The sequence below is a fragment of the Aquirhabdus parva genome, assembly GCF_003351745.1.
Lineage (GTDB): Bacteria > Pseudomonadota > Gammaproteobacteria > Pseudomonadales > Moraxellaceae > Aquirhabdus > Aquirhabdus parva.
Genome location: NZ_CP031222.1, coordinates 806,594 through 864,264 on the forward strand (window position 1 = coordinate 806,594; position 57,671 = coordinate 864,264).

At 46.4% G+C, this 57,671-nt stretch carries 46 protein-coding genes, 2 pseudogenes and 1 riboswitch (2 of these 49 running past the window's edge); of the genes and pseudogenes, 30 read left to right on the forward strand and 18 right to left on the reverse strand.

All coding sequences use genetic code 11. From position 1 onward, the window contains the following. From HYN46_RS03580 to HYN46_RS17600, 5 genes and pseudogenes are all read left to right on the forward strand, one after another. On the forward strand, positions 1-810 hold the 3' portion of the coding sequence (locus tag HYN46_RS03580; RefSeq protein WP_114898130.1) for an acyl-CoA carboxylase subunit beta. The gene continues 804 nt to the left of window position 1, outside the view; 810 of the gene's 1,614 nt are visible here — the last part of the coding sequence; its start codon lies beyond the left edge, outside the window; the stop codon is at positions 808-810. Between the two features lie 74 nt (positions 811-884). Continuing rightward, positions 885-2,042, forward strand: coding sequence for an acyl-CoA dehydrogenase family protein (locus tag HYN46_RS03585; RefSeq protein WP_114898131.1), 1,158 nt, complete (start codon positions 885-887; stop codon positions 2,040-2,042). 53 nt (positions 2,043-2,095) lie between these two features. Next, positions 2,096-2,905: an enoyl-CoA hydratase/isomerase family protein gene (locus HYN46_RS03590; RefSeq protein ID WP_114898132.1), complete on the forward strand. Its 810-nt coding sequence runs from the start codon at positions 2,096-2,098 to the stop codon at positions 2,903-2,905. A gap of 97 nt (positions 2,906-3,002) precedes the next feature. Further along, positions 3,003-4,410, forward strand: a pseudogene (locus HYN46_RS03595) (acetyl-CoA carboxylase biotin carboxylase subunit); the annotation flags it as partial. A 170-nt stretch (positions 4,411-4,580) separates the two neighbouring features. Then, a pseudogene (locus tag HYN46_RS17600) lies at positions 4,581-4,946 on the forward strand (acetyl-CoA carboxylase biotin carboxyl carrier protein subunit); the annotation flags it as partial. 78 nt (positions 4,947-5,024) lie between these two features. Here HYN46_RS17600 and HYN46_RS03600 read toward each other — a convergent pair. Together HYN46_RS03600 and HYN46_RS03605 are read right to left on the reverse strand one after the other, a co-directional pair. Beyond that, positions 5,025-5,270: an RNA recognition motif domain-containing protein gene (locus tag HYN46_RS03600; protein ID WP_114898134.1), complete on the reverse strand. Its 246-nt coding sequence runs from the start codon at positions 5,268-5,270 to the stop codon at positions 5,025-5,027. Between the two features lie 201 nt (positions 5,271-5,471). Next, positions 5,472-5,777 carry a VF530 family protein gene (locus HYN46_RS03605; RefSeq protein ID WP_114898135.1) on the reverse strand — a complete coding sequence of 102 codons (306 nt, stop codon included), beginning with the start codon at positions 5,775-5,777 and terminating at the stop codon, positions 5,472-5,474. 69 nt (positions 5,778-5,846) lie between these two features. On the opposite strand from HYN46_RS03605, the gene HYN46_RS03610 reads away from it, so the two are divergent. After that, the gene (locus HYN46_RS03610; RefSeq protein ID WP_114898136.1) at positions 5,847-7,010 is read left to right on the forward strand and encodes an isovaleryl-CoA dehydrogenase; all 1,164 of its coding nucleotides are present in this window, start codon (positions 5,847-5,849) and stop codon (positions 7,008-7,010) included. A 53-nt stretch (positions 7,011-7,063) separates the two neighbouring features. Here the strand turns inward: HYN46_RS03610 and tcuC are convergent, their stop codons facing one another. Continuing rightward, positions 7,064-8,359: an MFS transporter gene (tcuC, locus tag HYN46_RS03615; RefSeq protein ID WP_114898137.1), complete on the reverse strand. Its 1,296-nt coding sequence runs from the start codon at positions 8,357-8,359 to the stop codon at positions 7,064-7,066. 334 nt (positions 8,360-8,693) lie between these two features. Here tcuC and HYN46_RS03620 point away from each other — a divergent pair, with 334 nt between their 5' ends. The 7 genes from HYN46_RS03620 to HYN46_RS03650 all read left to right on the forward strand — a co-directional run bounded on the left by HYN46_RS03620 (position 8,694) and on the right by HYN46_RS03650 (position 16,383). After that, positions 8,694-9,737 carry an AraC family transcriptional regulator gene (locus HYN46_RS03620; RefSeq protein WP_210009344.1) on the forward strand — a complete coding sequence of 348 codons (1,044 nt, stop codon included), beginning with the start codon at positions 8,694-8,696 and terminating at the stop codon, positions 9,735-9,737. A 126-nt stretch (positions 9,738-9,863) separates the two neighbouring features. Beyond that, on the forward strand, positions 9,864-10,910 hold the full coding sequence (locus tag HYN46_RS03625) for a fatty acid desaturase (RefSeq protein WP_114898138.1): 1,047 nt from the start codon (positions 9,864-9,866) through the stop codon (positions 10,908-10,910). Positions 10,911-11,265: 355 nt separating this feature from the next. Next, positions 11,266-12,267, forward strand: a complete 1,002-nt coding sequence (locus tag HYN46_RS03630; RefSeq protein WP_114898139.1) for a sulfonate ABC transporter substrate-binding protein — start codon at positions 11,266-11,268, stop codon at positions 12,265-12,267. A 101-nt stretch (positions 12,268-12,368) separates the two neighbouring features. Then, entirely contained in the window at positions 12,369-13,301 is a 933-nt protein-coding gene (locus HYN46_RS03635) for an aliphatic sulfonate ABC transporter substrate-binding protein (RefSeq protein ID WP_210009499.1), read from the forward strand. 99 nt (positions 13,302-13,400) lie between these two features. Then, the gene (ssuD, locus tag HYN46_RS03640) at positions 13,401-14,645 is read left to right on the forward strand and encodes an FMNH2-dependent alkanesulfonate monooxygenase (RefSeq protein WP_114898141.1); all 1,245 of its coding nucleotides are present in this window, start codon (positions 13,401-13,403) and stop codon (positions 14,643-14,645) included. A 22-nt stretch (positions 14,646-14,667) separates the two neighbouring features. Further along, positions 14,668-15,570, forward strand: a complete 903-nt coding sequence (gene ssuC, locus HYN46_RS03645; protein ID WP_114898142.1) for an aliphatic sulfonate ABC transporter permease SsuC — start codon at positions 14,668-14,670, stop codon at positions 15,568-15,570. Positions 15,571-15,636: 66 nt separating this feature from the next. After that, a complete protein-coding gene (locus HYN46_RS03650; RefSeq protein WP_114898143.1) occupies positions 15,637-16,383 on the forward strand; it encodes an ATP-binding cassette domain-containing protein in 747 nt (248 codons plus the stop codon). Between the two features lie 26 nt (positions 16,384-16,409). Here HYN46_RS03650 and HYN46_RS03655 read toward each other — a convergent pair whose 3' ends face one another. Next, positions 16,410-16,949: a GNAT family N-acetyltransferase gene (locus HYN46_RS03655; RefSeq protein ID WP_228254879.1), complete on the reverse strand. Its 540-nt coding sequence runs from the start codon at positions 16,947-16,949 to the stop codon at positions 16,410-16,412. A 245-nt stretch (positions 16,950-17,194) separates the two neighbouring features. Between HYN46_RS03655 and fumC the strand changes: the two genes are divergently transcribed. The 3 genes from fumC to HYN46_RS03670 all read left to right on the forward strand — a co-directional run bounded on the left by fumC (position 17,195) and on the right by HYN46_RS03670 (position 20,199). Next, a complete protein-coding gene (gene fumC / locus HYN46_RS03660; RefSeq protein WP_114898144.1) occupies positions 17,195-18,586 on the forward strand; it encodes a class II fumarate hydratase in 1,392 nt (463 codons plus the stop codon). A gap of 308 nt (positions 18,587-18,894) precedes the next feature. Continuing rightward, positions 18,895-19,800 (forward strand): pirin family protein, encoded by a 906-nt coding sequence (locus tag HYN46_RS03665; protein WP_114898145.1) that lies wholly within the window; start codon positions 18,895-18,897, stop codon positions 19,798-19,800. Continuing rightward, entirely contained in the window at positions 19,801-20,199 is a 399-nt protein-coding gene (locus HYN46_RS03670; RefSeq protein WP_210009346.1) for an OsmC family protein, read from the forward strand. It begins immediately after the preceding gene. A 76-nt stretch (positions 20,200-20,275) separates the two neighbouring features. Here the strand turns inward: HYN46_RS03670 and HYN46_RS03675 are convergent, their stop codons facing one another. Then, positions 20,276-21,481: an MFS transporter gene (locus tag HYN46_RS03675; RefSeq protein ID WP_114898146.1), complete on the reverse strand. Its 1,206-nt coding sequence runs from the start codon at positions 21,479-21,481 to the stop codon at positions 20,276-20,278. Positions 21,482-21,986: 505 nt separating this feature from the next. Between HYN46_RS03675 and HYN46_RS03680 the strand changes: the two genes are divergently transcribed. Together HYN46_RS03680 and HYN46_RS03685 are read left to right on the forward strand one after the other, a co-directional pair. Beyond that, the gene (locus HYN46_RS03680; RefSeq protein WP_114898147.1) at positions 21,987-24,155 is read left to right on the forward strand and encodes a prolyl oligopeptidase family serine peptidase; all 2,169 of its coding nucleotides are present in this window, start codon (positions 21,987-21,989) and stop codon (positions 24,153-24,155) included. Positions 24,156-24,266: 111 nt separating this feature from the next. Beyond that, the gene (locus tag HYN46_RS03685; RefSeq protein WP_210009348.1) at positions 24,267-27,038 is read left to right on the forward strand and encodes a M16 family metallopeptidase; all 2,772 of its coding nucleotides are present in this window, start codon (positions 24,267-24,269) and stop codon (positions 27,036-27,038) included. 73 nt (positions 27,039-27,111) lie between these two features. On the opposite strand, the gene HYN46_RS03690 is transcribed toward HYN46_RS03685, so the two are convergent. The 11 genes from HYN46_RS03690 to HYN46_RS03740 form a co-directional block, all read right to left on the reverse strand. Next, the gene (locus HYN46_RS03690; protein WP_114898148.1) at positions 27,112-28,257 is read right to left on the reverse strand and encodes a GGDEF domain-containing protein; all 1,146 of its coding nucleotides are present in this window, start codon (positions 28,255-28,257) and stop codon (positions 27,112-27,114) included. Between the two features lie 154 nt (positions 28,258-28,411). Beyond that, positions 28,412-30,184: an acyl-CoA dehydrogenase C-terminal domain-containing protein gene (locus HYN46_RS03695; protein ID WP_114898149.1), complete on the reverse strand. Its 1,773-nt coding sequence runs from the start codon at positions 30,182-30,184 to the stop codon at positions 28,412-28,414. Positions 30,185-30,483: 299 nt separating this feature from the next. After that, the gene (locus HYN46_RS03700) at positions 30,484-32,283 is read right to left on the reverse strand and encodes an acyl-CoA dehydrogenase C-terminal domain-containing protein (protein WP_114898150.1); all 1,800 of its coding nucleotides are present in this window, start codon (positions 32,281-32,283) and stop codon (positions 30,484-30,486) included. A gap of 233 nt (positions 32,284-32,516) precedes the next feature. Continuing rightward, positions 32,517-32,960, reverse strand: a complete 444-nt coding sequence (cynS, locus tag HYN46_RS03705) for a cyanase (protein WP_114898151.1) — start codon at positions 32,958-32,960, stop codon at positions 32,517-32,519. 81 nt (positions 32,961-33,041) lie between these two features. After that, positions 33,042-34,136: a mechanosensitive ion channel family protein gene (locus HYN46_RS03710; protein ID WP_114898152.1), complete on the reverse strand. Its 1,095-nt coding sequence runs from the start codon at positions 34,134-34,136 to the stop codon at positions 33,042-33,044. 108 nt (positions 34,137-34,244) lie between these two features. Then, complete coding sequence (locus HYN46_RS03715) at positions 34,245-35,246, reverse strand: 2-hydroxyacid dehydrogenase (RefSeq protein WP_114898153.1); 1,002 nt, start codon at positions 35,244-35,246, stop codon at positions 34,245-34,247. 107 nt (positions 35,247-35,353) lie between these two features. Further along, on the reverse strand, positions 35,354-36,808 hold the full coding sequence (locus HYN46_RS03720; protein WP_114898154.1) for a protein adenylyltransferase SelO: 1,455 nt from the start codon (positions 36,806-36,808) through the stop codon (positions 35,354-35,356). A gap of 131 nt (positions 36,809-36,939) precedes the next feature. After that, positions 36,940-38,145 (reverse strand): acyl-CoA desaturase, encoded by a 1,206-nt coding sequence (locus tag HYN46_RS03725; protein WP_114898155.1) that lies wholly within the window; start codon positions 38,143-38,145, stop codon positions 36,940-36,942. Between the two features lie 239 nt (positions 38,146-38,384). Beyond that, a complete protein-coding gene (locus tag HYN46_RS03730; RefSeq protein ID WP_114898156.1) occupies positions 38,385-39,152 on the reverse strand; it encodes a glycerophosphodiester phosphodiesterase in 768 nt (255 codons plus the stop codon). 47 nt (positions 39,153-39,199) lie between these two features. Then, positions 39,200-40,084, reverse strand: a complete 885-nt coding sequence (locus tag HYN46_RS03735; protein WP_114898157.1) for an MBL fold metallo-hydrolase — start codon at positions 40,082-40,084, stop codon at positions 39,200-39,202. Between the two features lie 103 nt (positions 40,085-40,187). Next, on the reverse strand, positions 40,188-40,760 hold the full coding sequence (locus HYN46_RS03740) for a cob(I)yrinic acid a,c-diamide adenosyltransferase (protein ID WP_114898158.1): 573 nt from the start codon (positions 40,758-40,760) through the stop codon (positions 40,188-40,190). 184 nt (positions 40,761-40,944) lie between these two features. Between HYN46_RS03740 and HYN46_RS03745 the strand changes: the two genes are divergently transcribed. After that, positions 40,945-41,610, forward strand: coding sequence for an acyltransferase (locus HYN46_RS03745; RefSeq protein WP_114898159.1), 666 nt, complete (start codon positions 40,945-40,947; stop codon positions 41,608-41,610). Between the two features lie 83 nt (positions 41,611-41,693). Here HYN46_RS03745 and HYN46_RS03750 read toward each other — a convergent pair whose 3' ends face one another. Continuing rightward, positions 41,694-43,598: a TonB-dependent receptor plug domain-containing protein gene (locus HYN46_RS03750; RefSeq protein ID WP_114898160.1), complete on the reverse strand. Its 1,905-nt coding sequence runs from the start codon at positions 43,596-43,598 to the stop codon at positions 41,694-41,696. Positions 43,599-43,634: 36 nt separating this feature from the next. Then, a riboswitch (cobalamin riboswitch) is annotated at positions 43,635-43,790 on the reverse strand. 182 nt (positions 43,791-43,972) lie between these two features. Here HYN46_RS03750 and HYN46_RS03755 point away from each other — a divergent pair. The 9 genes from HYN46_RS03755 to HYN46_RS03795 all read left to right on the forward strand — a co-directional run bounded on the left by HYN46_RS03755 (position 43,973) and on the right by HYN46_RS03795 (position 53,335). After that, positions 43,973-44,671 (forward strand): phosphoribosylanthranilate isomerase, encoded by a 699-nt coding sequence (locus HYN46_RS03755; RefSeq protein WP_114898161.1) that lies wholly within the window; start codon positions 43,973-43,975, stop codon positions 44,669-44,671. Positions 44,672-44,769: 98 nt separating this feature from the next. Then, positions 44,770-46,047, forward strand: coding sequence for a tryptophan synthase subunit beta (gene trpB / locus HYN46_RS03760; RefSeq protein WP_114898162.1), 1,278 nt, complete (start codon positions 44,770-44,772; stop codon positions 46,045-46,047). 102 nt (positions 46,048-46,149) lie between these two features. Then, a complete protein-coding gene (gene trpA / locus HYN46_RS03765) occupies positions 46,150-46,950 on the forward strand; it encodes a tryptophan synthase subunit alpha (RefSeq protein ID WP_114898163.1) in 801 nt (266 codons plus the stop codon). Between the two features lie 17 nt (positions 46,951-46,967). Further along, a complete protein-coding gene (gene accD / locus HYN46_RS03770) occupies positions 46,968-47,852 on the forward strand; it encodes an acetyl-CoA carboxylase, carboxyltransferase subunit beta (RefSeq protein ID WP_228254880.1) in 885 nt (294 codons plus the stop codon). Between the two features lie 6 nt (positions 47,853-47,858). Further along, a complete protein-coding gene (folC, locus tag HYN46_RS03775) occupies positions 47,859-49,217 on the forward strand; it encodes a bifunctional tetrahydrofolate synthase/dihydrofolate synthase (protein WP_114898165.1) in 1,359 nt (452 codons plus the stop codon). Between the two features lie 46 nt (positions 49,218-49,263). Further along, positions 49,264-50,631, forward strand: coding sequence for an SPOR domain-containing protein (locus tag HYN46_RS03780; protein ID WP_114898166.1), 1,368 nt, complete (start codon positions 49,264-49,266; stop codon positions 50,629-50,631). Then, positions 50,610-51,164, forward strand: a complete 555-nt coding sequence (locus tag HYN46_RS03785) for a DUF2726 domain-containing protein (RefSeq protein WP_114898167.1) — start codon at positions 50,610-50,612, stop codon at positions 51,162-51,164. Before HYN46_RS03780 ends, HYN46_RS03785 begins: the two co-directional genes overlap by 22 nt. Positions 51,165-51,286: 122 nt before the next feature. Continuing rightward, positions 51,287-52,456: an acyltransferase family protein gene (locus HYN46_RS03790; RefSeq protein WP_210009350.1), complete on the forward strand. Its 1,170-nt coding sequence runs from the start codon at positions 51,287-51,289 to the stop codon at positions 52,454-52,456. 162 nt (positions 52,457-52,618) lie between these two features. Further along, positions 52,619-53,335 carry a hypothetical protein gene (locus tag HYN46_RS03795; RefSeq protein WP_114898168.1) on the forward strand — a complete coding sequence of 239 codons (717 nt, stop codon included), beginning with the start codon at positions 52,619-52,621 and terminating at the stop codon, positions 53,333-53,335. A 116-nt stretch (positions 53,336-53,451) separates the two neighbouring features. Here HYN46_RS03795 and HYN46_RS03800 read toward each other — a convergent pair whose 3' ends face one another. Beyond that, entirely contained in the window at positions 53,452-54,255 is an 804-nt protein-coding gene (locus HYN46_RS03800) for a biotin--[acetyl-CoA-carboxylase] ligase (RefSeq protein WP_114898169.1), read from the reverse strand. 577 nt (positions 54,256-54,832) lie between these two features. On the opposite strand from HYN46_RS03800, the gene HYN46_RS03805 reads away from it, so the two are divergent. Beyond that, positions 54,833-55,534 carry a GntR family transcriptional regulator gene (locus HYN46_RS03805; protein ID WP_114898170.1) on the forward strand — a complete coding sequence of 234 codons (702 nt, stop codon included), beginning with the start codon at positions 54,833-54,835 and terminating at the stop codon, positions 55,532-55,534. After that, positions 55,534-57,671, forward strand: the 5' portion of a protein-coding gene (gene smc, locus HYN46_RS03810) for a chromosome segregation protein SMC (protein WP_114898171.1). The gene runs 1,375 nt beyond the window's last position; the window shows 2,138 of its 3,513 coding nt (coding positions 1-2,138); the start codon lies at positions 55,534-55,536; its stop codon lies beyond the right edge, outside the window. The genes HYN46_RS03805 and smc overlap by 1 nt, the downstream gene beginning before the upstream one ends.

Genomic DNA, 57,671 nt, shown 5'->3' on the forward strand with positions numbered 1-57,671 from the left:
GAACAAACGGCATCGACACCGACACAATATTTAGAGCCGCGTTATCCGATTGAAAACCTCTATGGTTTGATTCCTGCCGATATCAAACAGCCGCTGGATATGAAAGAAGTGATTGCTCATATCGTGGATGATTCAGACTTTCTGGAGTTCAAACAAGAGTTTGATGCCATGACTGTTTGTGGTTGGGCAAAAATGGGCGGCATGATGGTCGGTATCATTACCAACAATGGCCCAATCACAGTCCAAGGCGCGACCAAAACCGCGCAGTTTATTCACCTTTGTGAACAGACACGTCGACCTTTGTTGTTTTTGCACAATACCACGGGCTTTATCGTTGGCACTGACGCAGAACAGAACGGTATCGTCAAGCATGGTTCAAAACTGATTCAGGCTGTTGCCAATGCAACCGTGCCTAAAATTTCAGTGATCGTTGGTGGATCCTATGGTGCAGGCAACTACGCCATGTGTGGTCGTGCACTTTCTCCCAATTTCTTGTTTGCATGGCCCAGTTCACGTACAGCAGTGATGGGTGGGGCACAAGCGGGCAAAGTGATGCGGATTGTTGCCGAAGAGAAGCAGCGATCAACAGGGCAGGAGCCAAATGAGCAAATGCTCGATTTCATTGAGCAAAGTACAGCGGCAAAGCTGGATGAGCAGACGACCGCGCTTTACAACACCGCACATGGTCATGATGACGGTCTCATTGATCCCCGTGATACACGCAATGTCTTAATCTTTGTATTACAAACAATTTTTGAAGCAGAGAAACGTCAGCTCAATCCAATCAGTTTTGGGGCATCAAGGTTCTAAGGCGCGTGGAATCCATCGAAAGCCTGAATTATTTTTTAACGTATTTTTGCATATTCGAATAAAAGGAATGAGTCATGAAATTTACCGCGGAACATGAAGCCTTACGCCGTGCCACGACCCAGTTTGTCGAAAAAGAAATTAACCCCTATGTGGCGGAGTGGGAGGCGGCAGGTCGTTTTCCCATGCACGAAGTCTTTAAAAAGATGGGTGATCTTGGGCTACTAGGAATCTGTAAACCCGTTGAAAATGGTGGTTTAGGTTTAGATTACTCATACAACCTTGTCGTTGCTGAAGCACTTGGGCGTATCAATTGCGGCGGCGTTCCGTTGGCGATTGGCGTGCAAACTGATATGGCAACACCAGCATTAGCACGTTTTGGCAGTCCTGAACTGCGGGAAAAATTTCTGACCAAAGCGATTGCGGGTGAATACATTGCATCGATCGCGGTGTCTGAACCGCATGCAGGATCGGATGTAGCTGCGATTAAAACGACTGCGGTAAAAGACGGGGATGATTACATCATCAACGGCACCAAAATGTGGATCACCAATTCGGTACAGTCTGATTTCCTGTGCTTATTGGCCAATACCTCTGACGGTAAACCGCATAGCAATAAATCCATGATCATTGTACCGACCAATACCCCTGGTGTTACCCGTTCTGAGCCATTGGACAAATTGGGGATGCGCTCAACAGAAACATGCCAGCTCTTCTTTGACAATGTCCGCGTACCGCAAAGCAATTTGGTGGGTGCTGAGGGCATGGGCTTCATGATGCAGATGATGCAGTTTCAGGAAGAGCGCTTATGGGCAGCTGCAAATTCTTTGGGTGGTATGGAGCGCTGTATTGAGGCAACAATTGAGTATTGCCGTCAACGTAGTACCTTTGGCCAGCCACTGATTGATAACCAAGTGGTGCATTTCCGTCTAGCGGAGCTGCAAAGCGAAGTGGAAGCCTTACGTGCATTGACCTATCAAGCGTGTGAGCTCCACATTGCGGGTGAAAATGTGACGAAGCTTGCCTCCATGGCAAAACTGAAATCGGGTCGTTTAACCCGCGAAGTCGCCGATAGTTGCCTACAATACTGGGGTGGTATGGGCTTTATGTGGGATAACCCAGCATCGCAACTGTATCGTGATGGCCGTTTAGGCTCAATCGGTGGTGGTGCCGATGAGATCATGCTGGGCATCATTTGCAAGTTGATGGATATTTTACCCGGTAAGAAAAAGTAATCACTGAAGCACGATTGGATTTCCCTTGATTAAGATTTATACGAGTAAATGCTATGACTCTGCCAGAAACGCAAACCCTGATTCTTGAACAACAAGGCGCGATTTTGCATGTGCGCTTGAACCGTCCTGATGCGCGCAATGCCATGAGTCAGTTGATGGTGACTGAGCTGATTGAACTCTTCACTGCTCTTGCTCACAGTGAAACGATTCGTGGTGTTGTGCTTCGCGGTGAAGGCGGCAACTTCTGTTCAGGTGGCGATATCAAGGATATGTCGAATCTGAGGTTGTTGGCCAATCAGGAGGGTTCTAATGCTGCCTATGTTGCGTTCAATCGCGGCTTTGGCACATTGATTAATCTGGTTAATCAAGCGCCGCAAGTGGTCGTTGCGGTACTAGAAGGAGCTGTGCTTGGCGGCGGTTTTGGTCTTGCGTGTGTGTCAGATGTGGCATTGTGTCTGGATAGCGCAAAGTTTGGTCTACCTGAAACGGGTCTGGGCGTGATTCCTGCGCAGATTGCGCCTTTTGTCGTGCAGCGCATCGGATTAACGCAAGCTCGTCGTTTGGCACTCCTGGGCAATCGTTTCGGCGGTGCAGAAGCCTATCGGATTGGTTTAGTCCATGAACTCTTTAGCAGTGTAGACGCATTGAATGCGGCGATTGATGAAGTCGTTGGGCAAATCCGTCGCACAGCACCCAAAGCCAGTCGTGTGACCAAGTCCATTTTGCATCGTGTGGGACATGTGCCATTAGATACCTTACTGGATGATGTGGCGGTTCAGTTTGCTGAGGCTGTGTCGGGTAGTGAAGGGCTAGAGGGCACCATGGCTTTTGTTCAGAAGCGTCTGCCGACTTGGGCTGAATAACCATTGGTTTAACATATGACCCTTTCCGAACCGCGTTCATCAGGAAAGGGATTTTTAGATAAAAACAACTTTTCAAATTTTGTTGCACGGAGGCCGTATGGCATTTACCAAAGTCCTGATCGCAAACCGCGGCGAGATCGCAGTGCGTGTCATGCGCACTGCCAAAGCCTTGGGCTACCGTACTGTTGCAGTGTATTCCGAAGCTGATGCCAATGCATTGCATGTGCAGTTTGCGGATGAGGCCGTCTGTATCGGGCCCGCGAAGGTTTCTGATTCATATTTACGTGTGGATCATATTTTAGATGCCGCGAAGAAAACGGGCGCTGATGCGATCCATCCGGGCTATGGTTTTTTATCTGAAAATGCAGCTTTTGCCAAAGCCTGTGTTGAAGCAGGGATTACCTTTATTGGTCCAACACCTGCGGCCATTGAACTGATGGGCAGTAAACGTTTGTCCAAAATCGCCATGTTAGAGGCTAATGTGCCATGTATTCCCGGCTATCAAGGGGGCAATCAGGATCTCGACAATCTGATTGCTGAAGGTAAGAAAATTGGTTTCCCGCTGATGGTGAAGGCTTCTGCGGGTGGCGGTGGCCGTGGGATGCGTTTGGTACATCAAGAAAGTGAATTGAAGTCATCGCTTGAGACTGCGCAATCGGAAGCCCTAAATGCGTTTGGCTCCAGTGAGATGATTCTGGAGCGTGCAGTGATTGCTCCGCGCCATGTTGAAATTCAAGTGTTTGGAGATACCCATGGCAATCATGTCTATCTGTTTGAGCGTGATTGCTCTATTCAACGCCGTAACCAAAAAGTCGTCGAAGAAGCCCCATGCCCGGTGATGACGCCTGATCTACGCAAGCGCATGGGCGAGGCGGCTGTTGCGGCAGCCAAGTCTTGTGATTATGTCGGAGCGGGTACGGTCGAGTTCTTGCTCGATAGCCAAGGCAACTTTTATTTCTTGGAAATGAATACCCGCTTGCAAGTTGAACATCCCGTAACGGAGTTGATTACGGGGCTGGATCTGGTCGAGTGGCAATTACGCGTTGCAAATGGGGAAACACTGCCGCTTGCACAAGAAGAACTGACGCTGACAGGCCATGCAGTTGAAGTCCGTCTCTATGCGGAAGACCCAGGCGTGGACTTCCTGCCGCAAACGGGTGAAATTCTGCTTTGGCAACCCACTGACCTGCCGAATGTGCGTGTGGATCATGGCATGACTAGTCTCGGCGAAGTCAGCCCACATTATGATCCGATGATTGCCAAAGTCATTGCCTATGGTAAAACGCGGACTGATGCAGTGCGTTTACTCGCGCGAGCATTGCAAGATACTGTGCTTTTGGGGGTAAACAGCAACAAGCAGTTTTTAGTCAATCTTTTGCAAAACCCAGTGCTGGTTTCAGGTGATACCAATACCGCATTTATTACGGAGCATTTTGCACAAGACGTTAGTCTCAAGCCTGCTGTGGCATCCCATGAAGCCTTGGCGGTTGCGGCCAGTTTGTTTGTTCATAAAGCTTCGCAAAGCGGTTGGCACACGGGGATTGCGCCTGCTATTCCGTTGAAGCTGCAGGTTGGTGAACAACTGCATAAGTTAGCTATAGATCAAGATAGCTCGCATTTCTCTTTACAGCATGAAGGTCAAACTGAAGGCTTAGAGATTATATCCCGTCATGAAAACCGACTGGTTTATGTCTGGCAGGGCGTTCGTAAGTCTGTAGCTTATGTTCATGTGGATGACACGCTCTACTTAGATATGGCAAATGGCAATCTCACCATTGTCGATGTGACTCACGCGCCACCCGCCAGTAGCATCGATGCTGGTGATGGTCAGATTCGCGCACCGATGAATGGAGCGGTAGTGAATATTCTTGTGGCGGAAGGGGAGACCGTGGTCAAAGATCAGACTTTGGTGATCTTAGAAGCAATGAAAATTCAACAGCAGATCAAAGCGAACTGTGATGGTGTAGTGGGTGCGATTTCTGCTCATGTGGGATTGCAGGTTAAGAAACGACAAGTGCTGTTAGTTATTAATGCAGATTGAGGCAAGTGGCTACATGTAGTTAGACGACAGCATTGATGAGAATTGATGATGCTGTCGTGCTCAGGGATGTAATTCTAGTTATTTTGGCGTTTCTTCGGCTTCTTTGACACGGATTACACTGCCGGCAATACGTTTGGTATTTAAGCGTTTAATTGCTGTGCGGGCTTCATAAAGTGGCATTTCGATGAAGCCAAAACCTTTGGATTTGCCGGTTTCCTTGTCCATGACCAAGGTGCAAGATTGCACGACACCGAACTCAGCAAATAGGGCTTTTAGCTCTTCTTCGGTGGTTTCACGAGAGAGGTTACGGGCAATGATTTTCATGGGAATGTCCAAAAGATTAAGCAAAAAGTTAAGCAATTTAAATATGTACAGTAAGAGCAGAGTGAATCGTATTGATGGGTAAGCATTTTAAGAAGCTATTGTAGCGTTTTTTGAAGGTGTACAGGTTATTTTAAGCGCATAGATTTTAGCCTTGGAGCAGACCCAAGGCGTAGATAAAAGTATTTTGGTACCGAGGGCTGATTAAATCGGATCTGAAGTTGAGGCGTGATTCAGGCGTTCACGCTCCAGCCAGACACCGTGACCATAGTCGACGTAGAAGTCTTCGACTTGTTTTCTGGCCCAAGGCGTGCGGCGTAAAAAGGTAAGGCTGGACTTGATACTGGGGTCAAAGGTAAAGCAACGGATATTAATAAAGTGGGCGAGCTCTTCCCAGCCATAAATCGAGACCAGTCGTTCGAGAATGATTGCCAGCGTTAGCCCGTGCAATGGGTCGTTCGACGCTTTATTGGATGGGGTAGATGTATTCTCGGGATTAGACGTTGTCATGGGTGTGCCATCAGATTCAGTTTGAATGGGTTATTTGTCATTGTTGCTCAATAAGGAAATAAATGCATTATGTATATCTCTAACTTTAACCACGATTTAGGTGAAGAAATTGTTGCCCTACGCGATATGGTGCGTCAATTCGCCCAACGCGAAATTGCACCTATTGCTCAAGAAATCGATAAAAATAATCATTTTCCGCTTGAGCTATGGCGCCAAATGGGTGATCTGGGGTTGCTCGGGATCACGGTTGAGGAAGAGTATGGCGGTGCAGGCCTTGGTTATTTGGCGCATGTTATTGTTTCAGAAGAAATTTCACGTGCTTCGGCTGCTGTGGGATTGTCGTATGGTGCTCACTCTAATCTATGTGTGAATCAGCTCCGCCGAAATGGTACTGAAGCACAAAAACGTCAATATTTGCCGAAACTCATTAGCGGCGAGCATATAGGTGCGCTTGCGATGTCGGAGCCGGAGGCAGGCTCCGATGTGGTGAGTATGAAACTACGTGCTGATTTACAGGGCGACCACTATGTGTTGAATGGCAACAAAATGTGGATCACCAACGGTCCAGATGCAGATGTGTTGATTGTCTATGCCAAAACAGATCTTGCAGCGAAATCACATGGGATAACCGCATTTATTATCGAAAAAAGTTTTGAGGGCTTTAGTACTGGTGAAAAGCTGGATAAGCTCGGACTGCGTGGCTCTAATACTTGTGAACTGATTTTCCGTGATTGCAAGGTGCCTGTCGCCAACGTGCTTGGCAAGCTAAATGGCGGGGTTAAGGTGCTGATGTCCGGTCTAGATTACGAGCGTATTTTAGTAGCAGGCGGACCGCTTGGCATCATGGCGGCAGCACTGGACGTGGTGGTGCCTTATATCCATGAGCGCAAGCAGTTTGGACAAGCCATTGGTGAGTTTCAATTGATGCAGGGTAAACTCGCTGATATGTATGTCGGGTATAACGCCTGTGCATCGTATTTATATGCCGTAGCCAAGGCAGCGGATCGCGGAGAGACCACTCGCAAAGATGCAGCCGGGGCAATCCTTTACGCCGCGGAGAAAGCCACATGGATGGCTGGCCAGGCGATTCAGGTCTTGGGAGGCAATGGTTATATCAATGACTATCCCGCTGGTCGCTTATGGCGTGATGCAAAGCTGTTTGAGATTGGTGCCGGGACGTCGGAAATTCGCCGAATGCTGATTGGACGTGAGCTGTTTGCTGAGACGAAATAATTCAAGACGATCAGATTTAAAAAGGGCGCATTTAGCGCCCTTTTTTGGTCATATCATTTTGCAAGCATAGTATTAGTTTGGATCATCTTGTTTTTTCTATACAGAATCAAGGTTGAAACCAAACCGCAGATGGCAGCGAATGTCATCCATAGTCCTGGCGAGGCTTTGTTGTTTGTTTCTCGAATCAGGAAGGTAGCGATAGTGGGCGTAAAGCCCCCAAAAATGGCCGTGGCTAAACTATAGGCCAATGAGAATCCTACCGTACGCACCTCGACAGGGATAATCTCTGTGAGGGCAACAACCATTGCACCATTATAACTGGCATAAAGAAAAGACAGCCATAATTCGACAATCAGCATGTTTTTAAAGGTGGGTATCGAAACCAACCATGACAATGCAGGGTAGGCAGTCAAAATCGTGAGAACGGTAAAAACCACGAGGAGGGGCTTCCGACCAATCCGATCGGACAACGCACCCATAATCGGTAACCAAATAAAATTAGAGATCCCGATACAAAACGTGACCAGCAGGGAATCTGTTGCGGACAGATTTAGCTGTGTTTCACCAAAAGTTGGGGTGTAGACGGTGATCAAATAAAATGAAACGGTGGTCATCGACACCATCATCATGCCAAGGATGATGAGCAACCCGTTGCTTTTCATCGATTGTACGATTTCCCGTAGATTCGGTTTGTGTTTACGCGCCATGAATTCTTCAGTCTCCTGTAAGGAGCGCCGGATTACAAACAGGATCGGTACGATCATACACCCTACAAAAAATGGAATGCGCCAGCCCCATTCGCTAATTTGTTCTGGGGATAGAGTTTGCTGGACGAGATATCCCAAAGTCGCAGCAACGATAATCGCGACTTGCTGACTCGCCGATTGCCAACTGACATAGAAACCTTTGTTACCGGGTGTAGCCATCTCGGATAAATAAACCGAGACACCGCCTAGTTCTACGCCAGCGGAGAATCCTTGCAGTAATCGACCAATCAGAACGAGGAATGGTGCAAAAAGCCCGATGGAGGCATAGCCGGGAACGAAGGCAATCAGCATCGTGCCCAGTGCCATCATACCCAGTGTCAAAATAAGTCCCTTACGTCGCCCGACTCGGTCAACATAAGAACCCAAAATGATCGCACCCAACGGACGCATGAGAAATCCAGCACCAAAGGTCATAAAGGTGAGGAGCAATGATGAGAAGGGGTCGTTTGTCGGGAAGAAAGTTTTTGCGATGTAGGTTGCGTAAAAACCAAAAACAAAAAAATCAAACATTTCTAAAAAGTTACCGCTAGTAACTCGAATCACAGTCGCGAATTTTGAGGAATGAGCTTGACCTGAATTCATGGCATTCTATTCCTTGTGCCTGATTAATGGGGGGGGATCACCATCAGAATGATGAGCGGGATGGTCAATCAAGCCATTAATCATAAAAGATTTGAACGAATGGTTTTGTGAGTAAATGCGGTGTTTTATAGAGAGCTTTGAAAATGACCACATAGAACCGCAGGAATACAGCGTTTACTGTCTTATTGATCTTTTTAATGAAAGGTTTTGATGGTTTGGGCAATATCACGAGAACCACAAACTGATATGATCATCTGCAATAACACCCAAACTTATGTTTCGCAGGGTCGCGAGAACATTATTTTTTAAAAATTAAGAATTGGCACAACCGATCATGGATTTATTCAAACAACGCGACATGCTACAGACGAGCTTAGCGGCAACGTATGCCAGCTATATGCTGCGTTTAGCGGAAAGTCGCGGTATAGAAGCTGAGCAATTGCTGGCCCATACCGATCTTATAGCCAGCACCCTATTGCAGCCTCAAGCGCGTATTTTTGCTTGGCAACAGGCAATCATTGTTCATAACCTGCTTAAACTCACCAATGATCCGAGTCTGGCGATTGAAATTGGCTTGCGGAGTAATCTCACTAAAGCGGGTTTTATTGGTTACGGTCTCATGAGCTGTGCAACACTCAGAGATGCGATTGAACTCGGCCGACGTTTTTTGCCGACTCAAGTGCCCTTTTTTAAACTCAGATTTGATGTCGAAAATGAAATGGCTGTTGTTACCGTGGAGGAGGCATTTCCGCTATGGCATTTTCGGACTTTTGCAATCGAGAACTTCTTGATTGAAGTTTCTGAAATTTTCCGTTCTTTGCTTGTCGGTCAATATACGCCAGGGAAATATCAACAGCTCCAGCTTTATTTTGATTATCCAGAGCCCGACTACTTTGCGGCCTATAAGGATCGTCTACCTAAACTTTATTTTAATCAAGCTGCCAATCAATTTCGCTTCTCGGCACGCATGCTGGATCAACCCATTAGTACGGCTAATCCTGCGATGGCGCAGTTAGTGATCAGTCAAGGCGAGTCTGAGCTTGCGCGATTAGGCTTGACTGAAAACTGGCTGGATCGTGTCCGTGCTTTGCTTGAGTGTCAAGCCGGGCAGTACCCTGACTTACCCAGCATTGCTGTTCAATTGCATCTGTCTGAAAGAACGTTCAAACGGAAACTTGCTGAGCAGAACTTAAGTTTTTCTGAATTGCTAGAAACGGTGATGCTACGTGATGCTTACGCTTTGCTTCAAAATTCGATGTTGAGTATTGATGAGGTTTCCCAACGTCTGGGCTATCAGGATCGCTCTAATTTTACCCGTGCATTCAAGCGTTGGACAGGACAGACACCAAGTGAGTATCGAACGACATTATCCGCGTAATCTGTGAATCCATTGGCCCAAAATGACACATAGATTGGCACAGGCTCCTCTCACGTGCATTTAGATCTCGGATTAAATTAGTCACTATCAACCCATCCTTGCGGAGAGTGTGTAGTGACTTCCAACATGTCAGTTATGACTGAACAAGCAAAAATTCAAAAAGTCCGTACCATCGTGATGCAAGCAGGCGTAGACCTCCGCGTGCGTTACCCAATTCTTTATCGTCAGAATGCTATTGGTGCCAGCATTTTAGCTTTTGCACTGCTGGGTATGCTGGGGAGTGCATGGCTCTACTCTCAATCGTTGATCCCGTTTTGGATTTGTATTCCAGTGATTGCAATCTTTGCGTCCCTAACTCACGAGCTTGAGCATGATTTAATTCACTATATGTATTTTAAGCAAACCCCTTGGGCACATAATGTGATGATGGGGCTAGTTTGGCTCGCAAGACCGAACACGATCAGTCCTTGGACGCGCCGTCGTATGCATTTGCACCATCACAAATACTCAGGGACGGAACATGATCTTGAGGAGCGTGGGATTAGCAATGGTGAACCGTGGGGGATTCGTCGTTTGCTGATCATCAGTGATCAATTGATGTCGGTATATCTGCGCCCTTTTCAAATGCATCAGATGGTTGAATTGTTTATTAAAGCCCAACCTGCCGATGAACGTCGTACCGCGCTGAAAGCCCAATTGATTGGTTTTATTCCATTGAGTTATTTGCACTATGGACTCTTGTATAGCTTTGTCCTGTTTCACGTCGCAGATTGGGTTGCACCGCACGTTGGCTACAGCTTGATATGGCCAGTATGGCTGGTGAGCAGCATGGCTGTGGTGAACTTTCTGGCAGTCGTCTGGGTGCTGCCAAATTTATTGCGATCATTCTGCTTGCAGTTTGTCAGTTCAAATATGCACTACTACGGTGATATCGATCCACGTGATGTGATCAAACAAACTCAGGTGTTAAATCCATGGTGGATGATGCCGATGCAATTGTTCTGCTTTAACTTTGGTGGCACACATGCCATTCATCATTTTGTGGTGAAAGAGCCGTTTTATATTCGTCAGCTCACCGCGCATAAGGCCTATGGGGTGATGCGTGAGGTTGGTGTGCGCTTCAATGATTTGGGAACTTTTAGAAGAACAAATCGTTGGGGAGAGTATCAATAGGGTTAGGGGATATATCCTTCAATTTAAAACATCGCACATGTTAGAAAACCGTGAATTTGATTCGCGGTTTTTTTATGTCTTGTCAGAGCGTAGAGTCGGCTCATAGGGGAGTATTGATCTGATGCGAGTGCTCAGCGCTATCCCTTCAATATTCAAAGCATTATGAATTTCACTTTCTCTTATCTATAAAAACGAAATCTATAGCAGGAATGCTTGGTGGTCATAACAAGTGATTTCTTTTAATTTTGTAACCCATATTCGTGTCTTATAGCAGTGTGCATCCGGCAAAAAATGTTGATGTGAGCTTGCTGTTCTTTACGCTTTTGTTTATCAAAATATTAAAAGAGAAGTTTCCATGGCCAGCTCTGTGAGTGTTGATCGCGTTCCTCAAATTCATCACCCCATCAAAAGTGTATCGGGGTTTAGCAAGTTTATTAGTGCATCGATTGCGGCGACATTGCTGATGGTCACTAGTGTCTCTCATGCCGATATTAATCCAAAAGAGTTGCGCATCGGTTATCAGAAGTATGGCACTTTGCTACTACTTAAAGCGGATGGCGCATTGGATAAGCGACTTGCACAGCAAGGGATTACAGTGAAGTGGACCGAATTTCCCGGCGGTCCCCAATTGCTTGAAGGCTTAAATGTCGGTGCGATTGATTATGGCGTAGTCGGTGAAGCCCCGCCGATTTTTGCTCAAGCTGCGGGTGCACCGATTGTCTATGTTGCCAATGAGCCACCTGCACCAGCGGGTGAAGCGGTGGTTGTGCAAAAGAACTCTACGATCAAGTCCTTTGCTGAACTCAAGGGCAAGAAGATTGCGCTGAACAAAGGCTCAAATGTTCACTATCTCCTCGTAAAGTTACTCGAAAAATATGGCATTGCCTATAAAGATATTCAACCGATTTATCTGGCACCTGCTGATGCGCGTGCTGCATTTGAGCGCGGGGCGGTGGACGCTTGGGTAATCTGGGATCCGTTTCTTGCGGCTGCACAACAGCAGATTGGAGCAAAGGTCATTGCTGATGGCAAGAACCTTGTGAATAACACTCAGTTTTATCTGGCATCACGTAGTTATGCCACGGCACGCCCTGATGTACTGAGTGTGGTACTCGATGAGACCGCAAAGAAAGATATTTGGGTCAGTAAAAATATTAAAGATGCGGCGACAGCACTGTCACCCAGCGTGGGCTTAAGTGCCGATATTTTAGAGCTGTCTTTTCAGCGCTCAGGCTTTGGCGTCAAGCCAGTTACTCCAGCGGTTCTTGCTCAACAGCAGCAAATCGCCGATGTATTTTATCAACAAAAGCTGATTCCAAAACCACTCAAAGTTGCTGATGCGGCATTGAAAAAATAAAGCGTTTAATCGTACGTATCGATGAAGGATCGAAAATGAACGTCTTGATCAATGCATTAAATCACATCCGATTGGCATGGCTTGAGCAATCTGCTTATGCCATGAAAGTGGCGGTAGCGGTATTGAGTGTCGGTCTAGTGCATGCTGCTATCGCAGCAGAATCCGCCCCACCTGAGCTTAGAATCGGGTTTCAGAAATCAGCTGTCAATTTAGTGATCTTAAAGCAACAAGGGGCGCTTGAGAAAGCGTTTCCACAAACCAAAGTGAAATGGGTGGAGTTTCCTGCGGGGCCGCAGATTTTGGAGGCACTGTCGGTTGGCAGTCTAGAGTTGGGCTTTACAGGTGATACGCCACCAGTCTTTGCGCAAGCCGCGGGCAAGCCGTTGTATTACATCGGTAGTGAACCCCCGAAACCTCGTAGTTCTGCGATTTTGGTTTTAGCTGACTCAAAGTTGCATAGCCTTAGTGATTTGAAAGGCAAAAAGATTGCTTTTCAAAAGGGCTCTAGTGCCCACTTTTTGGTGATTCGCGCCTTGAAAAAAGCCGGACTGACATGGGCCGATATTCAACCCATCTACTTAGCCCCTGCGGATGCCCGTGCTGCATTTGAACGTGGCAGTGTTGATGCATGGGCAATCTGGGATCCGTATTATGCGGCGACGCAAGTCTCGATTAAGGCACGTCCACTTGCGGATGGTCGAGGGCTATCGGACAACAATTCATTCTATCTGGCTTCAAAACCACTGGTTGAGAAATATCCGCAAAGTATTAAAACGATTTTGAAATCCTTGTCGGTCGCCGATGAGTTTGTTCAAAGCAATCGCTTGGATGCCGTTAAATATATATCGAATTTTAGCGGTCTAGATCAGCAGACCGTGACGCTGTTTTTATCAAGGCGTCCACCTTCACCGGCGACCCCAGTTCCTGCAGCACTCATCGCGAATCAGCAGAGTGTTGCGGACAGCTTTCAAGAGCTCGGGTTAATTCCCGCAAAGATTCAAGTTGCTGATTTAGTCTGGAAACCCACCCATTGAAGCATTGTTAGTAAACGTCTTAATGATTTAGATCACTCCATTTATGTTTTACCTGTATCGCAAATTAAAGTTTCAGTCTTGTTGAGAGGAAGATTAAAAATGACCAACAGCAATATCGCACAAGACAGTGCTCCCAATGCCTTAAAGATTCTGTGGTTTATCCCAACACATGGCGATAGCCGTTATCTCGGGACGAGTGAAGGCGCACGTGAGGTCAACCTCAGCTATGTAAAGCAAGTTGCACAAGCAGCCGATACTTTAGGTTACTACGGCGTCCTTTTACCGACAGGGCGCTCATGTGAAGACCCGTGGGTGGTTGCATCAAGCTTGATTGATGCCACTAAGAATCTTCGTTTCTTGATTGCAGTGCGTCCAGGGCTGACACAGCCCGCACTAGCGGCTCGGATGGCAGCAACCTTTGATCGTCTGTCCGGTGGTCGTTTGCTGGTCAATCTGGTCACCGGTGGTGACCAGATTGAACTGGAAGGCGACGGGGTATTCTCCAATCATGCTGATCGCTATGAGGCCTCCGCAGAATTTTTACGCATTTGGCGTGAAATTCTGACTAAGAGCCATAATACGGCTGAAGAAGGTCAGTCTGTTGATTACGAAGGTAAGCAGCTCTCTGTTAAAGGTGCCAAGCTGATCTATCCGCCTTTACAGCGCCCATATCCACCTATCTATTTTGGTGGTTCATCAGCGGCTGCAAATGAATTGGCTGCAGAGCAGGTCGATACCTATCTTACATGGGGTGAGCCACCTGCTGCCGTTGCCGAGAAACTGGCACTGGTTCGTGAGCGTGCTGAAGCGCATGGCCGTAAAGTCACCTTTGGTATTCGCTTGCATGTTATCGTGCGTGAAACAGAAGAAGAGGCATGGGCCGCAGCAGATCGTTTGATCAGTCGTCTAGATGACCAGATCGTTGCCAATGCTCAAGCGGCTTTTGCCAAGATGGACTCCGTAGGCCAGCGTCGTATGGCGGAGCTCAATAATGGCGGTAAAAACCGTAGCCGTGAAGCCCTCGAGATCAGTCCGAATTTGTGGGCAGGAATCGGTCTTGTGCGCGGTGGGGCAGGAACGGCATTGGTGGGTTCACCGCAGCAAGTCGCCGATCGCATCCAAGAATATGCCGCACTGGGTTTAGACCATTTTATTTTCTCTGGCTATCCGCATCTGGAAGAGGCTTATCGCTTTGCTGAGCTGGTTTTTCCATTACTGCCGATTGAATTACAACAAAAATTACCTGGTCAGCAGCTGACAGGACCCTTTGGTGAAGTTGTAGCCAATCAATTCGTGCCGAAAGCGAAACCCAGCACTGAAGTGCCTTTGGTTTCACAAAGTTGATTGATGGCAACAGGGGCTTTAGATGAGTAATGCATTGACACATGATAGTCCTGCACAAGCAGGACAAACCGATAAGGTCACTTTGCTAGAAGCCGCGTCTCAAACGGTCGCTTTGGATATTGTCGATTTAAGTACGGTTGCATCTGCAAGACCAAAGCTGATTGTCCGCGTGCTGAAACGGTTATTACCTTGGGTCGTACCATTTTTGATTCTGGTGGTATGGCAGATCGCTGCACAAACGGGCTGGCTGTCCAGTCGTGTATTACCCGCACCCCTTGATGTCGCCAAGGCTTTTTATACTTTAAGCGCATCAGGTGAGCTATGGCATCATGTCAGTGTGAGCGCGTGGCGAGCATTGATGGGTTTTGTGGTTGGCGGCAGTTTAGGTTTGTTTTTTGGTCTACTGACAGGCTCTATCAAACTTGCTGAGACTTTGCTTGATACAACCTTTCAGATGATTCGTAATATTCCTGCACTTGCATTGATTCCTCTCGTGATTTTGTGGTTTGGAATTGAAGAAACTGCCAAATTATTTTTGGTTTCGATCGGTGTCTTTTTTCCGATTTACATTAATGCATTTCATGGGATTCGTTCGGTTGATCCAGCATTGATCGAGATGGGGCGCAGTTATGGTCTGAATAATTGGCAGCTCTATCGGCAAATTATTTTGCCCGGTGCATTGCCCTCAATTCTAGTCGGCGTGCGTTTCTCTTTGGGGCTGGTCTGGGTATTGCTCATTGTCTCAGAAACAATTTCAGCACAGTCAGGCATTGGCTATATGACCATGAATGCTCGTGAGTTTTTACAAACAGACGTCGTGTTGGTCGGGATTCTGCTCTACGCAATTTTGGGCAAACTGGCAGACGTATTTGCACGCTTACTTGAGCGGTATTGGTTGAGGTGGCATCCGGGATATCAGGGCTAAGGCTGATAGTGAGGATATCTCTGCTATTTGGGTAATGGAACTTCGATCATTTTTAGGAGTCTTGTGATGAGTGATGCAACAAGTCAACAACCCGAGGGTATTGCACTAAGTTTGAATGATGTGAGTAAGCAGTATGATCAGCGTGCTGTGCTGAAGCATATTTCGCTTGAGTTTAAGCCAGGTGAGTTCGTAGCCATTGTTGGTCGCAGTGGTTGCGGTAAAAGTACGCTACTACGCTTGATCGCGGGTTTGGAACACGGTTCGGGAGAGATTCTCTATGATGGTGCCCCGAGCAAAGGTTTACACCCTGATCTGCGTGTTATGTTTCAGGATTCACGCCTTTTGCCATGGAAATCCGTGATTGATAATGTTGCGCTGGGTCTTAAAAAAGATCAACGACCCAATGCCGCCAATGTCCTTGCTCAAGTTGGTCTTGCCGATCGAGCAAGTGAGTGGCCCGCACGTTTATCTGGTGGACAGAAACAGCGTGTCGCATTGGCACGCGCTTTGGTACATCATCCACGCTTGCTGCTTTTGGATGAACCGCTCGGGGCACTGGATGCACTTACCCGAATCGATATGCAGGCCTTGATCGAAGCACTGTGGCAGCGTTTAGGGTTTACTGCACTGCTTGTGACGCATGATGTGTCTGAGGCCATTGCACTGGCGGATCGTGTACTCTTGATTGAAGATGGGCAGATTACTCTGGATGAGCGCATTGATTTACCGCGCCCGCGCCAACGTGGCAATATTGCTTTTGCAAGCCTTGAAGATAAAATTCTAGCGCGTGTCTTACAGAAAACAGCTGCATAACGTGGCGGTATATCCGATATATGGCCTCAAGCCAAATAATTCACTTCTGCGGTTGTTCTGATCATCGCAATATGAGGGATACCATCTTCAAGGTATTCGTCACCCGTCTCGATAAAGCCATAACCCCTATAGAATTGAAGCAGATATTTTTGCGCACTGATGTAGAGGGGTGGGTTAGCCCAGAGTTGCTTGTTTGCAATCAGACTTTGTTCAAGAAGTTGGTGGCCTAAACCTCTGCCTCGGGCATCGGGTGAAGTCACCACACGACCTATCTTTGCATATTTGATGGCGTTTACAGATTCGGGGAGAAGACTGGGCGCCATCAAGCGCAGATAAGCAACAAGCTGATGGTTTTGATACCCAAGTAAGTGATAGGTTTTATCATCACGATCAATGCCATCGATATCCTGATACGCACAATGCTGCTCGACCACAAAAACCTGTGCACGCAGTGCTAACAGCTCATATAACTGATCTGTTGATAGTGCTTTGAATGCCAGAAGCTGCCATGTCATTGGGGATGTCACGCTGATCTGATTCAAAATAAGCTCCGCTATTGGTTTCATACAGCATCGTTGATGATCAACAGCCTGTTTTTAGCATTGAATCACATACCGAAGCGATACGCTTATCTTAACGAATACATGCCATCCGTAATCAAATTTTTGTATAATCGTCGCAGCCGAAAAACCATTGATTCAAAAATGGTCACGTCACGCCATTCTCGGCGCACCTATAATCGACGATTATGGGCTTGCGCTCACTATTCCAACCGATGATGTTTACCATCTCACCGCTAAACGAGGAAAATATGAGTACACGTATAGAAACCGATACTATGGGCGCGCTTGACGTCGAAAACAGTCGCTATTGGGGTGCACAAACCCAGCGTAGTATTCAGAACTTCCCCATTGGCGTAGATCGTTTTAAATTTACCCGTCCGATGATTCGCAGCCTCGGTATTCTGAAAAAAGGTGCTGCAGAAGCCAACCGTGATTTAGGTCAGATTCCTGCGAATATCGCAGACTTGATCATCCAAGCAGCGGATGAAGTGATTGCAGGTAAGCTGGATGCGCATTTCCCACTGGTAGTATTCCAAACTGGTTCGGGCACTCAAAGCAATATGAACTCAAACGAAGTGATCTCAAACCGCGCAATTGAGATCGCTGGTGGCGTATTGGGTAGCAAAACCCCCGTTCACCCGAACGATCACGTCAATCGTGGTCAATCGAGTAACGATACCTTCCCAACTGCAATGCACATTGCCGTTGTACTTGAGTTGAATGAAAGACTATTTCCAAGTGTAAAAGTCCTACGGGACACCTTGGCTGCAAAATCAGAAGCCTACAAAGATCTGGTGAAAGTTGGTCGTACCCATTTACAAGATGCCACACCAATTACCTTGGGCCAAGAGATAGGCGGTTGGGTTGCACAGATTGATTACTGCGTGGCTGAAGTGCGTCATGCATTGGTTGGTTTGTATGAACTGGCAATCGGTGGTACTGCGGTCGGTACAGGTCTCAATGCCCATCCTAAATTTGGTGCATTGGCTGCTGAATACTATGAAAAAGAAACTGGTTTTCCGTTTAAGAGTGCCGCCAATAAATTTGCAGCACTGAGTGCGCATGATGCATTGGTACAAACCAGTGCGAGTTTGCGTACTTTAGCGGGTGCCTTGATGAAGATGGCAAACGATGTACGTTGGTTAGCCAGTGGTCCACGTAATGGTATTGGCGAGTTAAACATTCCTGAAAATGAACCAGGCAGCAGTATCATGCCGGGTAAAGTCAATCCAACTCAAAGCGAAGCCATGACCATGGTTGCCGTACAAGTGTTTGGTAATGATGCCTCTGTTGCATTCGCGGGCAGCCAAGGTAACTTCCAGCTCAATGTGTTCAAGCCAGTCATGGTACATAACGTGCTTGAAAGCATCCAATTGATTTCTGACTCTTGTTTGGCTTTCAACGATAACTGTGCTGTGGGTATCGAACCGAATCTGCCAAAAATCGAAGAAAATCTTGCCAAGAACCTCATGCAAGTCACTGCACTTAATCCACATATCGGTTATGACAAAGCAGCTGCGATTGCCAAGAAAGCGCATAAAGAAGGCACTAGCTTGAAAGAAGCGGCTTTGGCACTCGGGTATGTGACCGAAGCGGAGTTTGCACAATGGGTTGTGCCGCTGGATATGACACACTCTTAAGTTTGAGCCATCTCTTTCAATCGATGACAAAAGTCGATTGAGGTAGTCATGAGAAAATCAAAAAGCTTACTTATTTATAGGTAAGCTTTTTTTATATGAATGTCTTCTACAACTTGCTGTTCTACCCTTAGAACACACCGTACTTTTCATGGAGACTTATTTTGCTCAAATAAACGATACAATTTAGCCCATCTTATGAAGAATAAATGTCGATAAGATCAGAGATCAATAGCATCGTATCGATCTATTGATCGATACTCTTATTATTCAAATGCAAGGGCAGGCATCTCAATCGTTTTGGAGCGAACATGACCAGCGTATATCCCATTACCCGTATCGAAGGCCGCGTTGCAGAGATCGGTACAGGTTTAAAAATTTCTCGTATGGTGCCTAGTCGAGCACGTCGCACGGTTGGAGCATGGTGCTTTCTGGATCATGCTGGGCCTGTCAATTTTGCTGCGGGTGATGGCATGAATGTCGGTCCACACCCCCATATCGGACTACAGACTTTTACATGGATGATTGCAGGTCAAGTACGCCATTTGGATAGCTTGGGCAATGATCAGGTGATCTACCCGCATCAAGTGAATCTGATGACAGCAGGGCGGGGTATCTCCCATGCGGAAGTATCGCCTTCAGATACTGCGAGCACCCTTCATGCCGCACAGCTCTGGATTGCACTGCCAGATAGTCACCGTCATATTGATCCAGACTTCCAGAACTATCCCGAATTGCCTGTGGTCGATAAACAAGGCTTTAAAGTCACAGTGCTGGTGGGCAGTAGCTTAGGTGCCACTTCCCCAGTTCAAGTCTTTAGCCCACTATTGGGCTTGGACTTAGAGGCTTCTAAAGCGACAACTCTTGAGTTACCGCTTGATCAGAGCTTCGAACATGGTTTAACGATTCTGGAGGGTGAGGCGACTGCGGATGGTGAAGTATTGACCGCTGGAACCTTACTCTTTTTTGAAACTGGTCGCCCAAGTGTGACAATCCAAACCACGGGACCTGCGCGATTATTATTGGTCGGAGGAGAGCCGTTTAAAGAGGACATCATTGTATGGTGGAATTTCGTTGGGCGTACCCATGAGGAAATCGAGCAGGCACTTGCAGATTGGAATACAGCAAGTTCGCGTTTTGGAACGATAGACAACCCTGAGGCGGGCACACGTCTCATCGCCCCTGCGCTAGAAGGTCATATCAAAGGAGCACACTAAATGAAAGCGATTGCCACAGCTGCAATAGATTCAACCGCGATAAACTATACCCATAAGATCCAAACCCGTGGATTTGATTTGATTGCTGATGAGCCAGTTGAGTCTGGTGGCCAAAATGCCGGCCCTGCGCCATATGAATACGTCCTTGCAGGTCTTGCCGCATGTACGGCGATCACGCTACGGATGTATGCCGAACATAAAGGCTGGGATGTGGGTCTGCTTCATGTTGATTTAACCTTACTTAAAGATCGCGAAGGAAATACACGGATTGAACGTGTCCTGAAAACCAATGCGACCTTGGATGAGGAGCAATGGGCCGGTTTACTCCGAACAGCAGAGAAGACTCCAGTGACCTTAACCCTGAGAAACGGCGCGGAAATTGTGACTGAGCGTGGCTAGATGGCTCTATGAACTATAAAAAAGACAGGCTAAGCCTGTCTTTTTTATATCTACTACTGCGGGCTACATGAGATTGTTATGAAGAGAGTACATGCAGTTTAGGCTGCTTTTGATCGAGTGCCATCGAAATCATCAAGATGACCAATCCTCCAGCACCGAGTGCAACACCCACCAGAACAGGCGATTTCCAGCCGTATCCCAGATTAATGACAACTCCACCCAGCCATGCCCCTAAGGCATTGGCGAGGTTGAATGCGGAGTGATTGAGTGAGGCCGCCAGAGTCTGCGCTTCGCCTGCGACATCCATCAAACGCGTTTGTAATGCAGGGCCTAGTGCCATGCCCGTTGCACCCATCATGAATAAGGCGAGCAGCGCGCTATAGAGGTTGGACATCATAAAGGCCCCGATGAGGAAGGCGACAATGATGGAAAAGAGGATGATATAGAGTCCTTTTTTCATGGAGCGATCTGCAAGCCATCCACCGACCAGACCACCTGTGACCATACCGCATCCCCAGACCGATAAAGCGATGGGGACATAGGAGATATCGACATGGGTGTAGTCGGTGAGGATGGGGGAGACATAGGTATAGACCGAAAACATACCGCCAAAGCCAATCGATGCGATGCCGAGAGTCAGCCACATTTGCGGTTTTTTAATACCGGAGAGTTCGGAGCGCATCGAGGCACCATGAGGGGCAGGCATTTTTGGCATCGCAAACCAGATTGCAATGATGGTCAGTATGCCGATAGCTGAGGCAAAAACAAAACCACTTCGCCAGCCGAAATGTTGCCCTAACCATGTCGCAAAGGGAACACCAATGACCGTCGCAATGGTTAGGCCTAGCATGACTCGAGAAACGGCCTGTGCTCTTTTTTGTGGTCCGGCCAAGGTTGCAGCGACTAATGCTGCAACGCCAAAATAAGCGCCATGAGGTAAGCCGGCGATAAAACGAGAAATGACCAACTCATGAAAATTGGATGCAAAAGCAGTAGCAAAATTGCCCAATGCAAAAAACAGCATGAGGATGAGCAACAGTCCTTTGCGCGGTACTTTTGCACTCAGCACTGCGATTAACGGGGCACCAACCACCACGCCCAAGGCATAGGCACTGATCATATGCCCTGCCTGGGTCACACTGACACTGACTCCACGTGCAATCTCCTGAATGAGCCCCATCGCTACAAATTCAGTGGTGCCAATACCAAAACCTCCTAAACCCAAAGCGACTAGAACTAGCCATAAGCGTGCTTGGGGGGAGGTTATTATCGTTTGATTCATGACGTTCTCTGTTTGATCATGGTGCAGTGACTTGGCTTAGAAAGGTGCAATTATAGTGCCGACCTATGACAAGTCGTATTACGAGTAGGTGTGTTTTTAGGGTGAACTTGAGGAGTTGCAAATACGTGGGCTATTTTAAGGATTTTACTGACCGATTGGTTAATTTTATTGTTTAAAAGACGTTTAAAGGAAAGAGTGTCTTACAGATGATTATAATCATCTAAGGTTCAATAGTATTGATTTTAAAAAAATAATGTAGAGCTCTAGCTGTGTAATTCATTCTTTTCCATTTGTGGTGAGCTTTTCTCATGTCTTTCTTCTTGATCATATTGCTCATGGATATTGTCTAAAACGATTTTTCAGATAATGTTATTTATTTTTTTTATGATCGAAATTTGATGTTTTAAGGTAAGTTAGCGACAACTAGTTTTCCATGTGGTTAAAATTTTGCATATAGGATTTGATTAATGCCATTCTCTATTTATAGATCAATTTGGATATGAACATGTCGATCAGAAAAGCCTTAACACTTGCCATACTCCTTGTACAGAGCAGTGCCTTTGCCCAGCAATGCAATCCTGCGGCAACTAAACCCGCGTATCCTCTGAGCAAAAAGAATAATCAGGTTGACGATTATCATGGCACTGCCGTGGCAGATCCCTATCGCTGGCTGGAAGATGCAAACAGTGATGATACGAAGGCTTGGGTTGCTGCTCAAAATCAGCTGACGCAAAGTTTCTTGGCAAAAATTCCCGCGCGTGCGGTGATCAAGGAACGTTTAACCCAGCTTTGGAATTACGAAAAATTTGGAACACCCTTCAAAGAAGGGGGGCGTTATTTTTATAGCCGCAATGATGGTTTACAGAATCAATCGGTACTGTATACCGAGGATAAGTTGGGGGTAAATCCACGTGTCTTATTGGATCCCAATACATTAGCGACTGATGGCACGGTTGCACTTGCAGGGCTTGCGGTGAGTCCGAATGGCAAATATCTGGCCTATGGCACGGCGGCATCAGGCTCCGACTGGAATGAGTGGAAAGTACGCGATATCGATACGGGAAAAGACCTGAGCGATGATCTGCAATGGGTTAAATTTTCTGGTGCGTCATGGCTACATGATAGTTCCGGCTTTTTTTACAGCCGCTATGACAAGCCCACAGATAAAACTAAGCTCGCAGATGTCAATTACTATCATAAATTGTATTTCCATAAGCTAGGAACGAAGCAGTCAGAAGATGTATTGGTTTATGAACGCAAGGATCAGAAAGAGTGGGGCTTTGCAGGATCTGTGACGGATGATGGTCATTATTTGATTATTAGCGTCTCTCAAGGAACAGACTCAAAAAACCGTCTGTACTATAAAGATTTGACCAAAAAAAATGCCCCTGTCGTGAAGTTGTTGGATGACTTTGATGCAACGTATAGCTTTATCGATAATGTAGGATCCGTTTTCTATATCAACAGCAATCTGTCTGCCCCTAAAGGTAAGATTCTCGCGATTGATGTGGATGCGCCGGCGAAAGATCAATGGCGTGTCATTGTGCCAGAGAAGATTGATACGCTAGAAAACGCAAGTATTGTTGGGCAACGTTTAATTCTTAATTACTTGAAAGATGCCTATAGTCAGGTACAAGTTTATAGCTTGGATGGGAAGCTGCTTCGTGAGCTGAAATTGCCGGGCATCGGTTCGGTGGGAGGTTTAGGTGGACACCGAGATGATAAGGAAACCTTTTACTCGTTCACCAGTTTTACCACACCAACAACGATCTATCGTTACGATATTGCCAGTGGCGATAGCACCATTTACCGTCAGCCTAAAGTCAATTTTGATCCCAAAGACTTTAATATTGAGCAGGTCTTTTACACAAGTAAAGATGGTACTAAAGTTCCTATGTTTATCGTATCCAAAAAGGGAATTAAGCGGGATGGCACTAACCCGACTTATCTATATGGCTATGGTGGTTTCGACATATCATTAACCCCCGCTTTTAGTCCAGCCAATCTGGTTTGGCTCGAAATGGGAGGTGTTTATGCCGTCCCTAACTTACGCGGCGGCGGGGAGTATGGTCAGGCATGGCATTTGGCCGGGACCAAACTCCACAAGCAAAATGTATTTGATGATTTCATCGCGGCGGCCGAATATTTGATTCAGCACAAATATACCTCTCCACAAAAGCTCGCAATCGGTGGTGGAAGTAACGGCGGGCTTCTGGTTGGGGCAACGCTAACGCAGCGTCCTGAACTCTTTGCTGCTGCCTTACCCTCAGTAGGAGTCATGGATATGTTGCGCTTCCAGAAATTCACCATTGGCTGGGCTTGGGCATCGGATTATGGCTCTTCGGATAATGCTGAGGAGTTTAAGGCACTATATGCCTACTCACCACTACATAACCTAAAAGCGGGAACATGTTATCCCGCTGTCTTGGTCAGTACCGCGGATCATGATGACCGTGTAGTTCCTGCGCATAGCTTTAAGTTTACGGCAACCGCTCAAGCAGATCAGGCCGGTGCTGCGCCAATTTTGATTCGGATTGATACCAAGGCGGGGCACGGATCGGGCAAGCCAACGACGAAACAAATTGAGGAAGTGGCTGATAAATGGGGTTTCCTGACCAATATCCTACAAATGGATGTCCCGTTTAACGTGCAAAAAAAAACAGATCATGAATAATAACTGATAAGCGAACTAGCCCTGATCTCATGGAATGAGGTCAGGTTGGTTCATTGAAATTTTTTATTCATCCGTTGGTCATATCAACCTTTAAAAAAGATTTGAACTCCCATGCCGCTAAACTATAAACGCTCTACGTTATCACTCATGTTGTCCGGTTTTTTAGCCGTAAGCAGTGTCAGCCTTTCAAGTTATGCTATCGCCGCAATTACACTCCCAGCAGGGGTAACCCAAGGCCCTTCGGCGGAAGGGATCACTGAATATCGGTTTGCCAATGGCTTTAAAGTCTTATTGTTTCCAGATGCATCCAAACCCACGGTGACGGTCAACATGACCTATGAAGTTGGATCGCGCTTTGAAAATTATGGCGAAACGGGTATGGCACATTTACTTGAACACTTGATGTTCAAGGGGACGCCGAGTCATCCAACGATCACGAAAGACTTTAGCCAGCGCGGTGCCAATTTCAATGGCACGACCAATATGGACCGCACTAATTATTTTGAGAGTTTTCAGGCCAGTGATGACAACTTGAAGTGGGCGATTAATCTTGAAGCAGATCGCATGTTGAACTCATTCATCGCACGAAAAGATCTTGATAGTGAAATGACCGTAGTGCGTAATGAATATGAGAAAGGCGAAAACTCTCCTTTCGGTGTGTTGGTGCAACGCTTACAAGGGGCGTCTTATAACTGGCTCAATTCCGGTAAACCGCCGATAGGCAATCGCAGCGATATTGAGAACGTCAAGATTGAGAATCTTCAGGCTTTTTATCGAAACTATTATCAGCCTGATAATGCAGTACTCACCATTGCCGGTCAATTTGATCCTGCTAAGACGCTGGCTTGGGTCAATGACGCATTTGGTAAACTGCCGAAACCAACCCGTACCATCCGCGATTTCTGGACCGTTGAGCCGATACAGGATGGTGAACGTACCGTCACGGTGCGTCGTAAAGGCGACGTGCAGATTGTTACGGTAGCGTATAAGGTTCCCAGTGACTTACACAGCGATAGCAATGCCTTGTCGTATGCGGGGGATATTTTGACCGACACGCCGAATGGTCGCCTATATAAGACACTGGTTGAAACGGGGAAAGCGACCGAAGTATTTGGTTTTGGTGCCACAGGATATGCTCCAGGGCTTGAGATTATTGGCGCGATCGTCAAGAAAGGCGAGCCTATTGAACCTGTGCGTCAGGCGTTAATCGAAGGCGTAGAGAGTTTTGCCAAAACACCCCCAACACCAACTGAAATGGACCGCGTCCGTTTAGCCAATGCCAATAGCTTTGAGAAGCTATTGAATGATCCGCAAAAAGTGGGTGTGGCGTTATCCAGTGATATTGCGCTTGGTGATTGGCGTTTACTTTTCTTGGGTCGTGATCAATCTAATGCAGTAACAGCCGCTCAAGTGGCTGCAGTGTCGGCACATTACTTCACCCGTGACAATCGTACCGTCGGGATTTTCTTGCCTGAAGATCAGCCACAACGTGCGGACATTCCGGCAGCGCCCACGGCAGCCGAAGTGATTAAAGACTACAAACCCAAACAAGCCGTAGCAGATGGTGAAGTCTTTGATCCTGCGCAAGCGAATATCGATGCGCGGACTCAGCGTACTCAAGTGGGTGGTCTGAAGCTCGCACTGTTACCCAAAAAATCACGTGGTGAGACTGTTACGGTAGCAATTGATCTGAATTGGGGGGATGAGAAGAGTCTATTTGGCAAGAAGACCGCCGCAGAGTTGGCCAATGCCATGCTTGATCGTGGGACAAAGACACTTACCCGTGAGCAATTGGCCGATGAGTTTTCTAAGCTGAAGATCAGCGGCAATGTTTATCAGTTCCAGACGACGCGCAGTAATTTAGCCGCAGCATTAAAATTGGTTGCGAGCGTGCTGAAGCAGCCACGTTTTGATCCTGCAGAGTTTGAGCGCTTACGCAAAGAGACTGAAGTTCAGCTTGAGTTCCAGCGCAATGAACCCAGTACTTTAGCCGATCAAGCATTGGATCAGCATTTCAATAAGTATCCTGCTGGCCATTGGTTGGCTGATCAAACCGTGGATGAACAAATCGCAAGTATCAAGGCAACCTCACTGACTGATGTCAAAGCGTTCTATCAAGGCTTCTATGGCGCATCACAAGGTCAGATCGCCATCGTTGGTGATTTTGATGCCCCAGCTATTACACAAGTGATTAAAGATGAGTTTGGGGCATGGAAAAGTGCCGCGCCTTATCAGCGGGTGATTCCACAGAATTTTGATGTCCCCACTGTTCGTGATGTCGTGAATGCACCTGATAAAGAAAACGGAGTGTATGAGGCTCGTTTAAATCTCGATTTGCGTGATGATGATGCCGATTATCCAGCCTTGGTCGTGGCGAACTATCTGTTCGGTGGCGGCTCATTAAAATCACGTTTGGCTGACCGTGTTCGTCAAAAAGAAGGGTTGTCCTACGGTATTGGTTCAGGTTTATCGGTGAGTTCAATTAGCCGAGCAGCAAGTTTTAATGTACAGGCCATCGCAGCCCCGCAAAATCTGGACAAAGTGGATACGGCTGTTAAAGAAGAACTGAACCTTGCTCGTAAAGAAGGCTTTACTGCGGATGAGTTAGCCCGTGCCAAATCGGCAATCTTGCAACAAAATCAGCAACGTCGTACTCAGGATGCTGCTTTGAGTGCAGGTTGGGTGCGTTATCTGGATGTGGATCGTACTTTTGCATGGAGCAAACAACTTGAAGATAAGATCAGTGCGTTAACCCTTGATCAAGTCAATTCTGCGTTCCGCAAGTATATTGACCCATCACGTTTCAGTGTCGTCATCGCACGCGATGAGACTAAAGCTAAAGCGAGTGCTGGAGTGAAAGTCGCTACCGCTGCTGCCAAATAGTCGTTGTTTTATGAAAAAAATAGAGGCTTCAATAGCCTCTATTTTTTTCTTTGAATAATCCAAAAATATCTCACTATAGCGAAGCAACTTCGATCCGATTACGGCCATTATGTTTGGCCTGATACAGCGCTCGATCTGCGATTTGAATCAACTGATGGGATTCTACCCATTGACCATGAATGCTGACCATACCAAAGCTAGCCGTCACTTGAATCAAGCTTTCGCTGTCGGTCAGGATATCTGTTTCAGCGAGTTTGGTTCGGCAGCGTTCAATCACTTTCCGACCTTCTTCACTGTCCGCGCCGGGCAAAATGATAATAAACTCCTCACCGCCATAGCGTCCTAGTACATCGCAATTTCGGATGTTCTGACGAAAGACTTTTGCGGCATCCTTCAACACGCGATCGCCTGTGGGGTGTCCCCAGTTATCGTTAACCTTTTTAAAATGATCCAGATCAAGCAGAGCGATGGTTAGCGGCTCATTGAGGCGTGCCGCGCGAACCATTTCATGATTTAAAAAATCTAGAATACTCATGCGGTTATGGATGCCAGTCAGTGCGTCCGTACGACTGATGACCCGAATTCTTTCTTCACGTTCTCGCCACCAGACCAGTAATTGATCGGCCATGATGATGATGAGTATGAAAAAGGGTGCAGCAAAGAAGAAAAAGCTATTCATCCAAAATAGAGTGCTTGTGTGATTAGATGGCGGAATCATCACAGGTGCATAAGGGAGCCAGTCATAAGCGGTCGCATAGCTGAGGGCGATTAGGGCGACCAAGGCATTGCCAGTCGCCCACCACACGGCTTTACGATCAAGCAGAATAAAGCCAAAGACAGGTGCGCCTAGCAGGACTAGACCTGCGCAAAACGAGGCCGTTCCAATGGAATAGCTCATAAGCACTAACGATAAAGAAAAAAATTGCAGCGCTATGTGTTGAAAAAAAATCAGATTAGGTATTTTTTTACGTAAATATAATCCAGTAGCAATGATTACTAGACTGATGATTACTAACGAAACCTCAATTTTTACGAAGCTTAACGCCATATTGACGTTGATCAATGTCTCACGGTCTGCACGATTTAAGACATATAGTGACCAGAGGAAATACTGTATAAAAATAGGGATGATGACCGCTAATAGAATGAGTCCTTTATCTACCGAGCTCCATTCCAATGCCGCAGAAACATATCTACGCCATGACTTAAGGTGATGCATTTGATACTCCGTATCATTTTTTTATTGATCGTCTAGCTTTGAGTCTAATGGAAAAGTGTTGAGATAACATTTATTTTGAGCAAGAAGCAATCTCTTTTTATATTGCATAAAAAAAGCGCGGCATTTAGCCGCGCTTTTTATGTTTTCTTAGGGATTACGATTGTGCAGTGAAGTAACCTTGATCAAAGCTCATGATCACTGCGGAGCCTGATTGAACCATTTTTGCACGGGCATCGAGTTCTGGGAGGATGCGAGTGACGAAGAACTTAGCCAATTCGACTTTATTCTGATAGAAAGCACCTTCTTTGACACTTGCCGCTTCTACGATACGAGCAAACATATACGCATAGCTGACCAGTCCAAAGACATGCAGATAATCGATCGCAGCTGCATTTGGCTCATCGGCATTGGCTTTAGAAGCTGCAATGACCAGAGTAGTGAGTGCTTCAAGGGTATTCACAGAGTTTAGAAGAGAAACCTTCATCCATTCTGCTTTCATGCTTGCTGCAAATTCACGGATTTCAGCCAAGTAGGTGGCAACAAATGCTCCGCCATTTTTGGTCACTTTACGGCCGATCAAATCCTGAGCTTGTACACCGTTGGTGCCTTCATAGATTTGAGCAATACGGACATCACGTACATATTGTTCTACGCCCCACTCACGGATATAACCATGACCACCGAAGACCATTTGTGAGTCTACACAGGCTTCAAAGGCTTTATCGGTCAAGAATGCTTTCGCGATTGGAGTCAACAAGGCAACGCGGTCGGCTGCTTTTGCTTTGGTTTCAGCATCGCTGTATTTGGTCATGTCGAGTTGTTGTGCAACATACATAGCAAATGCGCGCGCTGCTTCGTTATGCGCTTTGGTTTTCAGCAACATACGACGTACATCGGGATGAACCAAGATGCTGTCCGCAGGTTTTTCCGGTGATTTAACACCAGTAGCACTACGACCTTGCAAACGGTCGGTCGCGTATTGTGCAGCGTTTTGATAGCTGGCTTCAGATGCACCAAGGCCTTGGATACCCATCGACAAACGTTCGTAGTTCATCATGACGAACATCGCGGCCAAACCTTCATTTTCTTTACCAACCAAATAGCCTTTGGCTGAGTCAAAGTTCATGACACAAGTTGCAGAAGCTTTGATACCCATTTTGTGTTCGATTGAACCTGGGCCAACAGGGTTACGGTCGCCTAGGCTGCCATCTTCATTGACCAAGAATTTTGGGACGATGAATAGAGAAATACCGCGTGAGCCAGCAGGCGCATCAGGTGTTTTCGCCAAAACGAGATGAATGATGTTTTGCGTTAAATCATGATCACCACCGGTGATGAAGATTTTTGTGCCGCTGATCGCATAGCTGCCGTCCTCATTAGGAATAGCTTTGGTTTTGATAATCCCAAGATCGGTACCTGCATGCGGCTCAGTCAGACACATCGTTCCTGACCATTCGCCGCTATAGATTTTTGGCAAGTACAGCTCTTTTTGTTCTTGTGAGGCATATGAGTTTAACGCCATACATGCGCCAACAGACAGGAGCGGGTAGAGCATAAATGATGGGTTTGCAGAGAAAATCATTTCGTCGGTCATGACAGAAACCATCTTCGGCATACCTTGGCCGCCCCATTGCTCATCAGCACCTAGGCCGACCCAGCCGTCATTGGCGTAGCTGGTAAATGCTTCTTTAAAGCCTTTTGGTGTGCTGACCGCACCATTTTCAATTTTTGCGCCTTCTTCATCACCAGTGCGATTCAGTGGTAAGAGCACGTCTTGGCTGAATTTAGCCATTTGCTCAAGGATTGCACTGACGGTTTCGCTGTCGATATGTGCGAGTTCAGGAGTCGCTTGCCAGAATTCATCCGCTTTAAAAACATCATTAAGGATGAAACGCATGTCTTGTAGTGGGGCATTATAAATTGGCATGGGGGCACCTGAATCTGATTTAAGTGACAAGAGTAGACGGAAAAAAAAGGGTTTCCGCCATTGATATATTTTGAGTGCGGCTATTGTAGCAAAAAGAGCCCAAGAGGGACTAATGATTGTTTGACCTGAGGAGTTACCACATAGTTATTTTAGCTATAGATTCGATTGGCTTGTCTTGGTGAGGATTACGATGATTCATATTGAGTGATAAGCATAGGAAATGTAGAGTTCTCTGGGTCTTAAAAACAACAAAGGCGAACCACGGTTCGCCTTTGTCTTATCTCAATCTAAACATTCAATTAGAATGCAAATTGATCGACATCCATTGCCATCAAAGGCTCAAGACCGGTATCGATGGTCGCGACATGGCTGCGGGTACGTGGCAACAGTTTCTTGAAGTAGAACTGCGCAGTTTTGACTTTCGCTTCGTAGAATGCGCGCTCAGTGGTATCGCCAGCCAACTTCTCTAGAGATACGCTAACCATGCGTGCCCACAGGTAAGCAAGGGTCACATAACCAGAGAAATACAGGTAATCAACTGCTGCTGCACCGACTTCTTCTGGGTTCTGCATTGCTTTCATGCCGATACGGGTGGTGATGTCACCCCATTCTTTGTTCAATTCAGCCAGCGGTTGTAGGAACTCGGCCATTGCAGGATTGCCTGCATTCGCTTCACAGAATTTGTGAATGATTTTGGTGAAGTTACGCAGCATCGCGCCTTGGGTAGAGAGAACTTTACGGCCAAGCAAGTCGAGTGCTTGGATTTCGGTCGTTCCTTCGTACAAACACGAGATACGGGTATCACGCACGATCTGTTCCATGCCCCACTCAGCGATAAAGCCATGACCACCGTACACTTGCACGCCATGCTTCGCAGATTCTGAACCGGTTTCGGTTAAGAATGCTTTCGCAATCGGGGTGAGAAGTGACAACATGTCATCAGCTGCTTTACGTTGTTCAGCATCTTCAGTCACTTCAACGACGTCAGCAAATTGAGACAAGAAGTACACCAGCGCACGGCCACCTTCAGCAAATGCTTTTTGGGTCAACAGCATGTTACGTACTGCAGGGTGAACGATGATTGGATCTGCTTCTTTATCCAATGCTTTAGGGCCAGACAGTGAACGCATTGCCAAACGGTCTTTTGCGTAGGTCAGCGCACCTTGGAACGCGCCTTCAGATGCTGCAAGACCTTGAACCGCAGTACCGATACGCGCAGTGTTCATAAAGGTGAACATACAGTTCAGACCTTTGTTTTCTGGTCCGATCAGGAAGCCTTTAGCTTCTTCAAACACGATGACGCATGTTGCGTTGCCATGGATACCCATTTTGTGTTCGATTGAGCCACACACTACGTTATTGCGTGTACCCACTGAACCATCAGCATTCACATTGAACTTTGGCACGATGAATAGGGAAATACCTTTAGTGCCTTTAGGTGCACCTGGTAAACGTGCAAGTACGATGTGGACGATATTGTCCGCGAGGTCATGCTCACCCGCAGAGATAAAGATTTTCTGACCAGTAATTGAGTAGCTACCATCAGCATTCGGTTCTGCTTTGGTGCGGATGATCCCGAGGTCTGAACCAGCATGAGATTCGGTCAAACACATGGTTCCAGTCCACTCACCGGAAACAAGTTTGCTTAAGTAAAGTTCTTTTTGCTCTGGGCTACCATGGTGCTCAACGGTACGGACCGCGCCATGAGACAAACCTGGGTACATGCCCCATGACCAGTTTGCAGTACCGACCATTTCACTGACCGCGTTGCCCAGTGAACCAGGAAGACCTTGTCCACCGTGCTCGACAGGCACAGACATGGATGGGTAGCCTAAGTCGATGTATTTTTTATACGCTTCTTTAAAGCCTTTAGGAGTTGTAACGACGCCATTGTCAAAATGACAGCCTTCTTGATCACCAGAGTGGTTGATCGGAGAGAGTTCGTTTTCACAGAAATCAGCTGCAGCTTCTACAACGCCATCAATCAACTCACGATTGGTGCCTGCATAAGCAGGGAGTGCATCGTAATGTGCTTCAAAGTTAAGCAGTTCATGCATGACAAATTGAATGTCGCGAATGGGGGCTTTATATTGTGGCATGGTGAATTCCTGCGGTTACGAATCAAAAGAATAGGGTATGCGATATTTCGTTGCGCAATTTAGCATATCGGCTGTTGCTTTTGATGCATAAATCAGGTTCTGGCTTACAGATTTTGTGACTGAATGGTCATGTAAAAAGGCCATTCAGGTTTGACATGCACAAGCGCTGATCTAGAAGTTAAAAATAAATACAATTGTCTATTATTTTTAATAAATTGAAAATTATATATTTTTTAGTACCGTTTGTAGGGGAGGAATTTTCCTGACAAGATGACACTGACACGGTCTCCTTTGGGATCGGGTTCGCGTTCCAGCTTCATGGAAAAGTCGATTGCAGACATGATCCCATCACCAAATTCTTCGTGAATAAGCGCTTTGATGGTGGTGCCATAGACATTGACCAGCTCATACCAGCGATAGATGAGAGGATCCGTGGGTACAGATTCAGGCAATGATCCTTTATAAGGCACTTCTTGCAGCCATTTAATATCCATATCATCAAGATCAAAAATCGCCCCAATTTTTTGTGCTTCTTCCAAACTAAATGCCATTTGTCCCAAACAGCCTGCTGTGACCCACTCTTTGGATAGACCCAGTGCTGCTGCGACATCTTTCCATTGAATTTGTTTTCGGACTTTGGTTTCGATAATTTTTTCGGTAACGGCGAGACGAGTCATTTTTTCACTTCCGTACAGTATTGGGTTCTTTGGAAGTGAAGCAGGTTTTATGCCATGACAGCATGTTTCAAGTTTTAAAACTTATTCTAAATCTGTGATCGGCGTCATCACCTGCAAACGTGGGAATGGCACTTTCATCTCTGCTGCGAGTAAAGCTTCCTGAATTTCTTCTCGTACCGTTTCACAGATTCTGGGCATGGTTTCGATATGGATGGGGTCAATCCAGAATCGCACAATGAGACTGATGTGGGATTCCGAGAGTTCTTGTGCGGTAATCAGTGGGGCAGGGTGTTTTAAGACGTGCTCGTCTTGATCTAATACCTCATGGATAATTTGTCGTGCTTTGGATACCGAGTCATGATAAGCCAGACGGCAGGTGATAGAAAAACGAATGGCACCATGTGAGGTGTAATTAGTCACTTCTGCAGCGGCAACGGTGGAGTTGGGTAAGATCAGATAAAGATTGTCCCGTGTCCGAATCCGTGTCGTACGTAGTGTGATCAGCATAACTTGACCATCTTTATTATTAATACTGACCCAATCCCCGATCCGGAATGGACGCTCAAGCAAGATGGTAATCCCAGCGATGAAGTTCGCTAAAGTGGCCTGCGCAGCAAAGCCAACCGCAACCCCTGCAATGCCAAGACCTGCCACAATTGACATCATGTTAAAGCCGAATTGGCTCAAGATCGATGCCAAGGCAAAAACCACAATCACCACAGTCAAGATATTGTTAAAAAGCTGATTAATGGACTCGTCGAGATAGAATTTTTTTAGCGTTTTATTCATCAAGCGAATGATGATGACCCATAAAAGATAAAAGCCCAGTAAGGCAATTGCGGCTCTGGCCGTGGCACGCAGTAAACTCAGTTCCACTCCCAGTTGAGAGAATAAGGCGATCAGACTGGTGAATAACCAGATCAGTTTTAGACTGACCCGCAACGTTTGAATGGTAGATGACCCCAAAAGCGAACGACGTTTAACCATGCTGATGACATGATTGAGCGTGATATAGATGAGATACAGCGTCAGCAGTAAGGCAAGCGTGATGATTCCTTTACTGAGAATCAATCCCGGCAGGTCTGCCCAATCCACATTTTTGCTGTTGGGTGCACCAAGGCTATAGAACAGACTTTGCTGAAAAGCATGAACAAGTTGATCAAGAAAATTATTCATCAGATTCAGCCATGTTTTCCAAAAGTGACGGATTTCTATTTAAGCCCCGACGAATCCAACTATGGATTCTATTTTCTCAATCTAGCACAGGCTATGCCAAGCGAGCGCTTAATTGCGCTTGATACCGAGGACTTCTACATTAAGGGCCGTCAAGGGTTGTGGTGTTGAGTTTGGATCAAGGATCGCAAGCAAATTCTGTGCGGCTAGATTTGCCATTGCATGCCGCGTTTTGAGGCTGGCACTGCCAATATGCGGCGTGAGTACGATATTAGGAACGCTTAAAAGGTCAGGATCTATATGTGGCTCACCTTCAAAAACATCTAGCCCAGCAGCAGCAATTTGGTGAGTACGTAGTGCTTCGACAAGTGCGACTTCGTCAATGATCCCGCCGCGCGCGATATTGGTGAGTGTTGCCGTCGGTTTCATCATGGCTAGTTCAGGTTGACCAATGAAGTGATGGACTTCTGGGGAGTAGGGGACGGTAATGATCAAATGATCACTTTGTTGTAAGAGCTCTTCTTTACTGACGTAGCGTGCATTCAATTGTTGTTCGATCTCAAGAGCTAGTCGACTGCGGTTGTGATAAATCACAGGCATACCAAATCCATGCGAGCCGCGCTTGGCAATCGCTTGCCCGATCCGACCCATGCCTAAAATACCGAGCGTTGCACCATGAATATCTTGTCCTGCAAAGAATCCAATATCCCATTGCCGCCATAGCCCTTCACGCAAGAAGCGTTCACTTTCTCCGATGCGCCTCGCGGTAGCCATCATCAAGGCAAAGCCGAGATCGGCAGTGGTTTCAGTCAGGACATTGGGTGCATTCGTGACCAGAACCCCTTGTGCGGTACACGCTGCGACATCGATATTGTTGTAGCCAACAGCGAGGGTGCAGACCGCGCGAAGTTCAGGGCATGCTTTGAGCAGTTTGGCATCAATTTTTTCGCTACTGGTGATGAGCGCCCCTTGCTTACCTTGCAGATGCAAAATGAGTTCATCTTGAGTCCAAATGTCATCATATTCATTCACCTCAACGTCAAATTTAGTACGCAGTTGATCGATGATGTCTAAGAATATGGCACGTGCAACTAAGATTTTAGGTTTGGACATTGTCTGGCTCCGTTACAACACTCTACGGCATATAGCAATGATTATGCTCATATTCATGTGTAAACACAGTCAGACTTCTGTTGGCGTCTTATAGAACTCCACTTAAGTTAGCTAGAACAACTGACATTGACCGGAGGTTTATCATCGGGCAGTGGTGAAATATCGGATGGTGTTTCCCGATCGGGTTGATTGGTATAGGGTGTAGACAATAGATCGAATAATCGCGCGACTTCGCTAAAGTCACCTGCTTCGGCATGTTCGATTGCAATCTGAGCCATGTGATTTCGTAGGATATAGCGTGGGTTTGCCGCATCCATCGCCGTTTTACGTTCACTTTCAGGGCGTTCAGAGTCTTCAACCAGCGCTTTGTATTGTGCAGCAAAATCGTCAAAGGCAAAAATGTCGATGATTTCATCGCGTAATGATATCCAACCTTGAGGCGTGTCATCGGAGAGGAGACGAAAGCTATTGGTATAATCGAGTCGATTTTTTTCCAGTAGACGCAAAAACTGAGAGGATAATTCGAGAATGCCATTTGGTGTGGCATGCAGACCGAACTTTTTGGCCATGCCTTCCGTGTAGTAATGAAGGAATTCAGGCTCAAAGGTCGCAAGGAGTTCACTTAAGGACTCTTTGGTCACCAAGGCATCAACACTGCCTAGCGGCAATAACTGACCCAGCCAAACCCATAGATTCCAGTGCGCAATGCTGGGTTGATTTTGATAGACATAACGTCCTTCGCTATCAGAGTGGTTATTAATCCACGTTGGTTCAAAACGCTCCATAAATCCATATGGACCAAAATCGAGCGTACTGCCTGTAATGTTCAGGTTATCGGTATTCATTACCCCATGTGCAAAACCGACCAATTGCCAGTCCGCAATCATTTTGGCCGTGCGCTGAATGACTGCACGCGCAAAGGCAAGAGTCGGTGATTCGGCTGTGAGACATTCCGGGTAGTAAGTCTCGATCATGGCATGCGTAAATTCAGGCAAAACATCCGCTGCAAAGCGATTGATCCACTCAAAGTGTCCCAGCCGGACATGACTATCTGCAACGCGCAGTAAACAGGCGCCGCGCTCAAGCGTCTCACGCTGTACAGGGGTATCAGATGAGATAAACCCGAGTGCATTGGAAGAGGCAATACCTAAGGAAGAGAGTGCATGACCAGCTAAATATTCCCGAATGACTGAACGCAGTACTGCGCGTCCATCCCCCATACGCGAGTAAGGCGTTAGCCCGACACCTTTGAGGTGTAGGTCTTGAAGTGTATTATTTTGATCGATCACTTGAGCCAGGAGTAATCCACGACCATCACCGAGTTGACCTGCCCAATGACCAAATTGATGTCCCGCATACACCATGGCCAATGGATCAAAACCATCTGGGAGCGTTTCACCCGCAATAATGGGTACCCACTGATCGGGTTCGGTTTCTTGCCAGCCGAGTTGGCTTGCTAACGCATGGTTAAAATGCCCTGCGATCGGATTTTTAAGCGGCTTAGGCGGTTGCTTATGAAACAGACGAGGATCAAGAAGGGCGTAGCGATTATCAATATTCATAGGAGTTGTTCGCAAAAACGGCGTTATTCAAGTACTTTGAATAACGCCGTATAGGGAGGCAAGTAAGGCATCGTGTGATTGTAAGCAAGAACGGCGCTTAAGTGTTGCGCCGTGCAATGCGAAATAACAAATTAACCCGCACTTTTCACAAAGCGAATACCGCGTAATGCAGATTCGAGACGCTCAGCATGCTCATGGAAACGTTGCTCAATGAGATGAAGATCTGCTTTTAAACGCATATCGACATCATGAATCTTCTGTGAAACTTCTGCTTTTTTGAGCAAGAAGGCCTGCTCTTTGAGCTTGGTCCACTCGTGAATCGTATGACTGAACGCTTCATATTCATGTTTGAAGTGATGACGAACTGATTCAATATCATGCTGCATGTCATGACCATAGCTAGATACTGCGGTCGAAATATTTGCTTCTGCACGTTTAAACTTCATCGCCACTTCTGCATGCAGAATAGTGAGGGTTGGGATACGTTTTAAATTATAGGTCAGTTTAAATTTTGACAGACCTAAGATCAGCCATTTGGTTGGGTCAAACTGCCACCATTTCACGCCATTACGATAGTCGTATTGGAAAATATGGTGGAAGTTGTGGTAACCCTCACCCCAAGTGACGAATGCAAGCCATGGGTTATCACGTGCTGTGTTTTCATCAGTATATGGTTGGCTACCAAACATATGCGCGAGTGAATTAATGAAGAAAGTCACATGATGGCTGATCACGAGGCGCAATAGACCGCCAAGTATAAGGACACCCCAAACATCACCAATGGCCCAGCCTACGAGTGCTGGCAGGGCAATGTTGGTGATTAAAACCAATGGAATGTAGTAGTTGTGCTGAAACATGACCATACGATCATTCAGCAAATCGGGTGCATTTTTATAGTTCGCTTCACCGCTTGGGTAGTTACGCAGCATCCAACCTATATGCGAATACCAGAAACCTCGTTTAGCAGAGTAAGGATCACGGTCGACATGATCAACATGCTGATGATGGGTGCGATGACCGGAAGCCCAAAACAGGACACTGTTTTGAATCGCCATGGTGCCACCAATCATCAGAAAAAAGCGAACAATCCAAGTTGCTTCGTAGGTTCGGTGTGCCCAAAGACGATGGTAACCTGCGGTAATGCCTAAACCATTCCATGCCAGAAAGAGCGCGAAAACAATCCACGTCGCCATGCCGACATGATGGGTCCACAGATAGGTTGGCACCAGAATTAGTGCAGCAATCGGTGTTAGCAGAAGTACTAATGCACCAGGCCAATTAATTGGCGGACGTTGAGCCTGTGGGGTGTTTTCAGGTGAAGAAACAGTGTCGGTCATAACCAAAAGGCTCTTTAAAAATAAGAAGTGTGATGTATCTAAATTAAAATAATAAAATGTGACTTTAATGACAACAACAATGACAGTAGCCAAACAAGTTATTATAAAAATAATAACTAAAACAAGCTATTAAAAAGAAATAGACGCTTCAACTTCAATTCTGAGCGGTTATTTCCAGTCCAATCGAAGTGTACTCTATCATGAGAGTACACTTGTGCACTAGTCTAACAATCGTAATTTTATATATTTCCGATGGAATTATGGAGCATTCGTGTAGGGTGGTCAGTAATTAGCCCATCGACACCCCAAGACTGTAGTTCTTTTGCGCGTTCAATCGAGTTGACAGTCCAGATGCTGAGTTGCAAATTGGCCTTCTTGATTGCTGCAATTGCCGAAGCAGTCGCCAATTTGTCTGACAGACCAATCCGCGTACAGCCTAAAGTGCGTGCGGCTGCTTCATATGCACCTTCCATATCACTGTGATGAGGGGTATCAGAGTGCAATTCAAGGAGCAAGCCTGTTTTTAACGTATGCTTTAGGTCATCTCTGAGTCGTTTTAACTCGGCAAGTATACGGATATCAAATGAGGTCACCGTCACGGCTTTTGCATTTGCCCAACCGTCTAACTCCTCAATAAGTTGTAGACAGATTTCTTCAACAGCGCTTTGATCCTCCACTGCTTTAACTTCAACTTCGATATGCTCAAAATCGATGATGAAGTAAAGGACTTGTTGCAAAGAAGGAATCGGTTCTGGATGAGTCCAATCCGCCCATCCTTGACGATTATCGAAACGACTTAAATCGGTGACGTTGAGACTGGAGAGGAGGTCAGGTTGTCCTGCTGTACGTTGTAATGTACTGTCATGCAGTACCGCTAATTGTCCATCTTTCAGTAAACGGACATCAAACTCTACCGCTTTGAGTCCAAGATTAATAATATGTTGAAAACCGCCAAGGGTATTTTCAGGGGCTTCGCCGCGTGCGCCGCGATGTCCAATAATTTTCATTGCTCAGGATCCGTGATTACTTCAATAGCTGCTTAAGCAGCTGATGACTATTTAAATGTTTGCTTACCCAATATTGGCGTCAGCAAGGGTTCAACACCGGCTTCACGAATTTCATCGATAAAGCCAGGTAAGTCGACTCCGGGAATGAGATCCGGTTCTGCGTCTATCGGTGTCATCATGCTATCCCAGTGACAGGGTACGATCCAGCGCGGTTTGACCAAAGCTATAACTTCTTTAACATAGTTAGGGCGATATTGCCGACCAATGGCACACAGGCATAGGACATCGACCTGAATGCCTTTCAGCTGTTTAGGGATGAAATCCGCAGAGTCGATATGCATGATGCGTAAAGAGCCAGTATTAACGACCCAGTTTAGAACCAAGCCATGTTTAAGATCACGCATCCGTGGTGGCCACGGCGGTGGCTCGGTAATATCACCCGGAATCGGAATCCGTCCAAAAACGCGCCCATGAATCGAAGGCAGTCCTTGGATGGTCCATGTTCCACTTGGGATTTCTTCATGACCACTGGTCTCAACAATTTGTGCTTCAGGCAATCCTGCTGCGCGTCCAACCATCGCGACTGCTCGCGAGCCAATCAACCGTGCACCAGTTTGTGCACAGAGTTCAGGCGCATCCAAAATATGATCATAATGGGCATGACCAACCAGTACGTCATCGGCGTGTGGAATCAAACGGCGAATTAAGGGTGCATTTGGAATGAGCGTCTGGGTCAGCGTTTCACGTAAATTTGGACGCGATACATAAGGGTCTAGTACCAAGGTTCGTGACGGACTTTTTAAAATAAAGCCTGCAGTTCCCAGATAGGTGAATTCGACGGCTTCACCATCACTTTCTCCATGGTATCCATGGGGTTGATACCATTCTTCATGTGGAGTTTTTAGCCCAACAAGGCGCTTCCATAAAGCCATGATGTTCGTATCCTGATGATAAAAATTCAAATGAGGCTACACGATTGATATGAAAATCAGGTGAACCCTTTTTCAAGCCTTACTTACATAGACTCTGGCATGATTATTTCGTTTCGGCATCCTGCCTAACCCAGAGCACTTCTTGTCCGCCATCAAAACGCGAAATGACGCGCGCTGCAACAAACAGCCAATCGGACAGACGGTTGAGATAGTGTAGAGATAAATCGGAAACATCATCTTCCCGATGTTTCAAGCTGGTAAGTAAACGTTCGGCACGACGGCAAATCGAGCGTGCAAGGTGGGCGTGTGCGGTCGGCACACTGCCTGCAGGCAAAATAAAGTTCTTCAGCATGGGCAACGTTTCGTTCATCTGATCAATACTGTCTTCCAAGCGATCCACGCACTCATTCTGCAATATTCGATAGTTTGGGATACACAGCTCACCACCCAAATCAAACAGTTCGTGTTGAATTCTGCTGAGTAAGGGGTCCAGTGTCTCGCCTTGATTGCGCTCGGTGAGACTGGCACGGAGCAAGCCAATCGCACTATTCAACTCATCAACAGTACCGTAGGTCTCAACACGAAGATCATCTTTCGATACGCGTTGCCCATCGCCTAGTCCAGTCGTGCCGTCATCACCCGTGCGGGTGTAGATTTTGCTCAGACGATGTCCCATGGCGTGTGTCCTTTGAAGTGTTGACGAAATTACAATTTATGTATGGCGCTATTGTGGCATCGAATGACGTATATCCATAGTGATGCAACCCTTTTTTTAATGATGTATGTTTTTCGACTTTTGTTAAAACCAGTTCAGTTTATACTTTGTTAAGTAGAGGCAACCTTGATGAAATGAATACCCTATGAGTCGAGAGATTTTGAACCTGATTGAACCCGAGCAAGATCAGGCTATTGATCCTTTGCTGAAGTATCGTGAGCAACATAAGAAGCGTTTGAGCTATATGCCATGGCTATATTGGAAGCTCAAGCCTAAAAACCGCATATGGGCAGATCAATGGCAGCAGGAGTGGCAGACTTATCTGCAATCAATGGAGACCATCCGAATTGGTCGTGATTGTTTTATCTCACCGGATGCGCACTTGTTTGCTGAACTTGGACGGGAAATCGTTATTGGGGATGGTTCATACATCGCTGCTGATAGTGTCATTCATGGACCGATAACGATGGGGCAACAAGTCGCTATCAATCATCACGCAACACTAGATGGCGGGCGCGCAGGTATTCATTTGGCGGATCAAGCCCGTTTGGCTGCTTATTGTCATCTTTATGCGTTTAATCATGGCATGAAGCTTGACCAGACCATTCATGAGCAAGCGGTTACTTCTCAAGGTATTTATATTGGTCGTGATGTCTGGCTCGGGGCTAATGTCGGAATTGTCGATGGCGTGACCGTGGGGGATTTTGCGGTTGTCGGCATGGATAGCACGGTGACGAAGAGTGTGGAGCCCTATGCGATCGTCGCAGGAAATCCTGCGCGAGTGATTGGGGATCGGCGGGAGAAGAAGTAAGGAAATAGAATAGGGTAAAAAAAACCGAAGCCAGTGAATCTGACTTCGGTTTTTTCTTGACGCTGATTAATTATTCATGAGGATTAATAATTCAGCGTAATGCCTAAACTTGCCTGACGACGGGGTGCGAGGTATTGGCTCAGTGAACCAAATCCGCCATAGGGTGCATTGGCCAGTGCAGTTGCATACTTACGATCCGTAAAGTTTTCAACGTTGGCAAATAAGCGGACGTTTGGTAGAGCTTGCCAGTAACCGCGTAAGTTACCAATCGCATAGCCAGAAGTTGGATAGCTTTCGTCATACTCTTTGGCTTGGCTCTTTGAAACGAGTTCAGCGCTAAAGCCATATTGTGGCAGTTGCAGACCCGCAGATGCAGTCAGGGTTTGACGTGGGCGACGGAGTAATTCGCTATCGCTGCTGCCATTTTGACCTTCTTTGATCGGCTGTACATACGCATAGCTACCGCTTGCAAACCAGCCACTGTCGAGTTTCCATTTCAAACCAGCTTCTGCACCAGTGAGTTTGGTTTTGGCAACGTTCTGATTCTGAGATTTGAATGTCGCTGGGTTGTAGATCAGAGTAATCAAGTCATCGATATTGGTGCGATACACCGCAAGATTAGCATCCAACCCTTTGACGATCTGTTGGTTGACACCGATCTCGTAAGAGGTGCTTTCTTCAGGTTTGAGGTTAGGGTTGCTGACCGTATAGGTGGTTGAAAACAGTTCAAATGCATTGGGTGCACGGAATGCAGTACCAACATTGGCATAAACGCTGGTTGTCGGTAGAACTTGGATGCGACCAGCTAGCTGTCCCGTAGTGTGGGTGCCAAATTGACTGCTGTCTTCAACACGAACCCCTGCTTGCGTGCTAAAGATGGCATCTTGGTATTGGTGCTGTAGGTAGTAACCTGTTGATCGCACATCATGATCAAAACTAATCTGATTCCCAAGGAAATCGGTGCTCAGTGCTTTTGCATCGGCTTTATTTGAAGTGACTCCAAATAAGACATTTTGATGTGGAGCAAAGCCCCAGCGGATATTTAAGTCGGCTTCTTTTTGATCACTGTGAACATAATCGGTGCTTTCATTTTGATCCAGTTTGTCAACAAATTGAGATACACGCAGATTGACATTCAAATCTGGCGCAATCGTATAGCGGCCTTTTAAGTTTAATAGGCGGTTGTTGAAGTCTTGAGAGGCTGGGGTATCGTAGTCAGAACCCGTGACATATTCTGACTTGCCTTGATTACCGCGTGCTTCAAGGGATAACGCATATTGATCGTTATCAATTCCGCCTTTTACGGAGTAACCTTTTTGGTCATAGCCCGAATCTTCTTTTGCAGTGGTCGTGACTGGCGAACCATCAGTTGACAGTTTTTGACCACGAATCTGTAGATAAGCATCATCTTTGACTAAGTCTGCGCCGAGGATTGCTTTATATAGACCGTTTTCACCGCCTTCAACGGTGGTAAAGAGGTTTTGTTTGGTTGGCTTAGCAGAAATCAGTTGAATGACACCGCCAACAGCATCAGAACCATATTGTACGGATGCCGGCCCTTTCAAAACTTCAATCTGACCAATATCGGTCGTATCTAAAAAGTTAATACCCGCTGCTGATGAAGTGGCGTTGTTGATACGTACGCCATCTAATAGTACTAGAGTGTGTTTACTTTCAGTCCCGCGTGTGAAAATCGAAGTTTGTTGACCATAGCCACCAGAGGTGACGATGTTTAACGAAGCATCTTGGCGCAATAAGTTTGGGAGCTCATTGACAGGTGACTGCTGGATTTGATCTTTAGTGATCACAGAAATGCTTGCAGGCACTGTATTGATGGCTTCTGGCGCCCGACTTGCCGTGACCACAATCACAGGAAGTTGGCTATCCGTTGCAGGTTCTGCGGCATGTACAGTTTGGAGTGCAGCAAGAACGGATAGTGATAATAAATTCGGTAAAAAAGTACGCGTTGACTTAAAAAATATAGACATAGCAATCTCCTAACACTCAAGCCCCGTGAGTATGTGGGTGGGATGATGTCTGAGATTGGTATCCGGACTGATGGTTGTGCATAACCATTTACCGTTGCGGGGTGCAGTGCTGGCGTTTAACCAGCTTCCCATTCGTCCAGCTCATTCAAATGGCATTGAATATGGCGACGAATCATCAAAGTGACGTTTAATCAAGATGAATGCTCAGAACGCGGCAAGTATAGCCAGAATGTAAACGGAATGTAATTGATTTGTGATATGACTATAAGAGATTGCCAAATATCTAAAATATCGGTGAGTAATTGCTACTACTTTAGCGCTTAACTTGCGTTAGAATACTTTTCATTAAAATTTTAGTCTTTAAGAGATTTACGTTGTCCAACTCCTCATCTCCTTCTACGTCGACACGGGTTAAAATCTGTGGATTAACACGCGTCGTCGATGTGCAAGCTGCCATAGAGGCGGGTGCAGATGCAGTGGGCTTTGTCTTCTATCCACCTAGTCCGCGTGCGGTGACTGCTGCACATGTGGCGACTTTGATTTCCTATGTCCCGCCTTTTGTGCAAGCGGTCGGTTTGTTTGTGAATGTCGGTGCGCATGAATTACAGGATATCCTGAGCCATGTTTCCCTGGATTTGCTGCAATTCCATGGTGATGAAACGCCTGAACAATGTCAGCAATTGGGTGCACTTACGGGGAAACGCTGGATTAAAGCACTACAAATGAAACCTGATATGAATATTCAAACTGAAATCAAAAACTATAAAGATGCTGGCGCCAGCGGCGTGCTTCTGGATGCTTGGCATCCCGATTTACATGGCGGGACTGGGCATGCATTTGATTGGAAGCGCTTTCCGAAACCAGAAGATTTTGATGCACCTTTTGCATTGATCTTGGCTGGTGGTTTGACGCCAGAGAATGTTGCAGAGGCGATTGAGCAGACTCACGCCTATGCGGTTGATGTCAGTGGCGGAGTTGAAGCCTCTAAAGGCATAAAAGATAAGCAAGCCATAGAAAAATTTGTTGCACAGGCTAAACGACCCTCTCAACATGCTGAGCGATGGCGTCACTAATCTCAATTTGAGTCAATTAAAGACTTTTATACAGCAATGAAAAGCCAGTAAACACATGGCTTAGAACATTATTTTGAAAGAATACGTGGAGTAACGTAATGGGCAGTTTAGATGTGAAAGCAGACGAAAAAAATAGCTTGAAAGATCAGTTAAAAGATGTGGATTTTAGTGCGATAGATTTTACTCAATATCCTGATAACAAAGGTCATTTTGGTGTACATGGCGGTCGCTTTGTTTCTGAGACCTTAATGGCTGCGCTTGAAGATCTGGAAAATCTGTATAACCGCATGAAAAATGATGCGGAATTCATACGTGCGTTTGACTATGACTTGGCGCACTTTGTCGGACGTCCATCACCGCTGTATCACGCGGAGCGCTTAAGCCGGGAATTGGGCGGCGCACAAATTTATTTGAAGCGCGAAGACTTGAACCATACGGGTGCGCACAAGGTAAATAATACGATAGGTCAGGCACTGCTGGCTAAGCTCTCGGGTAAAACACGGATCATCGCTGAAACTGGCGCGGGTCAGCATGGCGTGGCGACCGCAACGATTGCTGCCCGTTTAGGAATGGAGTGTGTGATCTATATGGGCGTGGATGATGTTCATCGTCAATCTATGAACGTCTATCGCATGAAACTGTTGGGTGCGACCGTGGTGCCTGTCACCAGCGGTTCACGTACGCTTAAAGATGCATTGAATGAAGCTATGCGCGATTGGGTCACCAATGTGGATACGACGTACTACATCATCGGTACGGTTGCAGGACCGCATCCTTATCCGATGCTGGTCCGTGATTTTCAGTCGATCATTGGCCGTGAAGCACGCGAACAAAGCTTAAAGCAAATTGGTAAATTACCCGATGCGTTGGTGGCTTGTGTGGGCGGTGGATCAAATGCGATAGGCCTGTTCTATCCTTTTTTAAATGATAAAGCCATCAAGATCTATGGTGTTGAGGCTTCTGGCTACGGTGTTGAAACCGGTAAGCATTCTGCACCACTCACTGCGGGTAAAATTGGTGTGCTGCATGGCAATCGCACCTATGTGATGGCGGATGATGAAGGTCAGATCATTGAGACTCATTCAATTTCTGCAGGTCTGGATTATCCGGGCGTGGGCCCAGAACATAGCTTCTTAAAAGACGTGGGCCGTGTGCAATATGTACCGATCAATGACGATGAGGCACTGCAGGGCTTTCGCGATTTAACGCTGATTGAAGGCATCATCCCTGCGCTAGAGAGTAGCCATGCGATCGCTTATGTCAAAAAATTGGCACCGACCATGTCACCAGATCAGTCCATTGTGGTTTGTTTATCTGGACGCGGTGATAAAGATTTGCTGACTGTTGCGAAGCTCGATGGGATTGTGATCAGTTAACGCTATTTTTAGGAAATAGTGACTGAATCACATGAGGTCGATGTGAACTTATATTTGCGTTATTGCTGACGACAGCGAAAATTAATTTGGAATGATTTAATTATGTCTCGTATTGCATCTTGTTTTGCTAGTTTAAAATCGCAAAACCGTAAGGCTTTGATTCCTTATATTATGGCAGGTGACCCTGCACCTGAAGTGACCGTTCCTTTGCTGCATGCGATTGTTGCAGCGGGTGCTGATTTGATTGAGTTGGGTTTACCGTTTTCTGATCCGATGGCCGATGGTCCAGTGATTGCCTTGGCGGCTGAGCGTGCCTTGGCTGGAGGCACCAGTACTTTTCATGCAATCGATATGGTTGCGGAGTTCCGTAAAACGAACACCACGACACCGATTGTACTGATGGGATACCTTAATCCAATCGAGATCATCGGTTATGAGGCTTTTGCTGCACGCGCTGCTCAGGCGGGTGTTGATGGGCTACTGTTGGTTGATCTTCCGCCAGAAGAAGCTGGAGAGTTAGGCGATATTTTAGCGAAGCATGAAATTGATCCCATTTTCTTACTCGCGCCTACCACGACAGATGCACGGATTGAGCATGTGGTGAAAGCCGCACGTGGCTATGTGTATTATGTGTCACTGAAAGGGGTTACAGGCTCATCGGCACTGGATACGGATGAAGTTGCCCAGCGTATTCGCACCATTAAGCAAAAAACGGATTTGCCGATCGGCGTGGGTTTTGGTATTCATGATCGTCAAACGGCGCAAGCAGTGGGTGCTGCGGCTGATGGTGTCATTGTGGGGACGGTACTCGTTCGTGCATTTGCTGAAAATGACGTAACCGAAGCACAAGCGAAAATTGTAGCAAAGGTTCAAGAGTTACGACTCGCTTTGGATGACCTCTAATAATGTCGGAGTTGACAATGACAAACGGAAATCAAGTTCAAAATGATCAATCGAATTGGCTGAACCGTCCAGTTCCAGGTATACATAAGCATGCCGTGGTGAGCAGTGAACGCCCGAATATCCCTGTCATTGTCTGCCCAGCTTGTGATAATGAGATTATCAAAAGTCGCCTCCCTGAACTGCTCTATGTGTGCCCGCATTGCGATGAACATCTCAAAATGTCGGCGCGCATGCGTTTAGAAACACTCTTTGATCAAGTGGATGCCGAACTGGGTCAAGAGTTTAATACCAGCGATCCGCTGCATTTTGTAGACAGCCAGCCTTATCCTGCACGTACCATTGCGATGCAGAAGAAGACTGGTGAAAGCGAAGCATTAGTCGTGATGCAAGGAGCGATTGGTTCGCTCAAGTTAGTTGCATGTGCCTTTGAGTTTGACTTCATGGGCGGCTCTATGGGGTCGGTGGTGGGAGATCGTTTTGTACTTGCTGCTGAGACGGCACTTGCGGCACGCCAACCTCTGGTGTGTTTTGCGGCTTCTGGTGGCGCGCGGATGCAAGAAGGACTGTTGTCCCTCATGCAAATGGCGCGTACCGCTGCAGCCATTCAGCGTTTACGCGAGGCGGGTATTCCTTACATCGTGGTGCTGACCCATCCTGTCTATGGCGGTGTGACCGCATCACTTGCGATGTTGGGTGATATCCATTTGTCTGAGCCTAAGGCTATGATTGGTTTTGCAGGTAAGCGTGTGATTGAGCAGACGGTACGCGAAGTGCTCGAAGAGCCGTTCCAACGTGCTGAGTATCTGCTTGAGCATGGCGTTGTTGATCAGATCGTTCATCGCCGAGAAATGAAAACAACAATTGCACGATTGCTCAGCAAACTGCTCAATGTGACTGTTTAAGACTTTATGAGCGATTCTACTTTATCCTCAAACTCTCCTCCTAATGCACAAAGTTCTTTAGTTCAGTGGCTTGAATATTGGCAAAATATTCATGCCACTGCGATTGATATGGGGCTAGAGCGTGTTCGTCCTGTGGCTGTTCAACTGGATGTGCTAAAGCCTAAGGCATCCGTTATTACGGTGGCTGGAACCAATGGCAAAGGATCCACAACCACAGTCATTGCTTCTATCTATAAAGCTGCCGGTCTGCAAGTCGGTTTATACCAATCCCCTCACATCCAATACTTTAACGAACGCGTGCGTTTGAATGGCACGCCTGTAGATGACCAGCTATTGATTCAGGCTTTTGTGGAGGTCGAGGCAGCACGTCATGTGTGTGGTCTAACCTTATCCTTTTTTGAAGCAACGACATTGGCGGCTTTTTTAATCTTTGAGCAACAAAACTGTGATGTATGGGTGCTTGAGGTTGGATTGGGTGGTCGTTTAGATGTGGTGAATTTGATTGATCCAGATGTTGCGGTGATTACCAATATCGGCGTCGATCATGTGGAGTGGCTCGGGGATAACCGAGAAGCCATAGGGTTTGAAAAAGCTGGAATTCTGCGTCAAGGGATTCCATTTGTCTTTGGTGAACTGGATATGCCAGCGAGTGTCCAGTTACGCGCAAGTGTGCTGGATTGTTCGGTCTATCAAGTGGGGCGTGATTTCCAGTGGGGGAGCGTGGCGCCCTTGAATCTGGATATGACTCCAAATACGACAGATGAACATGTAACGTTTTTTGAGTCTCCTTATTTTTATACGAATGCCGCTCAAACTTTACGGTTACCTGTAGCAAATCTTGCACTGAATAATGTGAGCGTTGCTATTACAGCTGTTTTATTGAATAAAATTGATGTTTCATATCATGCAATAAATCAAGGAATTGAGTCTGCTAGACTGGCAGGACGCTTTGAGTTACAGACTTATCAATGGCGAAGGTTGATCGCGGATGTTGCTCATAATCCCCATGGCGTAGATTTTTTACTAAAGCAGTTGACAGTTTATTGCAAAAAACATGTAACGCGTCATATTCATGCTATATTCTCTATGCTGGCGGACAAAGATATTGCCACTGTGGTCGATATGGCTAAGGGCATTATTGATCATTGGCATGTTGCGGTACTGGATGTGCCGCGAGCTGCGTCTATGGAGCAGCTTCGTGCGGCCTTAGAAAACGTGCAAGTCACTTTTTATCCGAGTATCGCCGCTGCACTAGAAGGTGCACGAGCAGCCGTGGAAGATGATGATCTGATGCTGGCATGGGGATCATTTCACACGCTTGAAGAAGTGTATGCACAGCGTAATGGTGTTGAGCTTTTGAATTAATTTCCAATTGGAATAAACAACAAATGTGGGTGGGGAGGCTGCAATCATGAGTGCGAATCAACAACGCTGGATGGGCGGTATTATCCTGCTCGGTGGCAGTGCGCTGCTGGCAAGTTTTTTATTCCAAGGGAATGGACAGAAAAGTACAGTCCCGCATGTTGCGCCTGTCGATAAAACCTTAAATCTTGAACCGACACATCGGTTGGCACCGCCAACCAATGGCGTCAGTAATCAACCGATAGATAACCAACCTGTTCAACTCACACCACTTGCGGTTGATGTTGATACTGAGCGTAAACTGCTTGCCGCACAGCATGATATGCGCGAGAAGAAAGTCGCTGAACAAGAAGCCCGAACCGCAGAGTTTTTAGCACGTCAGCAACAAGCAGAAGCCAACTCAGCAAATCGTGTCGCCGCGGAGCAATCAGCTCGATTAGCAGCGCGTAAAGCAAAAGAAGACGACGCGCTTAAATCTACAGACCCTGCTGCACCCGATATCGCTGCGCCAGATGATGACGCTTCCAAAGCCGCAGCGCTTAAAGCTGAACAACGCCGTCAAGATGCAAAGGATCGTGAAGAACAATCCCGTTTGCGGGCTCAGAAAGCTGCAGAAAATCATGAAAATGCGCAAAAGCTAGTTGCACAAGCCGCAGAAAAAACCGCGCAGGCAAAAGCCGCTCGTGAAGCGGCCGAGAAGAAACAAGCTCAAGAACAAAAAGAGCAGCATGATTTACAAGTGAAACAGCATAAAGAGAAGCTAGAGAAAGAAAAGCAAGCAAAACTTGATGCTGAAAAAGAGAAAAAAGCGCTTGAAGCGAAACAGCATAAAGAGAAGTTAGAAAAAGAGAAGCAAGACAAAGAAGATGCCGCGCAGGCTAAACTGGATGCCGATAAAGCGGCAAAACTGAAGATTGCACAAGCCGAAAAAGCTGAGCGTGCGCGCCTGAAAGCCGCCTCTGACGATGCTGACAACAAAGAAGCACTACAAGCTCAAGTTGAGAAGAATAAGAAAGAAGCTGCAATCTTGAAGGCTAAGCTTGATAAGTTAAATGGTACGGGTACAGATACAGCCACTGCCAAAGATTCACAAAAAGCCAAAGATGCAGAACGCGCACGCGCTTTGCTAGAAGGGACACCAACGACCGCGACAGCAGTATCTCCAGCACCGGCTCCCCTCGTTATGGTGCAAGTAGCCATGGCTGAATCGCAAGCCAAGGCCGATGCCATGGTCTCCCAACTGCGTGCTAAAGGCTATAAGGTCCGAACCAGTACCACGACCAAAGGTGTACGGGTATTGGTTGGTCCTGAAAAAGACGCGGCAGCCGCAACTGCGACTAAACATAAAATCGAGCAGGACGGCAGCTTGAATGTTAAGGGAGCTTGGGTTTCAAATTGGCAGCCACCTACATCTTAATTGCGGTACTCGCACTTTTATTTATTCTCGTATTGTCAGGAAGTCGGCGCTCCCAACTTCCTGAAGTCAAACCTGTTCGTGGTGATGATCTGGCGATTTGGCCATTTATGCCACGGATATTCATGACTGATGCTGAAGTTCGTTTCTTTCATCAACTCAAACAAGCCGTCCCTGAATTCCTGATTTTTTCTCAGGTTGGGCTCTCTCGTTTGATTGAATGTACCGATGAAGAGGATGAAAAATTCTGGTTCAATCGGATTAATCGTATGAGTGTTGATTACGTCCTCGTGGATCAGGATGGACAGCGTGTTTTAGTTGCCATAGAGCTCGATGACTGGTCACATGAGCACCATTCAAGACAACGTGCAGACCTAAAAAAAGACAAAGCCTTGGTCAGTGCAGGTATTCCGATTGTTCGTTTTCACGGTGAAGATCCAGTGACTGCAATTGAGATTCGTCGGGAGTTATTGAGTGCCTTGCAGACCCAACAAGAGTGGCTTGCCGAATCACGGGCACAGTTTGCCGAGTATTAATTCATTCTTTCCAAGACTCCAAATGACTGAATTTATTCTTTCATTTTTTATGAAACCACATCTTTAGAGTTTTCATTTTTTTGCCCGCCAGATTTGGCATATCCATGCTCAGGGATAGTGATATGTTACCGCCATCAAAGATGCACCAAAGCAGTCGAGTGAATGGGCTTGATACGCTACGCGCTGCCGCGATCATTCTGGTCTTCATGTATCACTATATGGTTTTTGTGAGTCATGAACAGACTTTTGGCTGGCTGAGTGAAGTTGGTTGGATGGGGGTAGACTTATTTTTTGTCTTAAGCGGCTATTTAATTGCCAATCAATTATTCAAGGGCATTAAACGGGGACAGCACATTAGTGCTAAGCATTTTTATGCACGCCGCGCCTTGCGCACATTGCCGATATTTTGGATTGTATTAGCGGCTTATTTTATCTTTCCAGCGGTCATGGGTGGTAAAACACCGCCGCCACTCTGGTCCTTTCTGACCTTTACTCAAAATTATCACTTGCAGCCGGGGACGGCCTTTTCACATGCATGGTCGCTGTGTATCGAAGAGCAATTCTATTTAATTTTTCCATTAGTCCTGATTGTTGGAATGCGTTTTCGATTCAATCGGATATATGGTTGGATTCTACTCTTTGGCTTGATACTGGTGGGTGTCATTGCCCGAATCCTATTGTGGCAAACCTATGGCCGTGAAAGCCTAGGGCAGGTGAGTGGTTATTATCCCCATATTTATTACGCAACCTTATGTCGTTTTGATGAGTTCCTGCCTGGTATTGCGGTCGCGTTGGTCAAGAATTTTTATCCCGCTTTTTGGCTACGCATAACACGCCATGGTCAATTATTATTGGGATTGTCGGTCTTGGCGTTGAGTAGTATTTTTTATTCTGCCTATCATTTTTACTATATTGATGAATATGGCTATGGTTTCTTTATGACCGCCTTTGGCTACTCAATGATTGCATGGGTATTCGCACTGTGTGTGGTGACAGCACTCTGTCCGTCTTCATGGCTTTATAGAGTTCGTGTTCCGGGTGCAGCGAGTATTGCTTTATGGTCATATTCGATTTACCTGTCTCACAAGCCCCTTGCATATATCCTACAAAAACTGCTGGCAGAAAGTCAGTGGATTACGGTGCAGTGGTTACCACTGTTGACTTTGATCGTCATCGTGCTGGCATGCGTGATCATGGGTGCTGTGCTGTATCAAATCGAAGCATTTTTTATGCGAGTCCGCGATCGACGCTTTCCTTCAAACTTCGCTACAGACGCAAATACCGCCCAATAATCAGATTACAAATTTGCCATCATTTCATGCCTAGAAAGACGCACTTTGCCCTTGAAAGACAGCATATATCTCTGCACTCTAGGATGAGTCATGTATACATTGCATGACTTAAAAAAACGACAAAAACTCAAAGTGAATATATCGATATTATAAGGAAATAGTATGTCTCATCATGATCTAGATGCCTATAAAGCAAAACATGAGCTAATTGCTTGCAAGAAAATACTCGTGAATAAAGTGTTGAATAACTCTCATGTTAAATCCTCGCAAGCCCTCGTTGATAAGATCAAGCAAATCTCTTTAGAGCTCGAAGAGTGCATGGCTGCTATCAATACCGTACTTTATAGTCAAGATAAAACAGCGAATAGTTCGACCATCGCCTTGGATGAGTTCAATGAGCATTATTGGCGACTCAAGCCGGAAGGCACGACCCATGTGATTTTCGATGAAAAAGACAATACCGTGTATTGGGGAAAAACATCGAAGGTCAATGCACAGGCGATCAAAGACATTCAATATATCTGGTCACTGTCGAGCTGGTCAGACCATCACCATCTTTTGAAAAAAGAAGGTGCAGATACAAGCCACACCATAAATCCACAGCTCAGAATTGTGAAATTTCCGCGTATCGACCAGATCGCTATTCGTTATAACGGTCAAGTGAATGCATTACCGATGCCGAGTGAATATGGCGCGATTTATGAGAATCTCTATAAGCGTGGTTTTGAACCAACCCCTTTTGATGCTGAACAAGGATTTATTCACCCCCTGACGCATGAGTTTATCGATGCAAAAGAAGCGATTATTTATGCCAAATATATCGGCATGCTTCCTGAAGACAGTGACGTGTCTCAGCTTGTGCCTGCGATGATTGTTTAGATTCTTATCGTGCTATGTCATCTATTTAACCCACTCTGTTTTATTGTGCGATTGCCCAATAAACCAGAGGTTAAGTGAAGTCATTTTCTGTTTAGCGCACCAATCAGTCGACTCACTTAGCTGATCAAACTTACTTGTCCGCTATACAAGCGCTCGCTGCCTTTCTCAGTGAGTATTTGTAGACTGCCGTCATCAGCGATACCGATTGCGCGGGCATGCTGCACGGCTTGATCAGGTTGAATAATCTGGATGGTTTGATTGACCAGAGCATCCCAAGCCATAAAGCGTTCTTGCAATTTAGGACTATCCTGTAAAAATAAATCGATGGCCTGATGCAGGGCATGCACAACTGCAACGGTAAGAGTGAGGCGATCGATGTTCTGCTTTAATAAGGTCGCAAGATCGGTCACCGTACGATCCGCTACCAAATTTTGCATGGGTTGCAGATTGATCCCAACCCCGATGATTGCGCCGTGTTCCATATTGTGACTGGTGATAGGTTCGATCAGAATCCCACCCCATTTCGCGCCTTCAAAATAAAGATCATTGGGCCACTTCACGGAAACATTCAATGCTTTTAAGAGCGGCATATTTACCAATGCCAATGCCACTTCCAAAGCAAGCCTCCCATCTAATGGCGACGGCAATGTACTTAATAATGATAAATACAGATTCCCTGTCGGAGACTGCCAAGTTCGATTGGCTTGACCACGCCCTGCAGTTTGCTGGTTACTGATCGATAACGCATGGGTTGCGCCGCGTGCAGCCCAGAGACGGCAGTCATCATTGGTGGAGGTGGTGGTTTGTTGCCAATCAATCATGTCGAATGCTGGCAGTGCCGATGCATTTAAGTGTTGGTGAAGCTGGTCACTGAGCATGAGATGATCAATATTGCTTAATTCTGAAGTATTCGTCGTCATTGTTTTTCTGCCTTGTATCTCTGTTCTATTGTCTGGTGTTTACGCAATCACTGTAAAGTGAGATTTGGTGCGTTCCGCTCACTTGCTAGGGTGATTTTTGCCTTCGGTTTTCTGGGGTTGCTGCGAACAATATAAGATATTGAAATGTGTTTATAAATGAAGTCCTCTATACGATAACGTATATCGGTTTTGTACAATTCATACGCCATAATTGCATGTTATTTCATCGGAAATAGCGATTTAGTGCTAGTATTCTAAAAATAATTGTCTGACAATTGTACATGAAGTAGTGCGTTGTCGAAGAGATATTGGTAAAGTTCAATTGAGCGTGGTTTGTGACAGTTATTTTAAAGTCAAATATCTGATTTCAAAACAGTGTTCTTTATATGAATTATATCTCAAGTATTCAAAAAAATTATTTAGTGGATTGATGTGATCCTGCTAAAAGAGATGAATAAATTGACGATCACAATGAGATTGACTTAAGTAAGTTCAATGAATTGGTGTTTTTAGTGTCATTGACGCTGAATTGGGATTTTGTTCGTTTGCCCAGCACATGTACCGTAGGGGTAATAGTATGGCATTTTTGGCGGCAGAAAGTTTGTCAGAACAGATTGCAAGACATATCGGTGAGCAAATTATCACTGGTGAGTTGGTCGAAGGTGAGAGGATTCAAGAGCTTAGAATCGCAAAAGACTTAAATGTCAGCCGTGGATCGGTACGCGAGGCATTACTGATTCTTGAACGTAGCTATTTAATCAAGATTTATCCTCGCCGTGGTGCAATGGTTTCGGAGCTTTCTGTTCAGCAGATTAAGTCATTGTTTGAAGCAGGTACATTAATGTTGGGAGCGATGGTTCATCGTACCAGCGAAGCGTGGCGTCAGCCTGATAGTGAGCGAATGAATCAACTGATTCAGGATTTGTCGCTACAAGTGAAAGTCGGTGATATCGAAAAATTTTATGACAGTGTTTTTGAGTTTTTGCAGAGTACGCATACCTTAGTCGGTAATACCTATTTACGGGATATTTTTGATAATTTACTTCCCGCATTTCGCCGCAGTTATTTTTTAACGCTCAATACCTCACGCCGTGAATTACAAGAGGCGTTTGATCTGTTTAAGCCCGTTATCGATGCGATTTTGATCCGCAAAGGGGAGCAGGCTGCTGTCTTTATGGAAGAGTTTTGCCGCCATTTACGTAATTTGGTTCTGGATTCTCTTGCACGTATGAAGCAAATCGAATTGGCGTGGGCACAACGTTCACGACGTGGAAAATAATGCGGCTTCGTAGTCTTCGTCTGGCGGGTTTTAAATCTTTTGTCCATCCAACGACTCTAAATTTTAAGCAAGATCTCACGGCGGTTGTGGGCCCAAATGGCTGCGGCAAGTCGAATGTGATCGATGCAATTCGTTGGGTGATGGGTGAGTCTTCTGCGCGTCAACTGCGCGGTGAAGCAATGAGTGACGTCATCTTTGCGGGGACGGTCAATAAGAAACCGATTGGACAAGCCAGCGTTGAACTGCATTTTGAAAATACCTTTGGTAAATTAGGTGGTGCCTACAACGCCTATACCGAACTGTCGATTCGCCGCCAAGTCAGTCGTGACGGCCGCTCCGACTATTTCTTAAACGGCACGCGCTGCCGTCGTCGTGATATCACTGACATTTTCTTAGGGACGGGTCTGGGACCACGTTCTTATGCCGTGATTGAGCAAGGCATGATCAATCGTCTGGTTGAAGCGAAGCCCGATGATTTGCGCGTGTTTTTGGAAGAGGCCGCAGGCGTATCGCGCTATCAAGCCCGCCGCCGTGAAACACAGCAGCACCTTGAAGATACGCGGTTGAACTTGTCCCGTCTGCAAGATCTTGCCGATGAGCTGGGTCGCCGTCGACGTGCACTGGAGCGTCAGAGCCAAGCGGCTTTGAAGCATAAAAAACTCGTAGAAGATCGCCGTGTGGCTCAGTTAGAGCTATGGACTGTTCAACATGTAAATGCAGCAAATCGCCAAGCCATCCATACCACTAAACTGACTCAACTGGGTGATGATTACCGTCAACTACGCAGTCGGTTGAATGACTTGGATCATGCTGTTCAACAGCAATCTGTACGCTTATCACAGTTGCTTGCAGAAGCCCAGCCAATGCAAAGTGCATGGCAAGATGCTGAACGCGTGCGTCAAACAGCCGTCGCCAATCTCAGCCAACAGCAGCAAGCCGAATCTAGGCTGCTTGAGCGTAGTACCAGCGTTGAAGCTCAACATGCGGCACTGACCCGTCAGATTGAGCATGATCAAACGGTATTGGCGGAGTTGATCGCGGTTCATGACCTGAGTCAGCCCAGACGACAAGAGCTGATTCAGACGATTTCGGCACTTGAAGTTCAATTGCCCAGTGTTCAAGAGCAAGCGCGCCAGACCCATACTGAACTACAAGACTTGCGGACACGCATTCAGAGCGCACAGCAAAAACGTGCGGATCTTGAGCGGGAACAAGATCATATCTCTCGTCAGCATACACGTCAGGCTGCACAAATCGCACAGCTTGAAAATGCACTTAATCAGTTGGATCAAACGGCCTTGGCTGATGAGCTGCTGGATATCGATGATCAATTGGTTGAAGTGACTCAAACACTTTTGCGCCTTCGCCATGAAGCAAATAGTGCACTGGAGAGTGTACAGACCTCTGAGCAATCACGGATCACATTGCGGGCTCAGCAAAGAGAATTGAGTCAAGTGTTTGACGGTCTGCGGGGGGAGCAGCGTGCATTGCTGGCACTACAAGAAAAAACCGATGCTAAGCAGGTCAATGCGCAAAAGAATGGTAACAAAAATGAACCGCAATATGTTGAACCTGAAGGAGCTCGTTTATTAGAGCAACTTCAGGTCAGTACAGTAGGGCAGCCGCATCTTGCACTTATTGAATCGGTACTGGGTCAATGGCTTAAGGCGCATATTAATGCTGATGCGCCAGTTGGGCGTAATTTATTCGTATCAGGGCATCCCTTACAACCCGATATTCTAGCGGGAACAACTGCTTTTTCTTCGTGGTTGACTGAACCGCAATCATCGGTGTGGCAACACTGGGGTGTTGTGGATACGCGTACCGATGCACTTGAACGACAGTCAGAATTAAAACCTTATCAATCACTTGTCACGCTTGATGGGCATTGGGTCGGCGCTGATTGGGCTATTGATCTGGCACGTGACGCAGTGTCCCGTTCAGGAGCCGAGAATACAGGCTTATTGGCACGTCGTATTCGTTTAGAGACTTTAAATGCAGAGCTACTCGCGAGTGAGGCGGCGTTACTTGAAGCAACCAATGCGCTGAAAGAAGCTGAGCAATTCCATACGCAGAGTGTCCAAGCCCAACAGGGTTTAGCCGCTCAGATTAATCAAGCCGAACGTAGTCAGCAAAC

What these genes read in the sequence shown, in the direction of transcription:
- HYN46_RS03710 (WP_114898152.1), bottom strand. Translation starts at nt 34,136, where the DNA reads ATGAATAATTTTCTTGATCAACTTGTTCATGCTTTTCAGCAAAGTCTG.
- HYN46_RS03805 (WP_114898170.1), top strand. Translation starts at nt 54,833, where the DNA reads ATGGCATTTTTGGCGGCAGAAAGTTTGTCAGAACAGATTGCAAGACAT.
- HYN46_RS03655 (WP_228254879.1), bottom strand. Translation starts at nt 16,949, where the DNA reads ATGAAACCAATAGCGGAGCTTATTTTGAATCAGATCAGCGTGACATCC.
- HYN46_RS03630 (WP_114898139.1), top strand. Translation starts at nt 11,266, where the DNA reads ATGGCCAGCTCTGTGAGTGTTGATCGCGTTCCTCAAATTCATCACCCC.
- HYN46_RS03695 (WP_114898149.1), bottom strand. Translation starts at nt 30,184, where the DNA reads ATGCCAATTTATAATGCCCCACTACAAGACATGCGTTTCATCCTTAAT.
- trpA (WP_114898163.1), top strand. Translation starts at nt 46,150, where the DNA reads ATGTCTCGTATTGCATCTTGTTTTGCTAGTTTAAAATCGCAAAACCGT.
- HYN46_RS03675 (WP_114898146.1), bottom strand. Translation starts at nt 21,481, where the DNA reads ATGAATCAAACGATAATAACCTCCCCCCAAGCACGCTTATGGCTAGTT.
- HYN46_RS03605 (WP_114898135.1), bottom strand. Translation starts at nt 5,777, where the DNA reads ATGACAACGTCTAATCCCGAGAATACATCTACCCCATCCAATAAAGCG.
- HYN46_RS03790 (WP_210009350.1), top strand. Translation starts at nt 51,287, where the DNA reads ATGTTACCGCCATCAAAGATGCACCAAAGCAGTCGAGTGAATGGGCTT.
- HYN46_RS03670 (WP_210009346.1), top strand. Translation starts at nt 19,801, where the DNA reads ATGAAAGCGATTGCCACAGCTGCAATAGATTCAACCGCGATAAACTAT.
- HYN46_RS03690 (WP_114898148.1), bottom strand. Translation starts at nt 28,257, where the DNA reads ATGCATCACCTTAAGTCATGGCGTAGATATGTTTCTGCGGCATTGGAA.
- HYN46_RS03625 (WP_114898138.1), top strand. Translation starts at nt 9,864, where the DNA reads ATGTCAGTTATGACTGAACAAGCAAAAATTCAAAAAGTCCGTACCATC.
- HYN46_RS03795 (WP_114898168.1), top strand. Translation starts at nt 52,619, where the DNA reads ATGTCTCATCATGATCTAGATGCCTATAAAGCAAAACATGAGCTAATT.
- HYN46_RS03725 (WP_114898155.1), bottom strand. Translation starts at nt 38,145, where the DNA reads ATGACCGACACTGTTTCTTCACCTGAAAACACCCCACAGGCTCAACGT.
- fumC (WP_114898144.1), top strand. Translation starts at nt 17,195, where the DNA reads ATGAGTACACGTATAGAAACCGATACTATGGGCGCGCTTGACGTCGAA.
- HYN46_RS03780 (WP_114898166.1), top strand. Translation starts at nt 49,264, where the DNA reads ATGAGTGCGAATCAACAACGCTGGATGGGCGGTATTATCCTGCTCGGT.
- HYN46_RS03715 (WP_114898153.1), bottom strand. Translation starts at nt 35,246, where the DNA reads ATGTCCAAACCTAAAATCTTAGTTGCACGTGCCATATTCTTAGACATC.
- HYN46_RS03665 (WP_114898145.1), top strand. Translation starts at nt 18,895, where the DNA reads ATGACCAGCGTATATCCCATTACCCGTATCGAAGGCCGCGTTGCAGAG.
- HYN46_RS03800 (WP_114898169.1), bottom strand. Translation starts at nt 54,255, where the DNA reads ATGACGACGAATACTTCAGAATTAAGCAATATTGATCATCTCATGCTC.
- HYN46_RS03730 (WP_114898156.1), bottom strand. Translation starts at nt 39,152, where the DNA reads ATGAAAATTATTGGACATCGCGGCGCACGCGGCGAAGCCCCTGAAAAT.
- HYN46_RS03750 (WP_114898160.1), bottom strand. Translation starts at nt 43,598, where the DNA reads ATGTCTATATTTTTTAAGTCAACGCGTACTTTTTTACCGAATTTATTA.
- ssuC (WP_114898142.1), top strand. Translation starts at nt 14,668, where the DNA reads ATGAGTAATGCATTGACACATGATAGTCCTGCACAAGCAGGACAAACC.
- accD (WP_228254880.1), top strand. Translation starts at nt 46,968, where the DNA reads ATGACAAACGGAAATCAAGTTCAAAATGATCAATCGAATTGGCTGAAC.
- ssuD (WP_114898141.1), top strand. Translation starts at nt 13,401, where the DNA reads ATGACCAACAGCAATATCGCACAAGACAGTGCTCCCAATGCCTTAAAG.
- HYN46_RS03600 (WP_114898134.1), bottom strand. Translation starts at nt 5,270, where the DNA reads ATGAAAATCATTGCCCGTAACCTCTCTCGTGAAACCACCGAAGAAGAG.
- HYN46_RS03635 (WP_210009499.1), top strand. Translation starts at nt 12,369, where the DNA reads ATGAAAGTGGCGGTAGCGGTATTGAGTGTCGGTCTAGTGCATGCTGCT.
- HYN46_RS03680 (WP_114898147.1), top strand. Translation starts at nt 21,987, where the DNA reads ATGTCGATCAGAAAAGCCTTAACACTTGCCATACTCCTTGTACAGAGC.
- HYN46_RS03685 (WP_210009348.1), top strand. Translation starts at nt 24,267, where the DNA reads ATGCCGCTAAACTATAAACGCTCTACGTTATCACTCATGTTGTCCGGT.
- HYN46_RS03650 (WP_114898143.1), top strand. Translation starts at nt 15,637, where the DNA reads ATGAGTGATGCAACAAGTCAACAACCCGAGGGTATTGCACTAAGTTTG.
- trpB (WP_114898162.1), top strand. Translation starts at nt 44,770, where the DNA reads ATGGGCAGTTTAGATGTGAAAGCAGACGAAAAAAATAGCTTGAAAGAT.
- HYN46_RS03585 (WP_114898131.1), top strand. Translation starts at nt 885, where the DNA reads ATGAAATTTACCGCGGAACATGAAGCCTTACGCCGTGCCACGACCCAG.
- HYN46_RS03610 (WP_114898136.1), top strand. Translation starts at nt 5,847, where the DNA reads ATGTATATCTCTAACTTTAACCACGATTTAGGTGAAGAAATTGTTGCC.
- HYN46_RS03745 (WP_114898159.1), top strand. Translation starts at nt 40,945, where the DNA reads ATGAGTCGAGAGATTTTGAACCTGATTGAACCCGAGCAAGATCAGGCT.
- cynS (WP_114898151.1), bottom strand. Translation starts at nt 32,960, where the DNA reads ATGACTCGTCTCGCCGTTACCGAAAAAATTATCGAAACCAAAGTCCGA.
- HYN46_RS03720 (WP_114898154.1), bottom strand. Translation starts at nt 36,808, where the DNA reads ATGAATATTGATAATCGCTACGCCCTTCTTGATCCTCGTCTGTTTCAT.
- HYN46_RS03590 (WP_114898132.1), top strand. Translation starts at nt 2,096, where the DNA reads ATGACTCTGCCAGAAACGCAAACCCTGATTCTTGAACAACAAGGCGCG.
- folC (WP_114898165.1), top strand. Translation starts at nt 47,859, where the DNA reads ATGAGCGATTCTACTTTATCCTCAAACTCTCCTCCTAATGCACAAAGT.
- tcuC (WP_114898137.1), bottom strand. Translation starts at nt 8,359, where the DNA reads ATGAATTCAGGTCAAGCTCATTCCTCAAAATTCGCGACTGTGATTCGA.
- HYN46_RS03735 (WP_114898157.1), bottom strand. Translation starts at nt 40,084, where the DNA reads ATGGCTTTATGGAAGCGCCTTGTTGGGCTAAAAACTCCACATGAAGAA.
- HYN46_RS03620 (WP_210009344.1), top strand. Translation starts at nt 8,694, where the DNA reads ATGGATTTATTCAAACAACGCGACATGCTACAGACGAGCTTAGCGGCA.
- HYN46_RS03740 (WP_114898158.1), bottom strand. Translation starts at nt 40,760, where the DNA reads ATGGGACATCGTCTGAGCAAAATCTACACCCGCACGGGTGATGACGGC.
- HYN46_RS03700 (WP_114898150.1), bottom strand. Translation starts at nt 32,283, where the DNA reads ATGCCACAATATAAAGCCCCCATTCGCGACATTCAATTTGTCATGCAT.